Source organism: Marinococcus halophilus (assembly GCF_900166605.1).
GTDB lineage: Bacteria > Bacillota > Bacilli > Bacillales > Marinococcaceae > Marinococcus > Marinococcus halophilus.
In genome coordinates this window covers 57,672-115,342 of record NZ_FVZD01000003.1, presented here as the reverse complement: position 1 = coordinate 115,342, position 57,671 = coordinate 57,672, and the positions used below count along the sequence as shown (strand labels likewise).

The 57,671-nt window shown below is 39.6% G+C and carries 50 protein-coding genes and 1 riboswitch (2 of these 51 cut by a window edge); of the genes, 17 read left to right on the top strand and 33 right to left on the bottom strand.

Features of this window, described 5'->3' with window-relative positions:
* The 5 genes from B5066_RS00730 to B5066_RS00710 all read right to left on the bottom strand — a co-directional run.
* On the bottom strand, positions 1–323 hold the 5' end (the start) of the coding sequence (locus tag B5066_RS00730; RefSeq protein ID WP_079474052.1) for a cytochrome d ubiquinol oxidase subunit II. Its footprint begins 694 nt before the window's first position; 323 of the gene's 1,017 nt are visible here — the first part of the coding sequence; it begins with the start codon at positions 321–323; its stop codon lies off the left edge, out of view.
* The gene (locus tag B5066_RS00725; protein WP_079474051.1) at positions 320–1,666 is read right to left on the bottom strand and encodes a cytochrome ubiquinol oxidase subunit I; all 1,347 of its coding nucleotides are present in this window, start codon (positions 1,664–1,666) and stop codon (positions 320–322) included. Before B5066_RS00725 ends, B5066_RS00730 begins: the two co-directional genes overlap by 4 nt.
* Before the next feature lie 175 nt (positions 1,667–1,841).
* Positions 1,842–2,504, bottom strand: coding sequence for a peroxiredoxin (locus B5066_RS00720; RefSeq protein WP_079474050.1), 663 nt, complete (start codon positions 2,502–2,504; stop codon positions 1,842–1,844).
* A 468-nt stretch (positions 2,505–2,972) separates the two neighbouring features.
* Positions 2,973–3,068 (bottom strand): type II toxin-antitoxin system RelE/ParE family toxin, encoded by a 96-nt coding sequence (locus B5066_RS16920; protein WP_244897321.1) that lies wholly within the window; start codon positions 3,066–3,068, stop codon positions 2,973–2,975.
* A gap of 128 nt (positions 3,069–3,196) precedes the next feature.
* Positions 3,197–3,445, bottom strand: a complete 249-nt coding sequence (locus tag B5066_RS00710; RefSeq protein WP_079474049.1) for a type II toxin-antitoxin system Phd/YefM family antitoxin — start codon at positions 3,443–3,445, stop codon at positions 3,197–3,199.
* 399 nt (positions 3,446–3,844) lie between these two features.
* On the opposite strand from B5066_RS00710, the gene B5066_RS00705 reads away from it, so the two are divergent.
* Positions 3,845–4,903 carry a tyrosine-type recombinase/integrase gene (locus B5066_RS00705; protein WP_079474048.1) on the top strand — a complete coding sequence of 353 codons (1,059 nt, stop codon included), beginning with the start codon at positions 3,845–3,847 and terminating at the stop codon, positions 4,901–4,903.
* 77 nt (positions 4,904–4,980) lie between these two features.
* Here B5066_RS00705 and B5066_RS00700 read toward each other — a convergent pair whose 3' ends face one another.
* The gene (locus B5066_RS00700) at positions 4,981–5,769 is read right to left on the bottom strand and encodes an IclR family transcriptional regulator (RefSeq protein ID WP_079474047.1); all 789 of its coding nucleotides are present in this window, start codon (positions 5,767–5,769) and stop codon (positions 4,981–4,983) included.
* Between the two features lie 262 nt (positions 5,770–6,031).
* On the opposite strand from B5066_RS00700, the gene B5066_RS00695 reads away from it, so the two are divergent.
* From B5066_RS00695 to B5066_RS00670, 6 genes are all read left to right on the top strand, one after another.
* The gene (locus B5066_RS00695) at positions 6,032–7,192 is read left to right on the top strand and encodes a mandelate racemase/muconate lactonizing enzyme family protein (protein WP_079474046.1); all 1,161 of its coding nucleotides are present in this window, start codon (positions 6,032–6,034) and stop codon (positions 7,190–7,192) included.
* 17 nt (positions 7,193–7,209) lie between these two features.
* Positions 7,210–8,130 (top strand): dihydrodipicolinate synthase family protein, encoded by a 921-nt coding sequence (locus tag B5066_RS00690; protein WP_079474045.1) that lies wholly within the window; start codon positions 7,210–7,212, stop codon positions 8,128–8,130.
* A gap of 20 nt (positions 8,131–8,150) precedes the next feature.
* Positions 8,151–9,194, top strand: a complete 1,044-nt coding sequence (locus B5066_RS00685) for a TAXI family TRAP transporter solute-binding subunit (protein ID WP_079474044.1) — start codon at positions 8,151–8,153, stop codon at positions 9,192–9,194.
* Between the two features lie 48 nt (positions 9,195–9,242).
* The gene (locus B5066_RS00680) at positions 9,243–11,171 is read left to right on the top strand and encodes a TRAP transporter permease (protein WP_079474043.1); all 1,929 of its coding nucleotides are present in this window, start codon (positions 9,243–9,245) and stop codon (positions 11,169–11,171) included.
* Between the two features lie 27 nt (positions 11,172–11,198).
* Positions 11,199–12,155 (top strand): 2-dehydro-3-deoxygalactonokinase, encoded by a 957-nt coding sequence (locus tag B5066_RS00675; protein WP_079474042.1) that lies wholly within the window; start codon positions 11,199–11,201, stop codon positions 12,153–12,155.
* 228 nt (positions 12,156–12,383) lie between these two features.
* The gene (locus B5066_RS00670; RefSeq protein WP_079474041.1) at positions 12,384–13,208 is read left to right on the top strand and encodes an HNH endonuclease; all 825 of its coding nucleotides are present in this window, start codon (positions 12,384–12,386) and stop codon (positions 13,206–13,208) included.
* A gap of 560 nt (positions 13,209–13,768) precedes the next feature.
* On the opposite strand, the gene B5066_RS00665 is transcribed toward B5066_RS00670, so the two are convergent.
* The 3 genes from B5066_RS00665 to B5066_RS00655 all read right to left on the bottom strand — a co-directional run bounded on the left by B5066_RS00665 (position 13,769) and on the right by B5066_RS00655 (position 19,001).
* The gene (locus tag B5066_RS00665; protein WP_079474040.1) at positions 13,769–15,658 is read right to left on the bottom strand and encodes a UvrD-helicase domain-containing protein; all 1,890 of its coding nucleotides are present in this window, start codon (positions 15,656–15,658) and stop codon (positions 13,769–13,771) included.
* Positions 15,651–17,558 (bottom strand): ATP-dependent nuclease, encoded by a 1,908-nt coding sequence (locus B5066_RS00660; RefSeq protein WP_079474039.1) that lies wholly within the window; start codon positions 17,556–17,558, stop codon positions 15,651–15,653. Before B5066_RS00660 ends, B5066_RS00665 begins: the two co-directional genes overlap by 8 nt.
* A gap of 267 nt (positions 17,559–17,825) precedes the next feature.
* Positions 17,826–19,001: an IS701 family transposase gene (locus tag B5066_RS00655; protein ID WP_079474038.1), complete on the bottom strand. Its 1,176-nt coding sequence runs from the start codon at positions 18,999–19,001 to the stop codon at positions 17,826–17,828.
* 247 nt (positions 19,002–19,248) lie between these two features.
* Between B5066_RS00655 and B5066_RS00650 the strand changes: the two genes are divergently transcribed.
* The 5 genes from B5066_RS00650 to B5066_RS00630 all read left to right on the top strand — a co-directional run bounded on the left by B5066_RS00650 (position 19,249) and on the right by B5066_RS00630 (position 25,985).
* Complete coding sequence (locus B5066_RS00650) at positions 19,249–20,142, top strand: PDDEXK-like family protein (protein WP_244897314.1); 894 nt, start codon at positions 19,249–19,251, stop codon at positions 20,140–20,142.
* 272 nt (positions 20,143–20,414) lie between these two features.
* On the top strand, positions 20,415–22,964 hold the full coding sequence (locus B5066_RS00645; RefSeq protein ID WP_079474036.1) for a DEAD/DEAH box helicase: 2,550 nt from the start codon (positions 20,415–20,417) through the stop codon (positions 22,962–22,964).
* Between the two features lie 494 nt (positions 22,965–23,458).
* Positions 23,459–23,725 carry an AbrB/MazE/SpoVT family DNA-binding domain-containing protein gene (locus B5066_RS00640; RefSeq protein WP_079474035.1) on the top strand — a complete coding sequence of 89 codons (267 nt, stop codon included), beginning with the start codon at positions 23,459–23,461 and terminating at the stop codon, positions 23,723–23,725.
* Positions 23,726–23,744: 19 nt separating this feature from the next.
* On the top strand, positions 23,745–24,161 hold the full coding sequence (locus tag B5066_RS00635) for a type II toxin-antitoxin system death-on-curing family toxin (RefSeq protein ID WP_079474034.1): 417 nt from the start codon (positions 23,745–23,747) through the stop codon (positions 24,159–24,161).
* A gap of 819 nt (positions 24,162–24,980) precedes the next feature.
* On the top strand, positions 24,981–25,985 hold the full coding sequence (locus tag B5066_RS00630) for a LacI family DNA-binding transcriptional regulator (RefSeq protein ID WP_079474033.1): 1,005 nt from the start codon (positions 24,981–24,983) through the stop codon (positions 25,983–25,985).
* 104 nt (positions 25,986–26,089) lie between these two features.
* Here B5066_RS00630 and B5066_RS00625 read toward each other — a convergent pair whose 3' ends face one another.
* The 12 genes from B5066_RS00625 to B5066_RS00570 all read right to left on the bottom strand — a co-directional run bounded on the left by B5066_RS00625 (position 26,090) and on the right by B5066_RS00570 (position 38,957).
* Positions 26,090–27,364 carry an Nramp family divalent metal transporter gene (locus B5066_RS00625; protein WP_244897313.1) on the bottom strand — a complete coding sequence of 425 codons (1,275 nt, stop codon included), beginning with the start codon at positions 27,362–27,364 and terminating at the stop codon, positions 26,090–26,092.
* A 135-nt stretch (positions 27,365–27,499) separates the two neighbouring features.
* Positions 27,500–28,447 (bottom strand): dihydrodipicolinate synthase family protein, encoded by a 948-nt coding sequence (locus B5066_RS00620; RefSeq protein ID WP_079474031.1) that lies wholly within the window; start codon positions 28,445–28,447, stop codon positions 27,500–27,502.
* A gap of 272 nt (positions 28,448–28,719) precedes the next feature.
* The gene (locus tag B5066_RS17055) at positions 28,720–28,881 is read right to left on the bottom strand and encodes a helix-turn-helix domain-containing protein (protein WP_079474030.1); all 162 of its coding nucleotides are present in this window, start codon (positions 28,879–28,881) and stop codon (positions 28,720–28,722) included.
* A 216-nt stretch (positions 28,882–29,097) separates the two neighbouring features.
* The gene (locus tag B5066_RS00610) at positions 29,098–29,874 is read right to left on the bottom strand and encodes a 3-oxoacyl-ACP reductase (RefSeq protein ID WP_079474029.1); all 777 of its coding nucleotides are present in this window, start codon (positions 29,872–29,874) and stop codon (positions 29,098–29,100) included.
* Between the two features lie 78 nt (positions 29,875–29,952).
* Complete coding sequence (locus B5066_RS00605) at positions 29,953–31,401, bottom strand: acyl-CoA reductase (RefSeq protein WP_079474028.1); 1,449 nt, start codon at positions 31,399–31,401, stop codon at positions 29,953–29,955.
* A complete protein-coding gene (locus B5066_RS00600) occupies positions 31,398–32,507 on the bottom strand; it encodes a LuxE/PaaK family acyltransferase (RefSeq protein WP_079474027.1) in 1,110 nt (369 codons plus the stop codon). Before B5066_RS00600 ends, B5066_RS00605 begins: the two co-directional genes overlap by 4 nt.
* 98 nt (positions 32,508–32,605) lie before the next feature.
* A riboswitch (TPP riboswitch) is annotated at positions 32,606–32,710 on the bottom strand.
* Positions 32,711–33,145: 435 nt separating this feature from the next.
* The gene (gene bioB, locus B5066_RS00595; protein ID WP_079474026.1) at positions 33,146–34,156 is read right to left on the bottom strand and encodes a biotin synthase BioB; all 1,011 of its coding nucleotides are present in this window, start codon (positions 34,154–34,156) and stop codon (positions 33,146–33,148) included.
* A 3-nt stretch (positions 34,157–34,159) separates the two neighbouring features.
* Complete coding sequence (locus B5066_RS00590; protein WP_079474025.1) at positions 34,160–34,756, bottom strand: biotin transporter BioY; 597 nt, start codon at positions 34,754–34,756, stop codon at positions 34,160–34,162.
* A 324-nt stretch (positions 34,757–35,080) separates the two neighbouring features.
* Positions 35,081–35,770 carry an ABC transporter ATP-binding protein gene (locus tag B5066_RS00585; protein WP_244897312.1) on the bottom strand — a complete coding sequence of 230 codons (690 nt, stop codon included), beginning with the start codon at positions 35,768–35,770 and terminating at the stop codon, positions 35,081–35,083.
* The gene (locus B5066_RS00580; protein ID WP_079474024.1) at positions 35,767–36,825 is read right to left on the bottom strand and encodes an ABC transporter permease; all 1,059 of its coding nucleotides are present in this window, start codon (positions 36,823–36,825) and stop codon (positions 35,767–35,769) included. Before B5066_RS00580 ends, B5066_RS00585 begins: the two co-directional genes overlap by 4 nt.
* Before the next feature lie 66 nt (positions 36,826–36,891).
* Entirely contained in the window at positions 36,892–38,286 is a 1,395-nt protein-coding gene (locus B5066_RS00575; protein ID WP_079474023.1) for a sensor histidine kinase, read from the bottom strand.
* Positions 38,283–38,957: a response regulator transcription factor gene (locus B5066_RS00570; RefSeq protein ID WP_079474133.1), complete on the bottom strand. Its 675-nt coding sequence runs from the start codon at positions 38,955–38,957 to the stop codon at positions 38,283–38,285. Before B5066_RS00570 ends, B5066_RS00575 begins: the two co-directional genes overlap by 4 nt.
* Before the next feature lie 395 nt (positions 38,958–39,352).
* On the opposite strand from B5066_RS00570, the gene B5066_RS00565 reads away from it, so the two are divergent.
* The 5 genes from B5066_RS00565 (at position 39,353) to B5066_RS00550 (ending at position 42,922) form a co-directional block, all read left to right on the top strand.
* Complete coding sequence (locus B5066_RS00565; RefSeq protein ID WP_079474022.1) at positions 39,353–40,351, top strand: LacI family DNA-binding transcriptional regulator; 999 nt, start codon at positions 39,353–39,355, stop codon at positions 40,349–40,351.
* A 158-nt stretch (positions 40,352–40,509) separates the two neighbouring features.
* On the top strand, positions 40,510–41,418 hold the full coding sequence (gene rbsK / locus B5066_RS00560) for a ribokinase (RefSeq protein WP_079474132.1): 909 nt from the start codon (positions 40,510–40,512) through the stop codon (positions 41,416–41,418).
* A 78-nt stretch (positions 41,419–41,496) separates the two neighbouring features.
* Positions 41,497–42,414, top strand: a complete 918-nt coding sequence (locus B5066_RS00555; RefSeq protein WP_079474021.1) for a nucleoside hydrolase — start codon at positions 41,497–41,499, stop codon at positions 42,412–42,414.
* A gap of 63 nt (positions 42,415–42,477) precedes the next feature.
* Positions 42,478–42,705, top strand: coding sequence for an Lrp/AsnC family transcriptional regulator (locus B5066_RS16915; RefSeq protein ID WP_244897311.1), 228 nt, complete (start codon positions 42,478–42,480; stop codon positions 42,703–42,705).
* Positions 42,626–42,922 carry an Lrp/AsnC ligand binding domain-containing protein gene (locus B5066_RS00550; RefSeq protein ID WP_244897310.1) on the top strand — a complete coding sequence of 99 codons (297 nt, stop codon included), beginning with the start codon at positions 42,626–42,628 and terminating at the stop codon, positions 42,920–42,922. The genes B5066_RS16915 and B5066_RS00550 overlap by 80 nt, the downstream gene beginning before the upstream one ends.
* Positions 42,923–45,148: 2,226 nt before the next feature.
* On the opposite strand, the gene B5066_RS00545 is transcribed toward B5066_RS00550, so the two are convergent.
* From B5066_RS00545 to B5066_RS00485, 12 genes are all read right to left on the bottom strand, one after another.
* Positions 45,149–46,816, bottom strand: a complete 1,668-nt coding sequence (locus B5066_RS00545; RefSeq protein WP_079474020.1) for a glycoside hydrolase family 13 protein — start codon at positions 46,814–46,816, stop codon at positions 45,149–45,151.
* A gap of 82 nt (positions 46,817–46,898) precedes the next feature.
* Positions 46,899–47,930, bottom strand: a complete 1,032-nt coding sequence (locus B5066_RS00540; RefSeq protein ID WP_079474019.1) for a LacI family DNA-binding transcriptional regulator — start codon at positions 47,928–47,930, stop codon at positions 46,899–46,901.
* A 33-nt stretch (positions 47,931–47,963) separates the two neighbouring features.
* Entirely contained in the window at positions 47,964–48,806 is an 843-nt protein-coding gene (locus B5066_RS00535) for a sugar ABC transporter permease (protein WP_079474018.1), read from the bottom strand.
* A 5-nt stretch (positions 48,807–48,811) separates the two neighbouring features.
* Entirely contained in the window at positions 48,812–50,110 is a 1,299-nt protein-coding gene (locus tag B5066_RS00530) for a sugar ABC transporter permease (protein ID WP_079474017.1), read from the bottom strand.
* A gap of 78 nt (positions 50,111–50,188) precedes the next feature.
* Positions 50,189–51,472 carry an extracellular solute-binding protein gene (locus B5066_RS00525; protein ID WP_079474016.1) on the bottom strand — a complete coding sequence of 428 codons (1,284 nt, stop codon included), beginning with the start codon at positions 51,470–51,472 and terminating at the stop codon, positions 50,189–50,191.
* A gap of 896 nt (positions 51,473–52,368) precedes the next feature.
* Complete coding sequence (locus tag B5066_RS00515; RefSeq protein WP_079474014.1) at positions 52,369–52,926, bottom strand: hypothetical protein; 558 nt, start codon at positions 52,924–52,926, stop codon at positions 52,369–52,371.
* Positions 52,927–53,690: 764 nt separating this feature from the next.
* Complete coding sequence (locus B5066_RS00510) at positions 53,691–53,972, bottom strand: hypothetical protein (protein ID WP_079474013.1); 282 nt, start codon at positions 53,970–53,972, stop codon at positions 53,691–53,693.
* A gap of 23 nt (positions 53,973–53,995) precedes the next feature.
* Entirely contained in the window at positions 53,996–54,439 is a 444-nt protein-coding gene (locus B5066_RS00505) for a hypothetical protein (protein WP_079474012.1), read from the bottom strand.
* A 429-nt stretch (positions 54,440–54,868) separates the two neighbouring features.
* The gene (locus tag B5066_RS00500; RefSeq protein ID WP_079474011.1) at positions 54,869–55,354 is read right to left on the bottom strand and encodes a hypothetical protein; all 486 of its coding nucleotides are present in this window, start codon (positions 55,352–55,354) and stop codon (positions 54,869–54,871) included.
* Complete coding sequence (locus tag B5066_RS00495; protein ID WP_079474010.1) at positions 55,344–56,540, bottom strand: DUF5677 domain-containing protein; 1,197 nt, start codon at positions 56,538–56,540, stop codon at positions 55,344–55,346. Before B5066_RS00495 ends, B5066_RS00500 begins: the two co-directional genes overlap by 11 nt.
* 34 nt (positions 56,541–56,574) lie before the next feature.
* The gene (locus B5066_RS00490) at positions 56,575–57,183 is read right to left on the bottom strand and encodes a recombinase family protein (RefSeq protein ID WP_079474009.1); all 609 of its coding nucleotides are present in this window, start codon (positions 57,181–57,183) and stop codon (positions 56,575–56,577) included.
* Between the two features lie 18 nt (positions 57,184–57,201).
* On the bottom strand, positions 57,202–57,671 hold the 3' portion of the coding sequence (locus B5066_RS00485; protein WP_079474008.1) for a restriction endonuclease. Its footprint extends 190 nt past the window's final position; only the last 470 of its 660 coding nucleotides appear in the window; its start codon lies beyond the right edge, outside the window; its stop codon occupies positions 57,202–57,204.

Here is a 57,671-nt window from a genome sequence, read left to right as displayed (position 1 = left end):
TACGTATTAAAAGCGTAATATGACCCGCGAATCGCAATCAGCACGATCGAGATACTGACCGGCACCAGTAAGGCAGTGCCAAAATAGTAGGCGGTCGATGGAAAAAAGCCAACGATGCCGACAAAGAAAAAGACGAAAAAGACGTTGGTGACTTCCCATACGGGAGACAAATAGCGCTGGATGAGCGAATTGACCTGGTGGTCCTTCCGCGAAATCTTATTAAAGAAGTGGAAAAAACCAGCGCCAAAATCAATCGAACTGACGATCATGTAGCCGTACAAAAACAGCCAAAGCACGCCCATGCCGAGGATTTCCAGGTTCATTTGTCATCCCTCCTGTCCCCGTACCGCTGTTCGAGTTCATGAGCGGCTGGATTTTCTTTAAACATCCGGCGGAGTACTACAGTGGCAGTCACTCCGAGGGCGATATACAGGGCAATGAACAAGTAAAGCATGATATCTACGTGTTCGGCCGTGGTCGCTCCTTCCGGCGTACGCATGATCTGGTGCAAAATCCAGGGCTGGCGTCCAACCTCGGCGAATACCCACCCGAATTCGATGGCTAAAATGCCTAACGGCCCACCGGCGACAATGCCGCGCATCAGCCATTTATTATATTGCCAGGCCGGCTTTATCCGGCGAATGAGTAAATACATAAAAGAAATCGCCAGCAAATAGATGCCAATGCCCACCATGCCGTCAAATAAGTAATGAATATATAACGGAGGGGTGTCGGATTCCGGGAATTCATTTAAGCCAATTACTTCTTCGTTGGGGTTGCTGTGGGCGAGAATACTAAGGGCATAGGGGATTTCCAGTGCCCCGGTGACCTCCTGGTTGTCTGCTAAAAACCCCCCGACAATCAGCGGTGCCTGTTCCTCCGTTTCAAAATGCCATTCGGCAGCGGCTAATTTTTCCGGCTGATATTCCGCCAGATACTTGCCGGACAGATCGCCAATCGCGGCTGTAGCTGCTGCGAACACGAAAGCGGACACCATGGTCAGGTGGAGCGCTTTTTTATGATAAGCATGACGATTGCCCCGAATCATTTTGGTGGCCGCTATGGCCCCCAGCACAAACGCGGATGCCAGGTAACAGGTAATAATAACGTGAGCCGTTTTCGTCGGGGTGGCCGGGTTGAACATCGCCACCAGAGGATTAATATCGGTGAGCACCCCGTTTACGAGTTCAAAGCCCTGCGGCTGATTCATAAAGGAATTGACGGTAGTGATAAAAAAGGCCGATAACGAGGCGCCGATCACCACGGGGATGACGAGTAAAAAATGACGCCACCCCGATTTGAACCGGTCCCATGTATATAAATAAATGCCTAAAAAGATAGCCTCAAAGAAAAAGGCGAAAGTTTCCATAAATAACGGCAGAGAAATCGTCTGACCGGCGAGCTCCATAAAATTGGGCCAAAGCAGACTCAACTGTAAGCCAATCGACGTCCCGGTTACCACCCCGACGGCGACGGTGATCACAAACCCCCGGGCCCATCTGCGGGCGAGCAGGGTATAGTGGGGGTCCCGTTTCCGGAGGCCGGTCCACTCGGCGAGGGCAATCATTAACGGTACTCCAACCCCAATGGAAGCAAAGATAATATGAAATCCTAATGTTAATCCTGTCAAAATACGGCTGTAGGTGGCCGGATCATAATCAATCATGGTATCCTCCCTCAGGATCAGCTATGAAAATAGCCGTCCAATTAATGAAAGTAAAAATAACGAAGCAGCAATAAAGGCCACAATGGCCAGCTTTTTTTCCTGATTTTCTCCCACGCTGAAGACCTCCTTGAAACGAGGCAAAGACCCTCGGCTGACCTCGCCGGGAGCCTATTCCTTATTTGATGTCTTTTTGGCAGTAGTACCAATCCACACAGTCGTATTCATCGCTGTTCATCCGCTCTTGCGCTTCTTCTTTGGTCTTCGGCGGACTCACGATGGCTTTGTCTCCGGAGTTCCAGTTGGCCGGTGTGGAAACGCCATGCTCATCCGTGGTGCGCAGCGCTTCGACGAGACGGACAATTTCTTCCATGTTTCGTCCGGTGGAGAGAGGATAGTAAATCACGGCCCGGATTTTTTGGTTGTCATCAATGACAAAGACCGCCCGGGACGTTTCTGTGCCGGTAGATTCCGGCATGACCATGCCATACTGGGTAGCGACCTTTTGATCCAGATCCGCAATGATCGGAAATTCAATTGTTGTCTGGAAATTTTCTTCGATGTTGCGGACCCAGGCGATGTGCGAACTTACACTGTCAATGCTGAGCCCCAGCAATTCGGTGTTCATTTCTTTCAATCGCCCGTACACCTCCTGAAAAGCGACAAATTCCGACGTACACACTGGTGTAAAGTCTGCCGGATGGGAAAAGAGGACGAGCCACTGCCCGGAATAATCGTTCAGCGAGATATTTCCGTGCGTCGTTACCGCATCGAAAACAGGTGCCTGCTCCCCAATACGCGGAAGGCCTTGGCCTTGTGTTTGTTGTTCTTGTTGTTCCATAAATTGATCATCTCCTTTTTTCTAAAATTATTAATAATGGTTTTTAGGAAGCCTATAGCCAATATATATCACATTGAAAACGTCAATTTCTGATTTCATCAGAATTGTCATTGAATGTTAACATTACGGGTATGGGTATATAAGCATATTGATAAGTATACTGAGGATTTATAAATACTGTTATGATGATGTTTTAAAAAAATTGTTATATAAGGAATAATAGATTTTATTTAACTATTGGTTTTGTAAATAGAAAACGTTATCAATTTACGGTTGTCCTACATACAACAAGGGGTATAATAAATGAAAAGGATATAGTTATTCTCCCCTTGCTTGTATTTTTAAAGTAGTAGGACGTACATATGGAACAGTTTCATCAAGTCGTCTTGTTGGGGGAGGAACCGCAAGGATTACGGTTGCTGTCCAGTTAAGGAGATAGACGAAAGGCATTGATGTGCAATTTTCCATCTAGCGGATAAGCACTGTTATCAGCCGTTGTTCGGTATCAATACGACCACTGTAAAAGCTGGCTAAAATGCCTTTTGTTTTCTCTAGCTTCCCCATACTTTCTAAAACCCCATCTCGCTCAATACTTTTAATCAATTGATTCATACGTTAGAGCGTTTTTTTTATCTTTGGTCTGCCAGTACTGGTAGTCCTGAAACGCATGATGGGTGAAGAAATCATTCAGTTTACTTATCAATATCAACGGACGTGGTTTCTTTCCGGGTCAGTTGATTGATAGATTCCGATAGATGCTGAGAGTTGCTCGGGTTGTTTAACAGATAGATGGTTTCAAGGTATTGATTGTATTCGTCTTCGGAGATGAGCACCGCGTTTCGTTCTTTGGTCGTGATCGTGACGGCTTCATTGTCGTCGTTGACTTTATCAATCAATTTCTTAAAGTTTTTTCGCGCATTGGAGTAATTCATGACGGTCATCATCATCAGCTCCTTTTTTATATTGTACAATATGTCGATGATTTTCTCATGTAAATTTCTGCCTAACAAACATTTGAATTTTTATCATTGAAAAAGCAGAACTTTATAAGATGTTTAACACATGCGTCAAAAACTATCATTACTCCTTTCAAAACCCTTTGGAAGCTTTCTGGTATGTATCAGAAGTGTGAAAGATGTTATGAGAGGTTTTTAAAGTACCCTTATCAAACATATAAACAATTACATTTACTTAAACGTAATTGTTTAAGTAACCAAAAAAACATTATTATTTGTATTTTTAACCAACTATACACCACTTGATCATGATAAAATAAAGGCTAAAGAAAGCTTCAATTTCCTTAGGTTTTGAGATAAGAACAACAATAGGGAGGGCGTAGAATGAACAACCTTGTTTTACCAGGACATCACACCCAAGTTCTTTCATTGGAAAGCTCTCACTCGTTTCTGGACAGTGAGTTGTATAAAGATATCTCTTCTCAAGGTTTCGAAGGGGTAGAGTGGGAGCAAATTCCCGATGAGTTTTTGATGTACATTTATTTACATAAAAACAATACGCTCCGTAAACAGAGAAGCGAGCGGACAAAGCGTAAATATTTAGAAACACTTGTTCCATTCCTTACTTATGTACAAGCGTTCGGGGGATTAAGAGAAATTTCTGCTCAACGTATTTATGCGTATCAGCTATATCTCGAGCGAGAGAAAGGATATAAGGCAAGCACATTGGCACGTCATAGTACGGTCATCAAACAGTTCCTGCGGTTCCTCGTACAGGAAGATATGATAGAAACAAATTTAACGACAAAAATGGCTCCTGTTGCTCAACCGAGAGAGGAGCTCGTAGACCGGGATCTTCATGAGCACGAAGTTCAGCAATTACTCTCTTATTTCAAACAAAAAGATTTATTTGCTTACACGTTGTTGGTTGTTCTGACGAGTACAGGTATGCGGATTGAAGAATTGGCCAAAGCCAAGTGGCGTGACCTGGAATGGCGCTCGCCTGAAGGAGCCTTTTTTCTGCACATTATGGGAAAGGGCGAAAAAGAGCGGCCGATTTTTCTTTTCGCCGATGTGTTGCGTATTCTCCAAGACTTCCGGAGAGAAAGGGAAATGATCACCGAGACCTTTACAGGAGACTCTGCGTTCTTTCCAAAGAAAAATGGGGGACATTACCATGTAAACTACCTCGGGGATCGTTTCAGCAAGCTCATGGCCTCGGCGCCTTTCCCATTTGTTCAACATCGTCGAGATCCTATTACGCCACACACGTGCCGTCATTATACGACGTATTATATGTTAGAGCATGGTGCTGATCTTGCATCGGTTCGGGATATGTTGGGACATGCGTCGATACGAACGACGGAGCGTTATCTCTTGCGTAGAAGAAATTATGGGGAACATGCAGGATTGAAGGTCAACAATAGTAACTTTATCACTTAGTATAAGGTAAGGAGCTGTTCCGATGAATGGAACAGCTCCTTTTATTTTGAGAATATAACTTAGTTAATATCTTCTTATTATATTCTAGTCGGAGAAGTAATGAATCCCATTTTTAATGAAATTAGATCCGTTGCTTCAATTAATATTTTGGCTAATTCTTGTTGTCTCTCCTCTAAATTAATCTCGGACAGTGGGCCGGAAAGGCTAATACCTGCCACTACCCTTCCAGTTCTGTCCCTTACTGGTGCTGCTATACAAGCCCTACCCCAAGCTAATTCTTCGATTTCTGTGCCATAACCTTGATCTCTAGTTTCTTGAAGAGCTTTTAATAGTTGCTCTTTGTTTACTATAGTGTTTGAGGTGTATTTTTCAAAGTTTAAATCTTGAATTAAGCTATTAATTTCCTCTGTCTCTAGATGCGCCATAAGAATTTTTCCTATTCCTGTAGAATGTAACGGGTTTGTGTAACCTACAAGAGTATACATCCTTGGAGATTTCCTACTATCAACATGAGCTAAATAAAACATTTTATTTTCATTTAATACTGCTAAATTAGCTCCCAGGTTAGTCCTTTGTTCTAAGTTATAAAGCTCAGGAAGAGCTTGTTTCCGGATCTCATAATTGTTAAGAGAAATTCCAGCTAAGGAAATAACTTTTTTACCTAAAAAATAAGCCCCAGAAAAATTATTCTTCTCAATAAATCCTCTGTCTACAAGAGTTGTAAGAAGTCTTGAAACACTACTTTGAGACATATCTAGCATTTTACAAAAATCCGCTACTCTTAATTCGAAATGGGCGTCTGAAAAACAATCCAATAATTGTAAAGCTTTATCGACACTTTGGGATTTTCCTTGATTATTAGCCATATTGGTTACACCCTTCGCTATATAGATTTAATATTTAAAATTATAGCTGAATTTAAATGAAATTAAAAGTAAATAACCATAATGAGCTAAATAGAAGTTTGTTTTTAGTTTTTTGTTGCCATTATTCATTATTAGTGTTTTAATATCAATATACGGATATCAAATCTGAAATATGGAATTTAATTTTATTTTTAGGAGGAAAAAATTTTAAATAATTATGTATGCGTTTTCTTAAAATGTGATAAATCGGGGTGAAAGAAAATTGGAAATAGTTAACGTCGAAGCTTTTCCGCTGAAAATTGATAAAGGAATGATTTATTTAGGTAATTCATCAAGTTTAAATAAAAACGATAAAGACTATTATATTAGACCAGAATATCGCTCTATTTATTCGAAAAAGATTGAAACAATGTTAGTGAAAATCACGACCAACCATGGAATTGAAGGGTGGGGAGAATGTTTAGCTCCAGTAGCTCCAGAGATTCCAGCTACTATAATTGAGAATTTATTTTCTTCTTTTTTAATAGGTAAGGACCCACGTAATTTCGATCTTATCTGGAACACACTCTACGATTCTATGAGAGAACGAGGTTATTTCTCTGGTTTTATGGTAGATGCTATAACAGCCATAGATGTAGCCGTTTGGGATATTATTGGTAAATTTAATGAACAACCAATTTTTCAATTATTAGGAGGAGCATATAGAAATGAAATTCCAGCTTATGTTTCTGGTTTGCCAAAAGAGAGTCTCCAAGAAAAATTAATGTTAGCTCAAGAATGGAAAGAAAAAGCATTTTATAATATAAAATTGCATCTTGGTTATAGTATAGAAGAAGACGTAAAAATTACTTCTAGTCTAAAAAATGCATTGGAAGAAGTTAATTTCATGGTAGATGCTCACTGGAAATACTCTCCCAAAGAAGCTTTAATACTTTCAAAGAAACTTGAACCCTATAATTTAAATTTCCTTGAAGCTCCAGTCATCCCTGAGGATATAGAAGGGAGTAAATTTGTTAGAGATAATTCTTGTATTCCTATAGCTATAGGAGAAGCGAAACGAACAAAATATCAGTTTAAAGAACGACTAGTTAATAATGCAGCAGATATAATTCAACCGGACGTTGGAAGAGCGGGGATAACTGAAACAAAAAAAATAGCTAGTATGGCGGAAGCTTTTAACGTCTCAGTGGCACCCCACTTAAGTGTTGGATTAGGTATTTCTGTGGCAGCTACCTTACATGTAAGTGCTTCTATTAATAATTTTTATATGTTGGAATACCAACCAACTGTTTTTCCCATAGCTAATGAGATTTTATTAAGTGAACTTCATTGCTCAAGTGGATATTACCAACTACCTAAAGGGCCAGGATTAGGAATAACGGTAGATGAAGAAAAAGTTAATTATTACTCAACTAACAAATAAAGAATGGAGCGATATTGATGAAAATAAGAGAATTAAAAGGCGTTTATCCAATATTAGCTACTCCTTTTACAGAAGATTGTGAAGTAGATACAGCTAGTCTTAGAAAGCTAGTTCAGTTCCAGTTAGAAGCTAAAGTAAATGGTATATCTTTGTTCGGAAACGCTAGTGAAATGTACACATTAACAGAAGAGGAACGGGATGTAATTGCCAATATCGTTATGGAAGAAGTGGATGGTAGAGTTCCCTTAGTTTTTGGTACAGGTGCCACAGGTTTACAGCAAGCAATACATCTTAGCAAAAAAGCAGAAAAAATAGGGGCTGATGCTTTAATGATTCTCCCCCCATACATGGTGAAACCCGATGCACAGAGCATGTATGAATATTTTTCCGAGATTGCTAAAGAAGTCGATATTCCGATAATGATGCAGGATGCTCCCATAGCAAGCGGGGTCTCCATACCAGTAGACATAATGGTTAAGTTGGCGAACGAAAACCAAAACATTCAATATGTAAAAGTAGAAGCGCCGCCGACCACCACAAAAATTACAGAAGTATTGAGCCAAGCGGGAGATAATTTGAAAGTTTTTGGAGGGCTTAATGGCATGTATCTTTTTGAGGAAGTAAGAAGAGGAGCAATAGGGACGATGCCCGCTTGTGAATTTCCAGAAGTTTGTGTGAAAATATTCGATTTATATTTTTCCGGAAAAGAAAATGAAGCAAAAAGATACTTTTATAAACATTTACCTTTAATTCGTATTGGTACATTAGCTAAATACGCTATGTCTGTTCATAAAGAAATATTGAAAGATGGAGGAATTATTTCTACTTCAAAAGTAAGAAACCCTAATGTACCCATTAACAACTCCATAAAGGAAGAAATTCACTTAATCACAGAAGAACTAAATCTATTAGCGTTAGACAAAAAAGTGTTGTTTTAAAATAGAGAGGAGAAATAACAATGAATAAAAAAATCGGTAAATTATCTTTTTTAGCTTTAGCAACTACGCTAACTTTAAGTGCCTGTGGTAGTGGAAATGAAAATGCTGGAAGTAATGAAGATTCAGAAGGAAATAATAATCAAGAACTATCAAACTTAAACGTTAATCTTACCATGGGAGCTCAATCAGGTTCTATGTACCCTATTGGGGCTTCAATTGGTGAATTTATCTCCGGTGAATTTGAAGGAGCGAAAACTTCGGTAAAGGCTGGGGGTGCTCTATCAAACTTAGAACTAGTAGAAAGTAATGAAGCTCAAATGGGTCACTCGAGTTCGGGATTAAGTTACGCTGCCACAGAAGGTATTGAACCATTTGATAACGAGCTATCTAACATTACTTCTGTGGCAAAAGTTTTTGAATCAGTTTTTCAAATTGCAGTATTAGAAGACGCAGACATTGATTCTTTAGAAGAAGTTAAAAAGGAAAAGTACCCGCTAGAATTATCTGTTGGTCCCCAGGGAACCGAGAATGAACTGCTTACGCGCCGAGTATTAGAAGAATATGGCATAACATATGAAGATATCGAAGAGTGGGGCGGACGAATTGAACATGTAGATATGAGTGATGCTAGTTCATTGATGAGAGATGGACACATTGACGCTGTTACTTCACTAGCTGGTTTTCCCTCTGCTCCAATTGAAGAAATGAATTCATCTAGAGAACTTAAGTTTTTCGACTTATCTGAAAAAGTTATTTCAAATTTAGAGGATAAGTATGGGTATCAAGGAATGGAGCTCCCTGCTGAATCTTATAAAAATCAAGAAGAAGCAGAAGCTACTGTAGGCGGGGGAGTAGTTATCATAGCCAATAAAGATATGCCTGAAGAAGCTGTTTATGAGGTTACAAAGTGGATGAATTCTGAAGAAGGAATGAATACGTTAGGAAATATTAACGACGGTGTAAAAGAATTTTTATCTGATCCTGAAAAAGCTTCAGAAGGATTAGGAGCACCCCTACATCCAGGGGCTGAACGCTTTTATGAAGAAGAAGGTGTAGAGAATTAATTTTGGATTATGACGATGGGGTAAATAAAAAAATGAGGAGGAGAAAATGTGTCTGATCTTTCTTCTAATTCTCCAAACCAGTCCTGGGATATAAGTAAAATAATTAAAAGTATCATTTTCATCATTGCTGTTAGTGCTTCTCTATTTCATATATATTTAGGCTTAACTGGAGTTTTAGAGTCTTTCAAAATGCGAAGTCTACATCTAGCATTTTTATTGCCTGTCTCTTTTTTAATATATCCACTAATGAAAGACAAAAGCAACATTATCACTTTATTAATTGACATATCAATGTTTGTGATTTCTTCTTTAACCATTTTATACTTGAGCGTATTTGAGTACGAAAGAATTGTTAATAGAATAGCTTATGTAGAAGGTTTAACTACTTTAGACTTTTTAGTAGGAGTTATATTAATTCTAAGTATATTAGAAGCAACCAGAAGAATCATTGGTTGGAGTATGGTTATTATCGCTTTAGCAGCTATACTTTATGCACTATATGGAAATTTAATGATTGGCCCGTTCGCTCATACGGGCGTTAGTTTCGAACGTTTAATTGAACAATTAGCATTTACTACAGAAGGTATCTTCGGGATCCCCTTAGCAGCGTCAGCAACTTTTATTTTCTTATTTGTGCTCTTTGGGGTTTTCTTGGAAAAGTCAGGCGTTGGTCAATTTTTTATAGATTTTTCGTACGCTATTGCTGGACGCTCAAGAGGAGGACCTGCAAAAACTTCAGTTGTAGCAAGTAGTTTAATGGGGTCTATTTCCGGTAGTTCAACGGCTAATGTAACTTCGACGGGAGCTTATACCATTCCTTTGATGAAAAATGTAGGTTATAAACCTGCATTTGCTGGAGGCATTGAAGCCGCTGCTTCTACAGGAGGACAAATTCTACCGCCGGTCATGGGCGCTGCAGCTTTTCTTTTAGCAGAATTTGTTGGTTTATCTTATACTGCTGTAATTACTGCTGCGTTGATTCCAGCTTTATTATACTTTATTAGCATAGGATTTGTTGTCCACTTTCAAGCAGTAAAAATGGGGATTGTAGGCCTTCCTAAAGAAAAAATTCCTAAATGGAAATATGTATTAAAAAATGCTCATTTATCTATTCCCCTAGTGATTATAATTATTGCTTTGTTTCTTGGGTATACTCCATATCTAGCAGCTTTAATTGCATTAGCTTCAGTAGTGTTGGTAGGAGCCATAAAGAAATCTACACGCATGTCTTTTAGAAAACTTGTAATTACATTAAGCCAAGGTGCACAAGCGACAGTTATGATAGCGGTAACATGCGCTGCAGCTGGAATTATCATTGGCGTAGCTAGTCAAACGGGCATCGGTATTACGTTTGCCTCGAATGTTATCGGTTTAGCTCAAGGCCATCTTCTGTTGATTCTTCCGTTAGTGATGATAGCTTCAATTATTTTGGGGATGGGAGTACCAACTAGTGCAGCTTATATTATGGTAGCAGCAATTGCGGTTCCTGCGTTAGTTGATTTAGGGGTAAGTGTTTTAGCAGCTCATTTGTTTGCTCTATATTTTGGTGTCTTTTCCGGAATTACTCCGCCAGTAGCTATTTCTTCTTATGCAGCGGCGGGGATCGCTAAGGCTAAACCAATGAGCACTTCGTTAGTAGCTTTTAAAATTGCTATCCCTGCTTTTATCATACCGTACATCTTTGTTTTCCATAATGAATTATTATTACAAGGGGATTGGCTAGACATCATTTATGCCATAATTACTGCGTTGATAGGGGTAATTATCCTAGCTGCTGCTATTGTAGGATGTTATCTGAAAGAAACGAATTTGCTGGAAAGACTACTTTTGCTTGCAGCAGCACTAGGAATGATTAGCTTTAATAGCGTTATTATTCCTATAATTAGTTTTGTCATCATTCTAGCAATAACTGTGATGCAGATAGTAGTGATCAAGAAGAAGAAAATAAACTACGAAATAGAACATAAAGTAAATTAAAACGTCATAACAATTAAGGGTGGTACCTTGTCATTTACATGTGTAGCTATATCTAAGCCTAAAGCGACTAAATTAAGTTTGTTTGAGGGAAATAAACTTGTAGATAGTATTACTGAGGACGTTGGCAATAAAGCTGTTGCCTTGAACGGCTCTAATGATAGTTTGATAAGAGGCCTAGAACAGGGAATGAAGAAAATAAGAAATAAACATTGTCTTCAAGCAAAGGATGTTTCCGCACTATTGTTGTCTGGAATGATTACTTCTAATAGTGGTGTGAAAGATATTCCTCATATTGATAATGGTACTTTATTAACAGACTACCCTATCGTTAAAGAAGATCATTTCAAGATTGACAATTGTGAAGTTTATTATGTACCTGGAATGAAAATAGATAATAAACTATTAAAGGAGAGAGATATATTAAGAGGAGAAGAGTGTAGTATCATAGGATATATAAAATCAAAAAAGGAAAAATACAGTGAATATCTGTTCATACATTACGGTCAACACCATAAAGCCATGATTGTAAAAGGTGATCAAATTGTTTTATGCAAAACATCTATAACTGGAGAACTTGCTAATTTTATTTTAAATGATTCTATTCTTGAGAAAAGCGTAGGCAATACAGAGGAAATAAAATTAGATATGGAATGGATGCTTGAAGGGTTTAATCAAACCTTTAAGGAAGGCATAGGTAGAACCCTTTTTTCAACACGTATATTAGATGTCTTAGATAAAAAAAGTCAAACTATTAATACAAGTTTTTGTTTGGGTGCTTTATCAGCAATAGACTATCAATTTATTGAGCCGTTAATAAAAGAGTTTGATGGAAAAGTTGTTCTCTACGGACGTCCATTATTTGCGCGAATTCTTCAACGAATTTTGGCCATGTATTATCCAAAGTTGGAATTAGAAGTTATATCTGAAGCTCAAACAGAACTAATGAATGCTTTAGGGGCGATTACTATCTATAATTCAAAATAGAAAAGTGAAGCTAAATAGGCCAATTATAGAACTAGCATAAATAGATTGATAAAGAATAACATGATAAAATAATTTTAGACGAAAAATTTATAGGAAGAAATCAAGCCTCTAGTGTAATTATTCACTCTAGAGGCTTGATTTCTTTTAGCTTTTATATTTAGTCGTAATTTGTATTGCTAGGCACCAGAAATTTTTTAGGAGACACATATCAAATAAGGGGGCAAAGTATTGATCACTACACTTAAGCAAAATGAACCTTTTGATGAAGAAAAATATTATCGTCGCAGAGATATTCATGATTTATACCAGGGCCAACAACAAGGTGGAATCTCTACACCAGCAAATTATCTTTACATTTTTATTTTTACTGGAGACTCTGGTGAAAAATATGGCTATGTAGATGGGTGGAATGAATCACGCACGATTTATTATTATACTGGCGAAGGTCAACATGGAAATATGAGCTTTACAAAAGGAAACAAAGCTATTCGTGATCATGCAGTAAATGGTAAAGCCATTTATCTTTTTCAATACGTTTCTTCTGGGGTAGTGAAGTTCATCGATGAAATGGTCTACATTGGTCATGAATTGAAGTTTGCTCCTGATCACGATAGTAGAGAACGGCAAGTAATTATCTTTCATCTAGAGCGCATGTCATATATTGAGCAAGAAGCTAACACTCCAGAAGAATCGTTTAAAAATCAACCTTTAGAAGAATTACGAAGAATAGCAGCTAATACTCAAGCTCCAACCGAGCCACGAAAAGCTACTATATGGATTCATCGAAGAGCCAGAGCTGTAAAGCAATACGCGATGAGGAGGGCGGGGGGATATTGTGAGGCTTGTAATCAAGAAGCACCTTTCCAGAAAGAGAACGGAGAACCCTTTTTAGAAATTCACCATTTGTTTCGGTTATCAGATGGAGGGGCTGATCATCCAAAAGCGGTTGCTGCTGTATGTCCGAATTGTCATCGCCGCGTTCACTACGGAGTAGATGCAAAAAAGTATAATGCAAAATTGAGTGATTATATTGCGCAAAAAGAAAATCCGTAAAGAGTAATAATTTTCTGTACTATTGGCCCTTGGGCATTGGTTTCGATAATGATGTTTTTCAGGGAACTCAAATCTGACGATAGCCGTAAGAAGTACTCTATCGTCCAGCAAACCTGAGATTATATGATCTAACAATTAAGTATGAAAGATTTGCTCCTGCTTATATTTGAGGGGCCTCTTATCTTACCATGATCGAACGTGGACCAGTGGAACTCTGACGAGCCTCCACTAGTCCAACGGGCGAATAACGGCTTTTATGGCCCTTCATTCATCTATTATTTTCCGGGAATGCCGGCGCGAGACATCTTCTGGTAAATATTAAGCTCATCAAGCACAGGAAGCCCATCGTCAGCGACGCCCGATCTGCTTCAGACCATTATCCGTCACCTCCAGGCCACCTGGTCGTCTGAACAGATAACCTGGTACGCCCCAGAGATCATGGTGTCAAAAAGATCAAAGTTTAAAAGCTCGATTTCAAATGGATCTTTATGCTACAAGCGAGAAGTATTTTTGAACATAGAATCTCTTATCAAAATATCTTTTCAAATCTATCGTTAATTCTAACTTTGTACATATTCGACTTTCCAGCCCGCTTTTTTTAAATCTTCTTCATGATTTTTAATTGTTTCTTCATGAACTGCAACACATAGCATATGAGAAGGTCTCGTAAAACCTACATAAGCCATTTTAAGATTTTGTTTAATACGTTGCTTATTTGTTTTTTTATGCTCGCCTTTTAAATAATTTATAATTCGATGAATATCGTAATCGTAAAAGTAAGTCTCAAGATAAAGAGTTGCTGTGTGGGTCTCTCCCTTTACACCATGAATAGAATCAAGTGTGATTTTTATATCTACTTCTGAGTCAGACAATTTGAAAGTGTTAGGTGAGGTGGAAGTTTGAGCCTCATGTTTCACATTATCTAGTTCTAAAAAATCGCTTAAAATGCTAGGTTTAGTCCACTTAAAAATGTATTGAAGATCTTTTTCGATAAACTCTGTTACTTCTTTATAAATATTGTAGTTATTTTGAATGGCTAAGCACCATTCGGTTAATTTCAATGAAAATTTTTCGTATATTTGAGCATCTTCCGCTTTCAAGAATTCTAAAAATGAATTAGTCGTAAAAAATTTACGGTTTTTATCTTGCTCTCCCATTATTCTTAATGCTTTTAATATTCCTTGAATAATTGATTGTCTGTAAACTTGGGCTCCATAATTGCTTGAATCTTTTAGTGTTTCTGGATTTAAGTAAGAACTTAGGTGACTAAAATTCTTTTTTTGTTTCATGTTTTTTTCAAAATCATTCCAGTAATCTAGAAGAGTATCATATTTCTCGTGTTCTTTTGTAACCCAGCCTATAGCCTTGAATACAGGTTTTTCTTCTTTTTCCAATTTATTTTCCAAAATTAATTTTCCAAAGTATGGAATTACCTCTTTAATAGTATCTCGGGTAAAAACGATAAGTGTTGGAGTGATATCTGGTAATTTTGGATTCCCAGTTAAGCTTTGAGGGCTAACACAAATATTTTTCACAGTGTTTGCTATAACTGGAGAGAAACGTTTGCTATCAGAAATTGAAAGAGATGGTTCGATAATTTTCCAGGCTTCTTTTCCTTCTTGATGGTCATAAATTGCTTGATTTTGATCTCCAATTCTTTGCACTATTACAGAGTCATTGAATAAATTGTTTAGAAGATCATTTTGATGCCGCATGGTGTCTTGCATTTCGTCTATAAATACACCGAAAAATCGTTTAGAAAGAACTTCTTTTATTTCTGGGTACTTATCTAAATAATGATAAGCTAAAGCATAGGCGTCATCAAAACATAAAACACCGATATTAAGCATTTCTACTTTAAGTCTATGTAGGTGCTGATAAGTTTCACTTGTTTTATTTTTATATAATAAATTTCCGTATATGCCATTGGTTAAATTATTACTTTCTAAATTAAATCTCATTTGGTATATCATATTAGTATTTTTGTACTCTATTCCCTTTCGAAGTTTATAAGGGAGCATTTCGTGATATTTTTTTTTGATTGTTTCGTTGTAAAAATCGTCATCGATTGTGACAGGTCTTCTGCCATAAATATCTATGTAGGCGGGTATAGCCAAATATTGGTTAATAAAAGATTGGATAGTACTACAGTTATTAGGATAACTAAAAAGCTTTGCCCCATTAACCCCTAATTTGGTTTTGATTTCATTTAAAGCTACATTTGTATGCGTGAGTACACACACTCCATTGTTATTATTTAAGGGTAACTTATTTGAAATGATGGCTAATTTGGCTAACAATGTTGTTGTTTTCCCACTACCAGGGCAAGCTTTAATATCTTTTGTTTCTAAAGATGTTATGATTTCTTTTCTTTCGTCAGAAAAGACCTCACCTTTTGGAAGTAATAGCCTTTCAGCATTTTTTATATCTTCTTGATTAATTTCAATCATACTGATTTCTCCCGTCTGTTACGTAGGTTATAGCATCAATTAAGTATTGTAATTTATTATCACTTAAAATGAGAGGTTGAATGTCATCTTTATCCTCATCATTTAATATTGAAGCTAAGCATTGCGCAGTGATTGCTTTTGATATTTTTTTCTCTATCATCAAATGATGATAGATATAGAATGCTCTCTCATCATTAGGCAAGCGATCATTATCCCATTGTTTATATGTTTCTGCTATTTCTTGATCTATTTCTAACATTTTTTCTTCTGTTAAACCTATGTGATTACTATTTTTTATTTTCTCAGCTTGTAAGATTGCTTTAAAAAGATATTTTTGAAGTTTACCTAATGCTATATCATATTCTAAAGTCCAATCTGGAGAAATAAACATTTTTACTTTTTGTCCTTCAATTCTGTTCTTTTTACGTTGTCTTTCTCCATCAATTGAATCGATATCTTCTCTCGTATTAGCATCTTGTTTAAAGGTTTTATAGATATCTGGCTTAATGTCATTATCGGTAACACATGAAATCGGAATTTCTAGAAGACCTTCATTTTCGTTTTTTCTTTTGAACACTTTAGCATATCGAAGAAAAGCTATGTTGCCTACATTAACTAATGAAACTCCAAATTGAGAAAGTGGTTTATCAATAATTTTAGCAAAAGTGGGTATCAGGAGATTTTCCGCATCACCTTCAACTAAAATTACACTTTCAGCAAAAAATAAATTAGCCTTGGTAGAATCCAAAAATCTTTCAAGAAATAAATAATCTCCATTTTCTAATTCTGTATAGTCTGCCCCCATAGGAAATACTTTATCATTTTTGCAAACAATTAAATTTTGTAAACTGATTTTGGAAGCCAACACTGGACTATGCGTAGTCAAAATTAATTGAATATTGGAGCGGTTAGCTTCTTCTTGTAAAAATTCGACTAACCTGATTTGAGCTTGGGTATGTATATGTGCTTCGATTTCTTCAACTAATGCTAATTTAAGACCAGAGTAGCCCTCACGTTTTAAAAGTAAAAGTTCTACAGCCATAAATAATAAATTCTGAGAGCCCAGTCCGGATTTTGAAGATAATAGATTTAAACTCAATTTTTCAAGGATATTCTTTAATCTCATGTCAGATATCGAAAAATTGGAATTTAAATCATTTTTCACTCCTGAAAATTCGCCTAAATATTCATTTATTTCTTTTAACAATGCTTCTCCATGCTGATCATCTAATGACTGGCCTTTTTCATCTAACCCTTTAAAATACTTTTCTATTTTTTCATTTGCCGTTTTCATAACTTTATAAATGTAGTGTTCATCTTCACTATCCTTGAATGATTCATGGCTATCTAGTATCTGTGATAATCTTGAGTTTCTTCGGGGGGTTAATTCCCTGCCGGCGTCCCGTAAAGGCGTAAGATATATAGAACGTAATAAATCTCTTGCTTCGCCATTTAACATCTTTCCGTCTTCATCTGGACCGGCTTTTATATCAGAATAAACTTTTCTTCCTTTTCTTTTTGCAATTAAAAAAGTCTTAAGAAAATATTGGTGACCTTTTTCAGTTTCTTCAAAACCTAACCATTCTAAAAAGTGTTTAGCTTCATTATTATCAAATCCTCTAAATATGCATTCAATGCGAATTTCCGAAGCTCTTTCATTTTCATTTAATCCTTCTAGTAAATGGAAATCTTCATCTTCTAGTTTTATGTAATCATAACTTTGCGTTAATATCGTGTGTTTAATGGCATCAACGATTGCTGTCTTTCCAGAATCATTTTCTCCGACTAATAAATTAAAACCTTTGTTTAACTTCAAAGAAAGACCGGGGTGAACTTCACCATCTTTTTCTATTTGCCCATATTTTCTAAAATTCCATATTTTCAGTTCAGATAAGTACATCAATATTTCTCCTTTGATAAGCTTCTTAAATTAAAATTATTTTATAAATTTCTTTAAGTTGATTTTATCACTTTATAAGTCATAAATAGAATAAATGTTTATTTATAACAAAAGTTACAATTTAGGTGACAATCTCTTTGTATATATAATAAAATAATGGAAATATTAATTATCATCTCTAATGTTGCAGTTTTGAAAACAAATGTTGGTCATGGATTTAAATATTGGAAATCATCGACAATATCATCCAACCGATGGCTTTGCGGGTCAGGCCACGCGATAAGCGTCATACACACTTTCCAGGGTCGCGCCCGCCCGGGCGCGCTGATAAATATCCGCGATCTCTCGCCGTCGGTGATCCTGGTGACTGGCATGAAAGGCTTCACTGATGGTGCCCGCAAATGCCCACGCAAGCAGCAGCCAGGCGGTTTGGAGGAGAAGCAGGTAGCGTCGGATGGCCGGGGCGCTCCGCAACCGGTATCCGCCCATCGACAGCTTGCCCTTGGCTTCCTGGAAAAAGGTTTTAATCGCCCACCGGTGCTGATACCAGGATAAGACGTCCGCCGCGGTCATCGAGGGGTCGGTGGAAAAGAAAAACCGATACGCTTCGTGGGAAGCAGAAGCCCGGGAACCAACGACCACGCCCGAGAGGCCGCTTTTCAACCGGCCCTGAAATCGAACCATTTCATAGGTGGTGGTCCGGACGGTCACAAGGTCCGGATCTTCCACCTGCCGGGCCCGTTGGGCCCAGTCTTTGGCTGGTAACGGCATGGGGGCCGTGTCGAGCAACCGGTTGCTTTTAATGGCACCGATAAAATGCCAGCCCCGGTCCCGGACGGCACGGATCAGTTTTTCCGATGCGTACCAGCTGTCGGCCAGGACATAGACGGCACCATCGCCCACGTCGATGGTGCGAAGCTGCTGAAGGGCCAGGTCGATTTTACTGGGTCCGTGTTCTTTCTCATATCGTTCGATATGATAGGGATACAGGCGCTTGTTCGTGCCTGCCATGATGGCGAGCCATTGATGCCCGTAAACGGTCGTGCCGGTCTGATGATCAAAATGGTACCCGCCGTCGTCGATCGGGTGGTGCGCCTGTGACGAAGGCTTCGATTTAGGAACGACGGTATCATCGATGGCGATCAGCACCGGGTTGGTGGAGGTAGTCTGCCGCCGGATATGCTGCAGCACCGAGCGCTGGAGCTTGCGCTCCAAGGCATGGTCATCCACCCGGGACGTTCGAAAAAACCGGGTCACCGACGAATGGTGGGCGTGATGATTGGCGGCTTCTTGAAGGGCCTTCACGCTCCCGTTGCGATGCTCCTGGGTCCAGCCTTCCAACAGCTTTTGCATATGACGGGCAGCCGGGGCGGACATAAAGAACCGGAGGTTCCATTGATCAAAGGCGTTGGCGATGCAGGAGGAATATGATACGGTAGACATGAGACAGAATCCTTTCTCGATGGTGTTTTGGTCGATGTCATCGTACCGTATCAACGGGGATTCTGTCTCTTTTTGATTGATAATGGAAATAATTGTTAATAAACCCGCAACATAAAAGTATCATAAAGAGAAAGGTAAGAGAAATATCGAAGAACATAAAAGCGAAAGAAAAAATGCCATAAATATCTTTGAATTTGCTACGAGTGAATTGTCTCAAGACGCTTTTTTATGCTGGTTATTCTCACATATGGAGGAGCATCGTAATAATAATGCACCTGAACTAGGAAAAACGATAGCAAAAGATTTTTTAGAACTTATTTTCCAAAAGTATGATGGCAATTATTCTTTTTCTATAAAGGATTTAAGACTAGAAAAAGTGCAACAACAGCAATCGAATATAGATGTCTTATTGTATCTAAGAAATACTCTTTATAAAGGCCCGAATGTTTATATTATTATAGAGGATAAAACATCGAGCGGGGAAAGCAGAAAGAACCAATTAGAATATTATGTTAATCGATTGCAAAAAAAGAATCACGATAACGTTATAATTCCAGTGTATTTTAAAACAGGTTATCTTTCTCCTATAAAAAAAGAAGAACTTGAACATAGGGAACTAATAGTAATTGATACCTATGATATCTATTCTATAATGGTAAAGCATTCATCGAATATTCAACAGGATGTCATCCTATGTAGTTGGTGGGAACACTTCTATGAAAAGTACTATAAGAATGTTTTAGCCATAGAAAACCTAACAATTACTGAGCATTCTACTTTGAAGAAATTTCAGGCTGTTGAATTAAAGGGAGGGCTTGAGCCTCTTTTTGATGAAGTTTCCAATATACTAATGAAACAATTTGAAGATACTTGGATAATGAAAAAGATTAAACCTCAAGGAAAAGGCCAAACTTCGTTGCAGATCATGTTAACAAAAGATCATTGGATAAATGTTGATAAGGGTGTCAGCGCCTCCATTAATTTTATAATGAAACGAAATTTTACATTCACTCTTGTGCTGCAAATTAAAACGGAACCACATTATCCCCAAAATAACTTAACTTCTTACGAAATAGCCCGTTTAAAAAATGTACAAAAGATGTTTAAAAACTATATGAATCAAGCTGGATTAAGGAATTGAAAAGCCCAAAATTATCCCATACATTCAGCCTTTTTAATTAATATTGATGATAAAGCAATCAACGACCTTAATAATTATTTTTCAACTAATATTAATCAATTTGAAAAGGTTGTAGATTATACTTTTGAACAATTGTGATTCGGAGTTATTGGTTTTTATAAACTATAATTTCATAAGTTTCAAATTGTAGTTATGTTGCCAATGTTTAAATTTATTTTAAGATTATTTACTTCAATAATAGAATTCAAAAGTCATTTAATGAAGGTGATAAAGTGAATATTTTCAAAAGAAAAATCAGAAGTGAACATACTGATCATACAAAAAAAATAATAGACCCAATTGAACTTTTTAAATCGTTAGTTCACCAAGAAGGTTATGACTACTTACGCGATATTCAGAATGAATTTCTCCAAACTTGGCATCAAAAACGCGATTTGAAAGATATAGTTGGCATATTAAATACCGGCGCTGGGAAAACATTAGTTGGCCAATTAATGTTATTGTCTAAACTTCATGAAGAAGATGGCCCAGTAGTCTATTTATGTCCAGATAATCAGTTAGTAGAACAAGCGGTAAGCCAAGCTAAAATCCATAACATCCCAGTCGTAACTATTACTCAAGATCGAAGTAGACGTGCTGAATTTCCTTTAGAATTTAAGAATAATCAAGCCATACTTATAACGACCTTTGAAAGAATGTTTAACGGGTTATCGATATTTGGAGTAGAAGGTTTTGGGAGTCGACCGATACAAGAAATTGGTTCTTTAGTTATTGATGATGCTCATTCATGTATAAAAAAGGCTAGAAAACAATGTACTATTCAAATCGATAATAATAGCCAAGCTTATCAAAAGATTTTTGATTTGTTTGAAGATGCTTTAAAAGAACAAGGCCCAGGAGCACTGACCGCAATAAAATCTGGAGAACGATCAGTTACGCGTTTAATACCTTACTGGAAGTGGCAGCAGCAAATTGATAGTGTGAGTGCAATATTGGAAGAACTTTATAGTGATGATAGTTCAGAAGTGAGGTATAGTTGGGGATTGATTGCAGATGAGCTTCTAAATTCACAATGCTTTATTAGTGGTAGAAAAATTGAAATCACACCATTACAATTACCTGTGCATAAAATTCCATCCTTTTTTCAAGCGAAACATAGATTCATACTTTCCGCTACTTTCAATAATGATACTGAATTAATTAAAGAATTAGGTATTGAAAAAAACGCGGTAGAGCATCCAATTGAAGTCCAAAATCAAGGAGACACAGGAGAAAGGTTAATTATAGCACCGAAGAGACATTTTCCAGACTTAAATGATGACTTTATGAGATCAGAAATATTCAATTATTCGAGAGATAATAATGTGGTAGTTATAGTACCTGATAGCGCAAAAGCTGAAGAATGGAAAAAGTATAATCCTATTATAGTGAACAAAAACAACATCTTACAGGCAACTGAGCAATTGAAGCAAACTAAAGGAAACTTAATGGTGTTTTTAAACAGATATGATGGTATTGATCTCGCAGGCGATGCTTGTAGAATTTTGGTCTTAGATGGACTACCCCGTAGTCAGAGTGTACGAGAGCAATACATGACAATGGTAAGAGAGGGGTCTCCGTTTGTTAATGCTCAAATTGCTCAAACCATTGAACAAGGGTTAGGGCGAGCGGTACGTTCGGGGAGTGATTATTGCAGCATATTTATTTTAGATTCACAATTATTGAATTTTTTAGGTATAGATAAAAATAGAGAGTTTTTTACATCATCTACAAAAAAACAAATCGATTTTGGACTAGAATTATTTGATGAAGAGTCACTAGAAAGTATTGATAGCACCATGGAAGAAATTCGCTCAGCAGTTGACGCCTGTTTAAAGAGAGATTCCGAGTGGCGTCAATTTCATAAAGAAATGATGCTTCAAGCTATTAATGAAAGTGAAAGCAAATCAGAAACGGATTTACTTGAAATAGCTGAAACAGAAAGACAGGCTTTAGAAGCGTATAAAAAACGAAACTATATAGAAGCAAGTTCTATGATGTCAAGGATGATAAGTGAATATAGTGGTAGGCTAAATGATAATGATAAGGCTTGGTATATGCAGATAGGGGCACATATTTTGAACGAAGTTGATCAAACTAAAGCTGCTGACATGCAAGTAAAGGCTAAAGAATTATCTTCTAGAGCTCTTATTCCGCAAGTGAATACTTATTCGAAAAAAACTAAAACTAAAGGTAATCAAGCAGAAATTCTTTATCGATGGAAAAATGCATATTCCAATTCTAACGACATAAAAATAGCTATAGATGATTTAATTGATAATTTAATTTATTCACCGAATTTAGATCATAATAAGTTCGAAGACAATGTTCATAAATTAGGAGAATTTTTGGGATTCGCTTCACAAAGGCCGGAATATGACTATGGAGATGGACCAGACAATCTTTGGAGATTTGAAAACGGAGATAATATTATTATTGAAGCGAAAAATAATGGAACTAACGAAAAGGTGTCTAGAGAGCATATAGCGCAACTTTTACATTCCATACAATGGCATAAAGATAAATATGGAGAATTAAACTTTACACCAATTATTTTACACAAATCTTCTATAAGTTTTGAAAATTCACATCCACCGGAAAATACTAAAGTTATGGATCAAGAATCATTAAATAGATTCAAGCAAGCCTTAAACAACTTAGCAACTTCTTTTTCGCAAAAAAAACCGGAGTCTTGGACTGTAGAAGAAATTCGTCAATTATTAAGTGAAAATAAGCTGAATCATGAGAATATATTAGGCGCCTATACTCGTAGATTAAGATAAATAACGTGTTCAAAAATTAATAAAGTGGCTTAATATCTCAAAAGATGGTTATCTATCATAGTTATCCATCTTTTTATTTTTTAATTAAAATTTCAATTACTATAATTTAAAAATAAAATTATTATACTATCGAAAATTAAAATCGTTTTAGTTGTAGAGAACTTCCTAGAGCAAAAAATTGCTTTTGTACAAGAGTGGGTGAAGACTATGGATTCATTTTAATAATTCTAAGGAAATACAACATTTCCTTAGGTTAATTATCAGTTTCTAAATCTGGCTGATTTTCTTTAAAAAGTGCAACTGTATGTATTCCTTTAATAATAATAATTAATCTATAAAATAATATGGTATGTGAAATTAATAATTAGTTCGTTGAATTTTCAAGAATTGTATTAGTAGTAAGTATTGTATATACTATACTTATAATATTTACTTTAACAGAATGATAAACAGACAACTTTTTCAGATGTGAAATATGAAAGGAGGCGTCTAAGATGGCGCAGGCAGAGAAAAGATACACCCGTCGATTGAACCAATCAGGAAATAGTCTTTCAGCTGGGATACCTAAAGCTATTGCTGATCGGTTAGAGTTGGCTAAGGGTGATGAACTTAATGTCTATTATAATGAAGAAACTGGGGAAATTATTATGAAAAAAGCGAATCGTTCTTTACCGGAAGGCGTGCGTCCAGACGTATTAAAAGCAATGAATCGTGCCGTAGATAAATATGACGATGCTCTTCGAAACTTAAAAGACCGATGATTCTTGGAGGTATTAGTTAATGGAGGTATTTTACTTTTCCGAACAGGAAATTCTCTTTATTCATTATACTGTCATGGAAATGTATAACGACAGCGATCAAGCGGGGGTTAAACAATACGAGAGCTTCCAAACGATGCTGCATCGACCAAAAACAGAACTATACGGTGAAGAAATGTATCCTTCTATTCCCGAGAAAGCTTGCTGTTATTATCATTCTATTGCTAGAGGCGGGCACATTTTCCGAAATGGAAATAAACGAACGGCTTTAACAGTTTTCGATTCCTTTTTAACCCTTAATGGCTACAAGCTTACACTTACCTCCAAGCAAGCAGAAGATTTCACCGTTTATTTAGCATATGATGATAAATTCAAAGAGAATGATTGTATTCACCATATAATAGAAGAAATTGGGGAATATATTCAACCTGTTGAATGATATCTTTTTTTAAAAAGACGGCCAATAGAGAAAGCAGAGCTTCAATATATTTTTCGCTCAAAATTAATAATTTTGAGCTTTTTTGGTGTGATTTTTTCGCCGAGAATCGAGCTGTGTTGCATTTAGAAATAAAACTTTGGGTAGTAGTCTTCTAAATACAAATCTCAGCTTTCTATACATAGGTTAAAAAGAAGCTTGAAATATTTCAAACTTTACATTTAAGTTTACTTAAACTTAAATGTTTCAGTAAACTTAATACTTAAATAATGCGAATATCTGTTTATATTCTGACGAAATGAGTAAGAAGAGAAATATTAAAATGGAAATCAAACTTTCATTGATGAAATTTCTTTTTTCTTTCACGTGTATCGTGCCACGCATTGTATTTGCGTATCTGCTGCTGAAGCAAATACGCAAGAAATGCAATAACTAGCGTGATAGCAACAAAAAGAGCACTCAGATGCTGACGACATCTGGGCACTCTTTTTGTTGCTAAAATGGCAATGAACTTTTATATAATTATTGTATCATAATAGTTTGAATGCCTAAAAGGTAAGTTGTTAAGAACAAAGCTCAGACTATAATGTGAAGATCGACCCGATAAAATACTTTTAAAATTTTTTATTGTCTCAAAACAGTAAGACTACTTATTACATTGAGATATGAAATATTAACTTCCGATAAGATAGATTGTGTTAACAATAACCAAACGAAGGAACATGGTTTGCCTTCTCAATGGAGATGTCTTTTACTTTGTGCATTCCACCAATCTACTATTATAATGAAAGTACTTAGTGATAATTAGTGGAGGTTAACATTGTGACGGTCAGTATTAAAGATGTGGCACGCCAAGCAGGAGTATCAACAGCGTCAGTATCACGAGTGATTAGTGGCAAACCAGGGGTAGGGGCAGCCACCGAAGCCCGCATACGCAAAATCATGGAAGATATGGATTATCGCCCAAACTTAGGCGCACGGGGCCTGGTCAAGCAACAGACGGGCAATATAGCGATTATCGTTCCCCGGGGATCTTTCACCTTAAATAATCCTTTTTTTTCGACAGTCATTGATGGGATTGCGAAGGGCATTGACCAATCCGATTACAATATCGTGATGTCGTTTACCTCGGCCCAACAAAAGAAATTACTCGAAAACCAATCCGTGGACGGGATTATCTTGTTTTCACCCCGGAGTGAAGAGTTTCGCTTGGAATGGTTGGAAACCCTCGGCCTTCCTACCGTCGTCATTGGCAGTTACATTGATGAGTCCCCTTTTCCCTGCGTCCGTCCGGATGACACTGATGGCATGGATCAAGCCGTGCAGGCTCTGTACGAACGCGGACACCGACACATTGGTTTGATCAATGGACCCATGAGTTCGATGCACAGCGTGAAATGCTGGGAAGGCTATCATCAAGCCGTAGAGCGACTTGATTTAGATTCAGGAAGCAATGATATGCTGGAACTAAACGAATTTGATGTCAACGACTCTGACAGCAGTATTTCTACTTTTTTACGTTCCCGGCCCACCATGACCGGTATTGTCTGTGCTTCCGATTACCTGGCCATCGGGACCATGCGTATAGCGACAACCATGGGGCTTTCGATTCCGGAGGACTTATCGGTCATCGGTGCTGATGATGTGCCTATTGCTTCCCTGTTAACACCTGCCTTGTCTTCTGTGCAAGTGGACCTCCCCGGCATCGGCCAGGAAGCCACGCGGATGCTCATTGATTTGCTAGCTGGGAATCGCCTAGAAGCGCAAGACCTTGTCTTTCCTATGACTTACATTGATCGCGAAACAACACGGCAGTTAGAACAATAAAGCAAGCCATGATCCTCGGATCGTGGCTTGCTTTATTGTTATCGCTTACAAAAAACATAAAGCATCATGGGGAAACCAAGAAGCGTGAAAGCTCTGGTTATTTTTTAACTCCACATCCCTACAAGATCGACAATGACTTTTCCAATTAGTGCTAAGCCAAACAAATAACTAATAACCATACACGCCTGGAGAATTCTCGGCTGCTTCATGCCCTGATTGACATCTTTTCGAAATAACATCAAACAGATAAAGAAACCAGCCACCGGTGCTGCTACCGCCGTAGCAATGTTTGCTAAATAAATGAGTTGAACCGGGGAACCTCCATAACTAAAACTCACCGCTGCGGAGACAGCCAATACACCTAACGAGCCCCATTTAATGCTCTTATCTTCCAACGCGGTTGGTTTATTGAATCCTGCATTCAACAAAACCACTGAACGATGCGTATTGCCTAACAGGGAGGAAAAAGCTGCGGCTAATAAAGCAATGCCCATGACGACGCCTGCGGCACCTCCCATAAAGGGAACAAGCATGTCTGCCATCTGCTTTGGGGATTCGATGAGCACATTTTGAGGGTTCATCACGATCGCTCCCACCAGAACAATCGCTCCACTAACTAAAACAACGCCCAGTACGTGTGCAATCGAATCGGCTAGCATAGCTCCATTGAACAAATCTTCCTTCTTCCACTTTTTCTCTTTGCTTAAATACGTGCCGTACAGGCCGGTGGTGATTGAAGCATGCGTACTAATAAATCCTAACGCTAAGGCAAAACTTCCCGCTGGGAAATACCAATGCGTTAACCCTTCTGCTGTTTGGGCCACACTTGGTCCGCCTGTACTAAATAACGTGGCATAAAAGGCGATGATCATCCCTAAGATACATAGCATCGCGCCTTTTTCGACTTTCGAGTAGACCCCTTTTGCAAAATAAACGTACACCAGGATACACAGCATGATCAAAGCACCGAATTTCCAATTGATACCGAATACTAAATTCATGCCCGTTCCGGTTCCGGAAATATTTCCAATGGTAAAAAATACACAAGACAGAAACGCAGCGATCCCTACAACGGCTGCCCCTACTTTGCCATAATAATGGCGAATCGCATGGATCGACGGCATCCCCGTCAGCAAGGTAATTCGGTACGTGGCCAGTAAAAACGTGATCGCCATAAAGGCGATCGGAAAAAATAACCACAACAGAGAATATCCATATGATGCCCCGAGCATCGAAGCCGTCGTAATAACGCCTGGCCCCATGACTACTCCTGTCAAAACAATCCCTGGCCCAATACGCTTTAATAATTGCGTAAAGGGAAGCCGCTTGGTTGGACTGTCGCTCACCATTTCCTTCGCTTCCGCTTCTTGTTTTCCCATGTTGCCCCCTCCTTTGCGCTTTCCAGCGCTAGGACTGATTGTTTCTAGATTCATCATACACATCAACGGCCAAAGGGAGGAGTCTCCCTTCTATAGCCGTTGAGTCTATTTTACATCAAAGCGCTTTCAAAAAACTTATGCTTTTGCTTCATCTTTGAGCAATCCGACGCTTAGTAAGCCTTGACGAATTTCTTCTCGTTCTTCTTCAGATAATGGCAGCACCGGGCGTCTCGCCTGACGGCTGCTGATTAATCCACGCTGATACATTGCTTCTTTCATGCGCAGATGGGAGGTCGACGAGGGCTCATCCATTTTGTAGACAGCCTGTTTTAAGTCAAAAATACGGTCATATACCTGTTGGGCAGCGGCAAGATCTTGATTTTTCACGCATTTAACGAGCTCAGAAATCAAATCTGGCACAAAACACCCAAATCCAACAAGTGCTCCGTCAATGCCCTGAACAAGGGTCGGAAGCAAATATTCATCATGACACGTTAATAATGATACATCCGGTGCTTCTTGTTTGAGGGCCCGGACATCCACTTCGTATTGCGCAATGTCGCGTTCCCCCAGTTTAAAGGACACAACATTCGGGATTTTCGCCATTTCTAAAAGTTGGCTGGTCGAATAGGACGATTTCGTCCATGTTGGGTACTGGTGAACCACGATCGAGATATTGATGGCCTCTGCCACGTCTTTAAAATATTGCACCGTAGATGCCGGCTGCATGCCAAACCGTAACCAGGAATGGGGAGGCATAAGCAGAATTCCTTCGCCGCCCGCTGCTTCTACAGCTTGGGCATGTTGAATGGCTTCGGTCGTTCCTTCGGCGGAAATACCAGAAATGATAGGGACCTCGCCTTGTAGTTCATCCGCTGCGATTCGTACTGCTTCGGCTCGTTCTTCGGGAAGCAAGGTCATGATTTCTCCCGTATGCCCATTGACCACAATGCCGTTCACACCGTCATGGCCAGCAACCCAGCGTACCAATGACCGAAATCCTTGTTCATCAATCGAATCGTCTTCGTTAAAAGGAATCAATACCGCCGGGAATACGCCACTCCATTTTACTTTGTTTTTCATGTTTGCTTCCTCCTTGGATGAATTTATTTATAGTAAACGTTTACGTTGACAAATGTATCACGTAAACGTTTACATGTCAAAGAATTCTAAAAATTTATTTTTGAGATTTTTCCTCGTCTGAGAACGCCTAGAGGCATGTTTTCCCCGAAAGCACTTTCGTTAGTGGATTTTTAGCTGTTCTTTATAACATTAATTCTGACAAATGAAACCCATTTTAATACATGCAAAGACCGAGCATGAAGGTTTCGATATCATGCTCGGTCTCTTGTTACTTATAATGAAACTTTGTCATTGTTGTCTGTAGACGCTTCACCAAGCGAAAAGACAATATGAAGTACTTGGGCAATGGCTAGGAGTGTGGCCACTCGAGGTACCGTGATTCCCGCTTCAATACGTCCAATCGTGGATTTTGATTTTCCAATTGCATTTGCCAACTCTTGTTGGGAAAGACCTTGCTAAACAACTTAGTAAGCTTTGGATAGAAAAAACTTTACTTAAAGATCGACAAAAATACAAATGTAATTTTTCCAGCGTAAAAGATATCGATCTTACAGAGAGTAGCTGCAGATTATATTTTTGATCTAAGAAAGTACATAGGTGGAATAGTGCTTGAAGGATTTCATGGGAGGTTGAAGCTAGATTTCCAAAAACTATTTCATGTTCAACCCTCCGTCTACGACAATTGTTTGACCAGTAACAAAATCCGCTAAACTGCTAGCCAGGTATAACACGCTTCCGGTTACATCTTCGGGTTTCGCAATCCGGCGAAGCGGGGTCTGAGCGATGATGGCGTCCCTGATCTCCTCCTTTGTTTTTTGGCTCGCATCGGTAGGGTAGACGAGCCCAGGGGCCACACAATTGACCGTAATGCCGAAAGGGCCAAGTTCTGCAGCGAGGTTGTGCGAATAAGAAAGCAAAGCTCCTTTGGCCGTATTATAATCATGATAGGGGACCACTGGTTGATAAAGGAGGTTCGTGGTGATATTAATAATTTTTCCCGTAGTATTAGCTTTCATGATCGGCATGGCATATTTACATACATGGAAGCTCCCTTTTAACGACCCGTCCAGTTGTCGCTGATAATCCTCCCAATCGATGTCCCAGGCTTTTTTTCGCGCTTCAGGATCAAAGCTATAATCAAATAAGGCGTTATTTACAACAACGTCTAAGGTATCGAATTCTTTGAGGATTTGGTCTATCATGTGTTGGACATCCTGCTCCTCCGTAACGTCAGCTTGAATAGGTAATGCCTCAACATCGTAAGCCTCCATTAATTGATCTGCCAGCGCTCGCGCCTTCTGTTCACTTCGAACATAGTTAACAATAACGTGAGCCCCAGCTTTGGCAAAGCTTTCAGCAATAGCAGCACCAATACCTCGACTGGATCCAGTCACCAGGGCAATCTTTCCTTTTAATAATCCTTCCATTGTTAGATACGCTCCTTCTTTTTTTATACGTGATTTATCGCACTTTTTCTGAACAGGGTTATTGGTACGTCTGTGGTGTTAGTCCCGTTTGGGGTCAAAAGCTTCCATCAAATGTTCGACAGACGACTCCACATCACACCAATAGACAAGGTCGCCAAGGTTTGGTCGCCCATCATGATGCCATCCTGGTTCAGGCAAAGTCATTTCTCCCAAAAAGCTAATTCGGGTCATCCCGCATTCTCCTAACAAATTAATCAGGGATTGGAATCGTTGAGGAGGGCAAACAATGCCCGCGGTCTGAACATAAGGCTGAATGGGAACCGTTTTTTCTTTTAATTCTTCCAAGTCATAGATAGGAATGACCGTAATGAGTCGGTTGAGGGGGGAAAGCGGGAAGCGTGATTGCTGCTCTTGCCAAACAACAGTCCACGCGGTACTATCCGTACTGCTTAGCACATCAGTGTCAGCTTTAAATTCCGCTTCTGTCCTTACCTTTAATATCGCATTTGTTTCAGCCACGGAGGTTTCTGCTCGTGGCATTTTGCTTTGGAAATTTTTCATCTCCTGGGCAAGAAGGGAGGTGAATTCTTTTGGCGAGTAATCCCCTCCATGTTCTACATATAGCACGTGTGGTGACAAACAACCTTGTTGATCAAACCAGGAGACGTCCGTAGCTGCCCGCTTAGCGCTTGCCCAGGCTAAGGAGTTGCTTACGCCTTCTTTGGTTACTACGCCTAGACTTACCTTTGGACCGTGTGGCAGAAAAGAAGTTTGAGGAGGGACTCTGCCTGAAATGTTGTTCATGGTTTGTTCATTCCCATAAGCGACAACGACTTGAGATTGATGAAAAACGCTCTCTTCTACAGTAGAATCTCCTCCTTTCCACCAAACGATGGCCAGGTTTTCTGCCAATTCGGGGGACACTTCTTGAATAGACTGAGCAAATAAACTGGGAAAAAGGGGTTCGGCAGAAGAAAATTTTCCAATCGAGGCTGACTTTACTAACATTCCGGCGATTAGGCTCCAGAGAGGCACGCCGGGAACATTGCCGGAAAAAATATACGTCAGCAGTTCTGCGCCGTAAGCTCGGGTCAGGCCTCCGCTTTTTCGTGGACGGAATTCATCGAGTACTAAAGGGTTCGAAAAATCTTCTTCTAGAAATCGCTGCAGATTTTCTTTTCGGAACCGGCGTAAGTAACGGGACAAAAATAAACGGATCATGTTTTGATCATACCCCGTAATGACCGGAAGTGCCTCTTCGGCTATCCGACGAAACTTGTCAGCTGGATCAAGCCATTTCTGCACTACTTGATCAAGCACATTAACAATTTCGTCTACTCGATGGTGGCTGCTAAATGATTGCTGCTGCTTTTTAAGTGAAGTACCAAGCCTAGTAGTTTGGGAAGCTTTGAGTACAGGAACATCCACTTGAGCGGTTTTGCCGTGATTTTTAAACGTCCATCTCGAATATGTCAGCTCCCCATTCATATGGTCGGGGATAAAACCGGCTTTATATAGCACACTCATGAGTGAAAGTCTCCTTGATAAGCTGTTAAAAATTCTTCAATAGCTAGCGAACAGCCTTTAGCTTCTGCTCCTTCGACTCTACCCAAAAAATAAAAGCTGTGCTCATTTTCTCCCTTGATCCCTGTATCTTCGGTCATGATAGCCATGACAGAATTAATGTTGGCAAGGTCATAATGAACAATAACCCCTGGCTCTCCTTTTCGTTTTTCAATCTTTGTTTCTGGATCTACCACAATGGTTTTTAGCCAGGGTGGAGTCTTTTTCCATCCCTTTTTACCTTTAGCGTCGAACAATGGGTCGTAAATCTGGGAGCTTAATTCTGTCATTCCGTACATGTTCCCGCAAACCTCTGGTGAAAGACCAAATAATTGACTTAGCTGCTGTTTAACATCCGAAATATCCATCCTATTCGGCGAGCTTTTCATTCCTCCTGTGTCCATGATTCGACTGCCCTTTGGAAGATGAAAGGAAAGGTGGCTTGCGTTACACCGCTCTAAAAAGGACAGAAAGTAAGTAGTCGCTCCAAGAACAAAAACGGGTTCATTTTTCGTTTCTGCCTCTTGCAGCAAGCAAAGTAACCTTTTATGATCGAATTTTCCTTCCCATACCACATGCTCGCTTTGTGTATTTCCAAATGCTTCTTTAATAATTTGAAGATAATGAGCAAGTGATGAATTCGGCCATTCTTTTTCTGAAGGAAACAAGACAATCATTTTCATTTGATGCTCATCCGGCATCATGGTTTCTTTAAAGTATTTCTTCGAAGACAAATCATAAATATCGAGATCTCTATGAGCATTTTTCCCGCGCTTATGAGGGTTAGTAGTCCCACTCGTCATGAAAACTCTTTCTATTTCGTTTTCGGTGGAACAGGTTAATGCTGCTTCCTTAAACGCCTGGATCGGTACAGGGGGGATCTCTTTGAAATGTTCGATCGATTTAGGGTGAAAATGACGCTTACGACAAAATGTCCGATAAGCTTGATTGTGTTGATATTGAAACGAAAACAGCTCTTTTGCAGCTATGGTAAATGCTTCATTAGAAAAACTTTCTTGGTGAATCAAGTGTTCGATGTTTCGTTTGAGCTCGTTATAGGTCAATGCCATGATCAACGCCTCCTTTTATCGCACCAATAATGCTTGAAACCACAAAAAGACCACCCTCGAATCTTGAGAGTGGTCGTCGGATAAACATACACGTATGCCTCTGAACAACTCCACTTCCCTCCGCTGCTTGTACGCAGATCAGGTTCCAAGGGTTTAAAAGGATCTTTTTTCTCAGCCGTCAGATGGCTCCCCTAGTGGAACAATATGTGATTAAACTTTCACTTATCTTAACATGCAGATATACATTGTCAATTTTCCTGGGACATTATAATATACTTTAAAAATCGCAGTATCTTATAAATAATTTCTTCAAATACTGCCTGATGAACCCTAAACACCCCAAGAACCTTATTACCCTTACCGTACCGTTAAATGGGGGTGAAAACCTACCAATAATATAAAGCCCTCATGGTGGAAAAACTCTCGAATCTCTCCGAAACTACCGATAAATAGTTAAAGCATTCGTCTTTTATGGAAGAACAATGGTTTCGCGCTTGATATTCGCTTTTTGTCGAAATAGCCCTTTGCTAGTTTTTCCCTTGCAGCACGACAAGCCTTAACAGTTTACTTTCAGCTCTAAACAGAAGAAAGAGGGAGCAGTTCCTTTGCAACAATAGAGCAGGAGACCAGCTATATGCTCATTGGGAATACATTTCAGCACTCCGAGTGAATGCGTTATCTTCGATTTCAAACCCGGCATCTTCAACCATTTGAAGGTCTTTTCTCCACGCCTGGCCCGGCGTAGTTAAATAATCTCCCAGGAAAATCGAATTCACGGCATATAACGCAAGCGGCTGCATGCTTTTTAAATTCTCTTCGCGCCCGCCGGCTGCCCGGATTTCTTTCGAAGGAAGAATCATTCGGGCAAGCGCTAAAATACGAAGACATTCTTCCGGCCGGAGTCCTGGCTGGTGTTCAAAAGCGGTACCCTCAATCGCATGAAGGAAATTCACCGGAACGGAATCAGCATCAATCTCTTTTAAGGCATACAATACATCGATAATATCCTCATGGCTTTCACCCATTCCGGCGATCAATCCGGAACAGGGGGACATGCCTGCCTGGATGGCTTCATTCACCGTTCCCGTCCGGTCTTCGTATGTATGCGTGGTAACAATGTTATCGTGAAAACGCTCCGAGGAGTTAACGTTATGGTTGTAACGATCCACGCCTGCTGCTTTCAGCCGCTCGCCCTGGCCTTCCTTTAAAATTCCCAGGCAGGCGCATACCTTTAACTGGCTCGTGGCTTTAATTTCTCCGACTGCCTCTTCCACAATCCGAAGCTCTTTTTCTGAGGGCCCGCGGCCACTTGCCACAATACAGTAGGTCCCAGCTCCGCGCTTTTCCGCCTCCCGAGCCCCTTGCACGATCTCTTCAGAAGGCATCATACGGTATTTGGAAATCACCGCTTTGGAATCCATCGACTGGGCGCAGTAGCCACAGTTTTCCGAGCAGAGCCCGGACTTTGTATTGATGATCATATTTAATTTTACCTGGTTCTGATAATAATGCGAGCGGAGCACGTAGGCCGCTTCCAGCTGTTCGAGCAGAAGTTCCCGCGGCTCTTTCAGAAAGGCAGCTGCTTCCTCCCGCGTTAGATGTTTTCCTTGTTGTATTTCTTTGGCCCGTTCAATCCAGAATGTTCCCATAGGTTATGCAGCTCCTTTTGATGAATTTGTTCCTCGTTCTGTTTTTCGCAAAATACGCAGAAGACGACGCGCCAACCAGGCAGTTCCAACAGCTAATAGAATATCCTTCGGCATCGGCGCGAGCATCCACAACCAGACGGTCGTATACGAAAAACCACCCGGTGCGGCAAACCACCATTCGTAGGCCATATACATCCAGTTCGTCCCTACTAGGTAGTTGAGCGCTGTGCCTATAAGCGCTGCTGCGCTAAAGGCTGCGAGTGAACGTTTTTGTTCGGACAGAACACCTACCACATAAGCTACCAGAACATAGGAAAGCAAAAAGCCAAATGTCGGTGAGATGATAGCATCAAGCCCCCCTGACCAACGGGCAAATACCGGCATCCCGGCGAGGCCAATTAGCATGTATAAAACCATGGCCAGCGGCGCATATTTTTTGCCAAGTAGCAGACCGGATAATAGACAAACCGCTGTTTGAAGCGTAATTGGTACCCCGCCGATCACAAAAATAGGAGCAATGGATGTGATATTCGCTCCAATCATCATCAGAGCCGCAAATAATGCGGCTAAGACAAAGCCGTGTAGTCGTGATTGAATCATAGACTCCCTCCTTTATCCATTAGTATATACAGGCGGCTCTGTATTGTAAACTAAATAATAAAAAAGGTTAACAATTATTTCAATAAAAAAGACTACTTATTGTATTAAAATAAAACGAAATAACTTCTGATCATATAGACGAACTTTTAGACAGAAAACACCCCGTTTTTGGCTATAAAAACGGGGTGTTCAGGGCATTGTCTAGAAGTTAAAACTTTAAGACATTGATTTTGTTAGAATCACAGATAAAAAATCTTTTATTTTTGACTATGTACAAGATGCCCATCCCCCAAGAAAGCTACCCTAGAAGGGGATGGACGTTATTTATAGAACGACAGAGGCATCCTCATGATCAATTTGCCCATTGTCTAAATAGATGACTCGATCACAGTAAGCAAACAAGCGGGTGTCATGAGTTACTATGATAGCCGCTTTATTCGATTCCTTGACCTGATGGCGAAGTGTTTGAACGACCTGTTCTCCACGTTCCCGGTCTAAACTAGCCGTTGGCTCATCGGCCAAAATTAAAGAAGGATCATTCATCCAGGCTCTTGCAATCGCGACACGCTGCTGTTCTCCGCCAGATAAGTGCCGGGGAAAGTGATGCTGCCGATGCTCGAGCCCAAGCATGTGAAGCAGTCGTTGGATGCGTTGATCCATGGTTTGCTTTGTCAGACCCGCAAGTTTGCCAACATAGCGAAGCTGGTCCGCCGTTTTTAAATAAGGTAACAAATGAGCTGATTGAAAGATAAATCCGATGTCCTGTAAACGAAGCTTCGTTTTTTCTTGAGAATTTAAGCGCAGAACGTCTGTCTGATTAATCGATAGCGCTCCTGACGTTGGCTGAAGCAAGGCTCCTGCCATGGAAAGCAAGGTGCTTTTGCCCGATCCGGACGGGCCGGTTAAAGCCACAAACTCCTGGGGGCGCAAAGCGATATCAATGTGTTGAACAATAGGCTGCTGATCGGCTTGAGCCTGAAATTCGATTTGTTCCATGGTTAATACATCATTCACGCCTGACCACCTCCAATAGCTTTCAACGGATCAATGCGAATCACCTTGACCAAGGATAATAGAGAACCCAACAACGCGACGAATAAGAAGAGCCCCGCCAACAATAGGACGGTTCCTAAAGACAAGGAGAAAGGGATCGCTGCCGGTAAAACGGCAGCCATTCCTGCCGTGACTGCTACACCGACAATGATACTGACGGTCGTGAGCAGCAGAACCTGTAGGATCAATGATATTCCTAATGTTTTAGAGGTTGCCCCAATAGCTTTTAAAATCCCAAACTGGGCCAGCTTTTGAATCGTCATAATGTAGTAAAAAGCCGCCAATACAATGGACGAAATGAGAAATAGAAAAACGATCATGGTCTGAAGCGACGTCTGCTCGGAAGTATAACCGGGAATGCCTTCAAAAGAAGCACGAATATTCATGACTTCAGCATTCTGCAGTTGATCATTCACTTGCTCCGGAAGTGCATGGTCTAAGATGACCGCACTGATCGGAAGCTCTCCTTGCTTCCAGGCAGAATCCCGAACGTGCAGCACCGGCGTATGGCTGTACCGCTGGTTTTCTGTAAATCCACTAATGGTTACTTCTGTACCGTCCGGCCGCTCCAGCGTATCACCTAGGCGGAGGCCGTCCTCTTTGGCGGAATGATCAATCACAGCTTCAGTATCATCGGCAGGAAGTTCGCCGTCGGTCACTGAAGGAGCCAGGTCGCTGCTTAAGTCCATATACATTTCGGCGACATCTACTTCCTTTCCATGACTTTGAGCCGTTCCTTGACGAAGACTCAATAAATGAGCTTCAGGTCTATCCTGTAATATCTCCAAATCATGGTCGGAAAGGGCCGAACGTGATAACTGCTTGTCGGCTTCAGCTTCGAGCACTATTTTCTCGGCTTGCTTATCCATGTATTGCATGCTGGAAGCATTGTCGGAGGCTAATCCCTGCGCCAGTCCTGAAATCGATAACACCAATACCGTTAATAAAAAGATGACCAATCCAATAAGGCTGAAACGTAATTTGGCATAGGTTAATTCACGCCAGGCTAAAAACATGATGAACTCCTTTCTTTTTCGCTTTCTGGTACTTATCGTAAACCAGAAAGATGAACGCAATATGAATTACGAATCGAAAGGAGTATATGGAAGAACCACGGTAAACGTAGCTCCTTGATCTTCCGTGCTCGACGCGCTGATGAATCCGTGGTGACGTTCCACAATTTTTTGGGCGATCGATAGGCCAAGACCGTTGCTTTCATACGATCGACTTCGAGCTTTATCGGCTCGGTAAAATCGTTCAAAGATAAATGGCAACACCTCAGGCGAAAGACCAGGCCCCTCATCTTGAATGGTCACAACCACGTCCGTTGAACGAGGCTCCAGCTGGATAAATATCGACCCTTCCATCGGCGAATGACGGATGGCATTTGCAAACAAATTCATCCAAACTTCATACAGAAGGACTTCATCCCCCTCAATGATCGTTGGAGGAACGTCGATATCGACAAAAATCTGTCTTTCCTGGCATTGATAAGCCATGGATTGAACCATGGTTTTTAACTGCTGATCGAGCGCATAGGGGGCAACCGCCAGTCGTTCTTCTTCCTTATCCAACGATGCCAGTATTAGCAGTTGCTTTCCCAGCGATGACAGTCGCCGGCTTTCCTGGTGAATAGTGCTCGCGTACATTTGTTGTTGCTCGAACGACAGCTGATCATTTTCCAACTCTGCCGCCATTCCTTGAATGGTGGTAAGAGGGGATTGAATCTCATGAGAAACATTAGCGACAAATTCCTGACGCATGTATTCTAGTTGTTCTAATTCTCGACTCATTTGCGAGAACTGTCGTGCTAGTTGACCAATTTCATCTTGGCGTTGAACCGGCACGGGCGGAGAAAAATCTCCTTTAGTAATACGTTTTGTAGCTTCCGTGAGCTTTACAAGCGGACGAACCAGATAGCGTGTACTGATGAGGACTAACAAAACGCTGATCCCAACCATCCCTCCAAATAGAAAGGCTAAAAAGTATCGGAATTCGCCCAATTGGTATTCGATATTCGGACGAAGAAACATCGCATACGTCTCGCCCTGAACCTCCACCGGCACACCAACGGTATTGGTCAGCTCATTATCAAAAAAGCCTGTAACCAACGGGCCAAACGGATGATTTTTGACGCCATGATACGTGTCACCGGCAAGGACGTTCTCGATGTTCTTGGGAGAAAGGGTGGACGAGCGAAACGATGATCCAAAAAAACGTCCTTCCTCCTCAGCAGAAGTAAATAAAGCAACTTGAAACCCTGTGTCGCCCACCTGTTCAAAATACGTTTGGGCATTGATGGACGGATGATTTTCATAAAACTGTTGAACCTGTTGAGCGGTCTGCGTGATACGTTCATCGTTCTCCGGCTTTAATTGATAATGATAGTACATATTGGTTCCGAGAAAGGCGATAAAAAAACTAACGGCCATGACGACGAGGGTCGTGAGCACGACCCGGGTATAAAGGGTCTTCATTCGATGACCTCGAGGCGATACCCAATGCCGCGAACCGTTTGAATATCAAAACCGGGATCCAACCGACGGAAACGCTCTCGCAATCGTTTGACATGGACATCGACGGTCCGTTCATCTCCTTCAAATGTGGAACCCCAAATATACTCTATTAATTCTTCCCGGGAATACGTTCTTTTGGGGTAGCTAGCTAACTGAACAAGCAACTCAAACTCTTTCAACGGTAGGAGCAAGGCTCGATGACCGATGCTGACCTCATACGTTTTGGTGTTAATGAGTGTCCGTCCCACCTGAATTCGTTCTTGGGCGACTTGCTGATATCGCCGTAAAACGGCACGAATGCGAAATAATAATTCTTTACTCTCAAATGGCTTTGTTATGTAGTCATCGGTGCCCGATGCGTATCCCTGTTCTTTATCTTCGATTTGATTTTTCGCCGTTAAGAGAATGACCGGGATATCATAATCCTGGCGAATGCTTGTCGTCAGTTCAAATCCGTCGGTGCCAGGCATCATCACATCAACAAGCGCAATATGGACATCATGTTCATTGAGAATCGCCCAGGCTCCCTCCGCATGACTGGCTTCGTAGACACGGTAATTTTCCCTTCGCAAATAATCACCGGTAAAAGCCAAAATGTTCGGATCGTCATCAACCAATAGAATAGTTAGGATGGCCAACACTTCCTTCCTGCACTTTTATAAAATGCTTGTTATATCTTTCAAAAGTAAATCATAGTACCAAAATAAAGTTCAATAACTAAATATAGTATAGCTGATATTTAATTAAACACATTATAACTACTAATGGTAAAAAATGTTCTTATGTGAATAAAAAGCCATAATTATTCTTGGCATTCACTCAGCCTAATAAACGTTTGGAAACATTCATAAATATATAGAGAGCGAAGTTTCGTTGTTTTATAAAATAATTTTAAAAAAAAATTGACAAAACCAATAATTTTTTAATAGGATAATATGTAACGGGTTACATAATCATTTGATGTAATCGAAAACATACATATACTATCTGATTTTAAATAACCTTATTAATGGAGACTAATAATTCTATGGCCACAATTAAAGAAGTAGCAAAAACAACAGGGGTATCGGTCGCGACAATTTCAAGAGTTTTAAATAATAATGGTTATGTTAGTGAAGAAACCAAAAATAAAGTAATTGAGGCTATCAAAGAGCTAGATTACAGGCCCAATGAAGTAGCAAGAAGTTTATATCATAAACAGTCGAAAACCATCAGTTTAATCCTGCCTGATATAACAAATCCCTTTTTTCCAGAGCTTGCTCGAGGCGTCGAGGATATAATGAATGATCATGGATATACAATCTTTCTTGGAAATTCTGACGAAAAAGCAAATAAAGAAGAAAGATATTTAGACATAATGGAGCAAAAGCACGTAGATGGCGCTATTTTAGCAACAAATACATTAGATAGTAATCATCTTAAAACTTTAAAAAAACCGGTTGTTATTATAGACAGATCAATTAATTCAGATTTTCCAACGGTCTGTTCTGAAAACTTTCATAGTTCACAGGACGCTGTTCGGCACTTAAAAGAAGTTGGCTGTAAAGTGATTGCTCATATTGAGGGTCCTGATCACATCACTAATTCAGTCCTTCGTAAAAACGGTTATATAGAGGTGGTCAAAAAAGAAAGCTGGTTTACTGACGAATACATTGTGAATGGGCACTATAATGATAAAGACGCTTATCAAGCAACTTTAACATTATTAAAAAACCATCCTGAAATCGATGGTATTTTTGCCGGGAATGATTTGATGGCCACAGGCGTATTAAAAGCAGCCAGAAATTTAGGTATCTCTATCCCGGAACAATTAGCAGTAATTGGATTTGATGGAATTAGAATGAGTGAAATTACATCTCCGGAGCTCACAACAATGGCGCAACCTATTTACAAAATGGGAGAAACAGCTGCATATATGCTAATTGACCTTATTGAACAGCGGCCATTAAGAGAGCGTTATTATAAATATCCTGTTCAATTAATCAAAAGGCAATCGACAAATGTTCAAAACCAATCGATAAATTAATTTTTAGAAATAAAAGTAATGAAAAGGATATTAAACATTTCAATATCACAAAAGTATAAAAATGCGCCAATATGTAACCGGTTACATATTGACTTACCCTCATAAAATTTTGTCGTTATTATTTTATTAAGCTAAGAATTTAAAGGAGAATATGGATGATGAATAAACCAAAAATTGTTGTTGTTGGAAGTATCAATATGGATCTAGTTACCGAGACATCTACATTTCCAAGTCTTGGCGAAACGCACGTTGGAAATAAGTTTATGATGCTCCCTGGCGGAAAAGGCGCTAATCAAGCAGTGGCATGCTCCAGGTTGGGAGCGGATGTAACGTTAATTGGATGTATTGGTGATGATGATTTAGGTAGCAGGATGCTTAAAAATCTTAAAAAGGAGAATGTGAACACTACCTATGTGGAGACAATGAATGGCATGAACACAGGTACTGCTTCTATTACCATTGAAGATGGAGAAAATCGAATTATTTATGTCCCTGGGGCAAATGAAGCTCTCACTCCAGAAAAATTAGAACAAGTGGAGTCCGTGATCCAGAAAGCGGACGTCTTATTATTACAACTTGAAACTCCACTCGAAACTGTTGCTGCAGCCACAACCATAGCCAAACGTTATAAAGTGCCTGTTATTTTAAACCCGGCTCCGGCCGTACAAATCCCTGAAAAATTAATTGAAGATATAGATTTTCTAACCCCAAATGAACACGAATTAGCCATTGCATTAGGTTACTCGGACAATGAACTTTTTGTTCAAAAAACTTTAGCAGAATATCCAGGGAAAATTATCATGACAAAGGGCAAGGAAGGAGCTTACTATACGAATTCAAGTGGAGTGCTTAAAAACCAACCAACCTTTCTTGCAGAAACGGTTGATACTACAGGTGCTGGTGATACCTTTAATGCGGGAATAGCAGTGATGGTAGGAGAAAGACAAGACCTTAATACAGCAGTACGATTTGCAACAGCTGCAGGCACACTTTCAGTTACAAAAAGCGGCGCTCAAGGAGGTATGCCTCATCGTGGAGTAGTCGATCATTGGTTAACCGAGAATTAGCTTAAGAAATTTGTTAGAAAAAAGATAAATGCAAGAAATTTCATTAATAACATTTCAAAAGTGGAGCGGGGGAAACTTATGAAAAATATTATTTTGGATGTCGATACAGGAATTGATGACGCGCTGGCCATTGCATATGCCATACACTCTCCAGAATTAAATATTCTAGGCATAACTACTAGCTTTGGAAATACTACGGTTTCAGAAGCGACAAAAAATACGCTGCAACTTCTGGATACTATAGGAGTAAAAATTCCAGTGATACCGGGAGTGAGCAAGAAATTTAATGGGGAGGACCCTCGTGAAAAAACCGTTACGATTCATGGGAACAATGGTATAGGCGAAGCTACCTTATCTCCAGCAGTTAGTAAACCCCACGAAATGCTTGCACATGACTTTATTATCTCTGCTATTCACCAACATCCAAACGATATAACGATTTTAACAACTGCAAGCCAAGTCAACTTAGCAGAGGCTGTCAAAAAAGACCCGAATATTATCCCCCTAGTCGATGAAGTTTTGGTCATGGGCGGCGCAATATCGGTCCCTGGTAATATCACCCCTTATGCTGAAGCAAATATTTATACCGATACTGAAGCAGCACAATTCACTTTTAGCTCTGGGCTGCCAATTACTCTTGTCGGATTAGATGTGACCACAAAAACGCTGCTCAAGAGAGATGTTTTAAAAAAATGGAAGAAAAAGAATTCTTCTTTGGCTCATGTATTAGCAGAAGCTTGTGAGTTTTATATGGACGCATATGCTAGGGTTGAGCCTGAACTTAATGGATGCGCCCTTCATGATCCATTGACAGTGGGCATAGCGATTGATTCTTCTTTTGTTCAAACTGCCCCTATGCATGTTGATGTTTTGATAGAAGGAAGCAAAGCAGGACAAACATTAGGAAAGAAAGCTTCGAAGAATACCAATATCAATGTTTGTCTTGACGTTGAATCTAACCGATTTGTAACACATTTTTTAAATCGCATAGTTTAGTTAGAAGTTTCACATAGTTTCTAAGCTTTAAAACAGCGTATCATCAGAGGGGAGGTCTCAGCCATGCCATCACTCGATCAAACCGACTGGGATATTCTACGAGTTCTGCAGCAAAATGCTAAGGCATCTTGTTCCACTATTGCGAAATTAATATATGTGAGTGAGGGAACCGTACGGACCCGAATGCGCAAATTGCTTGAGGCTAAAGTTTTTGATTTTATTATTTATACTGATCCTAAAAAAAATTGGTTTGGACGTTCAAGCTATTATTGGTATACACACTCAAACTGATCAACAACGGCACGTTGCCTTTCAATTACAAGCATTTGAGGCTGTTCGCTTTGTCGGCTCTTTTTCTGGCACCCATGACCTTATCATTCAAGTTTATTTTCCCACCAAGGAGGGTTTAGTTTCTTTTATCAATACCGATTTAGCTGCCACTGAAGGCGTTATAGACGTAGAAGTAAATGTTGAATTAAAGCAATATAAAGATACTTTCTCGTATTAAATATGTAAACGAAAAACAGTAGTCCTATATAGAAAAACACCTTAGACTCTGCCAACTACCACCCGGGAAAAGCTAATGGCACTCTCCCAAGATGACCTCAGCTATTACGAAAACATGGACGTAAATGGCTTTATTAACAAAGGGTGCAGTGATGGACGCCTATGTAAATGCTGATAGGAAGACTAGACGAGGACCGTACGACGTGGTACCACTGATTGATGGCTTCTAGAAGCAGTTCAACAGCAGACTAAACAGGGTAGGGGCGCCATAAGAGCGGAGAGAAGAATTTTGCGTCTCACACCTGCGGTCACTTGAACATTCAGAAAAAGTTCCTTACACATTTCTAAATCGACAATTAGCGATGAAGAGACACAGTTCTCCTCATTGTAGTGGGTACAAGCGCCATAATTTTTGCGTTCGCTAGCAATTTAAGTAACTGGCACCAGTATCACGGAGCTAAATAAGAGTGGCTGCGAGGCCAAAAGGATCGCTATTTTACCGATGTGGATGCCTGCAACGTGAGCATAAAAGAAATAAGAACCAAGGTATCCCTGTCAAGCTCATCTGACCGAACAATGTAGGAGGTACTTGTTGATTTCATCCAAGTTTGTTTTGGCCTACTCACAATTGTTCTAACATATAGAAGTTAAGCCATGTTTTTAATTCAAAAATTAGAGTATAAAGTTTGAATATCTAAATTAACTTAGCGCTTTTTCAATTTTATTATCTCAAAATACGAAGACTACTTATTATATTGAGATAAAAACCAATAACTTCCGATAATACATCTTATGTTAACTATAATTTTCAAGCCTAGCAATGAGTCGATAAATTGCTCTCTCCCATTTGAACGGATAGCTTAACAATAGCTATTTATCCCACAGTAACGAAAAGTAGCATGCGGAATAAAAATAATGTCGCTACTAACAACGATTATAATCATACATTGGAAAATTCTAGTTACAGAGCCACAATAAAAAACTCATGAAGACTAATGAATAATAACATTCCAAATAATAAACCATTATTCAACTTCTCATACAGCAATCTGTTCATGTTAAGTTTCATTGACTAACTTTTATTAATATTACGTTTACTAAAACTTAAACGTTTCAGTAAACGTAATATTATCACTCAATAAATAACTCATTTACAAACTGCACTCTTCACTTTAGGTAATGGAAAAGAAATTTTCGCTCTTTTGATAGAAATTTACATCAAGTTAAATAATTCATTTACGTATAATACATGGGTTTTTCATAAACCTCAACAATTACTTGAGAACGATAATTTATGATAGCCGGCGATTTTCTATGTTTATTCGACTGCTTGCTCGTTAAAATAAAAATTTTTCTTTTTTATATTGTGCCAATAAAGCCATATCAATTATAAAACCTGGCAAAAATAGCAATTATATATTTTGCAACGTTTTTCACTCCTCGATATGTATGGTTTTAACCCGTGGCGAAACGTCTACCTTTTGCAACGCTAACATTTTCCATCTGTGAAGGGTCGTTAATTCTTTCATGACGACCTATGCCATTTGAGCAAAGACAAAAAAAGACCAGCCTATACAGCTGGTCCTATCGCGGTAGGTGTTGAACAACAAGGGTGATTGTTGGGGAAAGGTGTAACTCCCACGCTTAACTTACCACGACCAATACCTGTTGGCTACGTGCGTGGGAGCATCTTTACAAACATTTAAAAGAAGAATGTTCCTGGAAAAATATTATCGAATAAATGTTTTCTCAACGGCAGCCTCGTTTAACAGGCAGGAGTTGGTATTTTCTACATTTGATGAACAACGAAAAAAAGCCAACCCTCTCGGTTGGGTGGCTTTCTAACGGTATCACTACTCAAGGGGAGTAATGGGGAGGGGTATCGCTCCCAAAACCACCTTATCATGCATGCAGGTATAGCACGACCTTGGAATCTTTATCTTAATAAAGGTTTAATAATCTTTCTGGAATGGAGGAAATTTCATTAATAACAAATCAGATCATTAGGCCATCAAGAAGCATTGGTTGGGGTATTCTTTCAAAAGGCGTACTTTTTGACATGGTTATTGACACATTAAAAGATATTTTTAACGTTGCTACTTTTCCGATGGGTAAAATATGAGATAGAGCATCTTAATGAAAATTATAATATTGTTTGTACTCTATATACGGTCCATGAAATTTTGAATAAAAACAAAAAATACCAGCTATATTAGCTGGTTATCATTCATGTCAAAGCATAAACGACTGCTTCAAACGGTCGCAGGGTGATTTCCTTTGGCCTCTCCGACTGGGCGGCTTCGTAATTATTTAAGACCAGCTCCGGGGCCTCGGCTTTGAATTCTTCAGGGAGCTCACAGGTTGTTTTCGTATCATACAGATTCACCATGATAAGCATTTTGGTGCCCTCAAGAGTTCTTGTATATGCCATCACCTGCGGGTGGTCTGGAAGCGCAAGCTCAAATGAACCGTATACAAGCGTTCTCCATCCCTGACGCAGCCGTATTAATGTTTGATAGTAAGCAAATACAGACGGCGACCTCTTTTTTTCCTGTTCGACATTAATGGAAGAATAATTCGGATTAACCTTCAACCACGGAGTACCTGTGGTGAAGCCAGCTCCCGGCCCACTGTCCCACTGCATCGGGGTGCGGGAGTTGTCGCGGCCAGTTTTCCAGATTGTTTTCATAATATTTTCGTGCGGCGTTCCTGCCTGACGTTCCTTATGATAAAGGTTCCGAATGGCAACGTCATTGTAATCTTCAATGGAGGGGAATTCGACGTTGGTCATACCGATTTCCTGCCCCTGATAAATAAACGGGGTCCCCTGCATGAAAAAGTACATCGTTGCGAGCCCCGTGGCTGTTTCATACCAATAGTTATCCGCATCTCCCCACGTTGATACGGAACGCGGCAGGTCATGATTTTCTAAAAACAAAGCGTTCCAGCCGATACCGTCCAGCCCCTTCTGCCACTTAGCAAAAATGCCTTTCAGGGCAAAAATGTCCGGCCGGCCGTCGCCTCCTTTTCCCCATAAATCAACGTGGTCAAATTGAAAGATCATATTAAATTTGCCGTTTGTCTCCCCAACCCATGCGTCCGCTTCTTCTATGGTTACGCCGTTGGCTTCTCCGACTGTCATAATATCGTAATGGTCGAACGTTTCTTTCTTCAGTTCCTCAAGGTAGGTCTGAATGCCCCGCTGATTTAGATGGCCGTCGAATGAAGGCGGATAGTCTTCATTCGACGGATTCGGCACATCAGGAAGGCCCGGCTTCTTTTTAATATGAGATATAGCATCTATGCGAAATCCATCAATTCCTTTATCGAGCCACCAGTTGACCATGTCGTACAGATCACGGCGGACATCCGGGTTTTCCCAGTTCAAGTCCGGCTGCTTACGGGAGAAAACGTGCAGAAAATACTCCTTGGTATGCTCGTCCCATTCCCAGGCCGACCCTTCAAAAATAGATCCCCAGTTATTTGGCTCCCGGCCATTTTCCGGCTGTCTCCAAATGTAATAGTCCCGGTATTCACTCTCTTGGGACGAACGCGATTCAATAAACCACGGATGCTCATCGGATGTATGATTGATGACCAGATCCATGATCAGGCGCATCCCCCGCTGGTGAACTTCCCCAAGCAGCCTGTCAAAGTCCTCCATCGTCCCAAATTCCGGCATAATCGCCTGGTAATCACTGATGTCGTACCCGTTATCGTCGTTTGGCGAAGCATATACCGGGCATACCCAGATTACACCGATGCCCAGCTCCTGCAGATAGTCGAGCTTCGAAATAATTCCGGCTATATCGCCGACTCCGTCCCCGTCTGCGTCCATGAAGCTTCTCGGGTATATCTGATAAACAACTGTTTCTTTCCACCATGCCTGTTCCATTATTAATTCTCCTTTTGAGTCCATTTTCAAGGTGTGATTTAAGCTTAAATAATTTCTATTAAAAAGAGTACTAAGATAAATATTACTTTAGTTCGTCTTTAACAATGCACGAAGAACGCTTAACGAGATGATGAGGAACAATGGTGTGTTGAATATCTTTGTTGCCTGAACGCATTAAATGCACTAAGCTTTCCGCTGCCCGCGCTCCTAAATCGAATATGTGAATATCCACTGTCGTAAGGGGCGGAGTGGAGAGCTCAGAAAGCATAAAATTATTAAAGCTGACAATAGAAACATCATCTGGCACCTTTTTGTTCATGTCCTGGATCATTCGCAGTACCCCAAAAGCCATCATGTCATCTGCCGCAATTATTGCAGTGGGCGGGCTCGAAAGTGACATTAATTCGATAGCCGCTTCCTGTCCGCCTTCTTTAATTTCTTCCCGGTAAACAACATATTCTTCCCGGAATGGAACTGCCCTTTTCGCCAGGGCATTTGTATATCCCTTTAGGTGGTCTTTCGTTACCATCGAGTTCTCATTTCCGCCGATAAATCCGATTTTTTTATGATTAAGGAGCAGCAGGTATTCTGTAAGCATTCCGCCCGCTTTCACATTATCATTATTAACGTAGGATATTTGATCTAAGTGTGCAGACGGACGTCCAATTAGTACGAAAGGAAAATTTTTCTCCAATAGAAAAGGCATGATGCGGTCGTTCTCTTGAGAATACAAAAGAATAATTCCATCCACCCGGCTTTCCACTACCATTTTCACCACTTCATTGTAAATTTCGTCCTCCGTCTGCCCTGTAGACAGATACAATCCTATATCTTTATCATGTATTTCAGACGTAATCCCCCTAATCACTTCCGGAAAGAAAGGATTTTGAAATGTCGACTGGGCCGACCTCGGCATTACAATACCTATAGTGTTTGTCGTGTTTTTAACTAAGCTTCTGGCATGGTAATTTGGATTGTAGTCCAGCTCTGTGATTGCTTCACGAACCCTGCGTGCTGTGCCGGGGCTAATTTTAGAGCTATTAGCAACGACCCGAGATACCGTAGACGCCGCTACATTCGCACGTTTTGCCACATCTTTTATCGTTACAGCCACTGTAGGTCCCTCTTTCCTGCCAGCTCTCATGGTTTACCCTTTTGTCGCTCCAGAGGTGAGCCCTGAAATTAACCACCGCTGTAAAAGTAAATAAACCGTTGCAATTGGTACTGCAATTAAAACAGAACCAGCTGCAAAGCGAGTGAAATTATTTGAAAATTGGTCGTTAACAAAATTAAATAAACCAAGCGCCAGCGTAAAATTTTCTTCACTTCTTAGTATAATGCTTGGGAGCAGAAAATCCATAAATGGCGTCATGAAATTAAATAATGCCACTACAGCGAGTATTGGTTTTGCAAGCGGGAGCATAATTTTAAACAATACAGAAAAATGTCCTGCTCCATCAATTCTTGCTGATTCATCCAATTCCTTAGGGATTGTATCAAAATATCCTTTTACAAGGAATGCATTCATCGGTATTGCTCCGCCCAAATAGATCAAAATCAGCCCTAAAAGTGAATCCAGCAACCCTACTGTGTTTAATAAAATGTATAGAGCAACCATACCCATTAACACAGGAAACATTTGTAGAATTAAAAATGTGTATATGCCATACTTTCTCCCGCGGAAACGGTACCTTGAAAAAGAATACGCGGTCAGGGCTACAAAAAATGTAGCTACAATAGAAACCGTAGCGGCAACGATAAGCGTATTTTTATACCACGTTACATAATTACTTGCGGGATCCGTAAAAAGCCAAATGTAATGCTCAAACGAAAGATTCTCTGGGATAATGCTCGAAGAATACAGGTTAGTGCCTTCGTTTAAAGATAACCCAAACGTCCAAAGCAGCGGATAAAAAATAATGATGAACATTAACGCTATTACTGCATAAATTCCAGTTACTTCCAAACGGGATTTCATACGTGCCGACATTACCTCTACCCCTCTTCCTGGAATGATTTTGTGCGTCTGAATTGAAAAATAGCAAATATCGCAATCATCAGACCCATAATTAATGATATGGCTGCCGCCATGTTAAACATATTATTCTGGAACGTAAGTTCATAAACCCAGGAAATTAATATATCCGTTCCTCCGGCATTTTGTCCCCTCACTGCCGGGCCGCCTTCATTAAATAAGTAAATGATATTAAAATTGTTAAAATTAAACGAATACTGCATGATCAGCAGAGGCGCCGTGGCAAATAATACGTGGGGAAGCGTGATAAATTGAAATTTTTGAAACTTGGATCCGCCGTCGACGTCCGCTGCTTCGTACCACTCTTTAGACACACTTTGCAGAACCCCGGTAAATAAAGCGAAGACAAATGGAAAACCGAGCCACACTTGAATCATAATCAAAGCCGTGCGGGACCAAAGCGGATCTGTGAGCCACGGGACACTCTGCCCAAATAATGGTTCCATGATTCCCTGATTGATGGCGCCAAAATTATCATTAAACAGCGCAGCGAATATAAGGATTGTTACAAAAGCAGGCACTGCCCACGGAAGAATAAATACCGTCCGGATCAACTTTTTCCCTTTTATTCTTTCATCGTTTACGAAAACTGCCAGCACGAGGGCCAATATAATTTGAAGAGTAGTAGCAACAAATGTCCATACGAGTGTCCACGAAAGTACAGATATAAACGTTTCCCGCCAAATAGGTACATTGATAATGTTGAGAAAGTTTTCAAATCCCACCCATTCCAACAGATTTCCGGGCGGTGCATTGTACCGATCGTAATTCGTAAAAGCAAGTAATATCATAAAGAGCAGTGGAAAAACGACGACAAATATAAGCAGTAAAAAGCCAGGTGTTATAAGCGCATATGGAAAAATAGCGTCCCACCAGTTTTTAAATGCTTCTTTCACCGAGGGAAGGACCCAGCCTTCAGAAATTTTCACAGCGTCCTGACGGGCATCCACGAAGTTAAAAATGTAAAATCCTGCTCCAACTATTATTAAAAATAGTGATAATATTCCTTGAATAATTAATGCCCGGGAATCATCAAGCCCGGGGATAGTGCCGAGTGTTCGCAAACCCCATAGACCTACACTAATAAACTGAAAAAAAGATATAATAAAAGCAGCCGCCATTACAAAAAGAATGGTTCCTTTAATCCATCTCCTGTTATACCACTGCCCTGCTCCAGGGATGATACTCAAAAGTACAGCGAGACGCACACTATGCCGGGATTGTTTATTATTGGTTGAAAGTGTCCTTTCGTTTTGCATAAGAACCTCCTGCCTAATTATTGAGCGCGGACTTTCACACTTTCTCAAAAGCCCGCGCCATATTTTTATAATTTAAACTTATTCCTGCAGTTCAATTTCTTCTTTTATTTGACCTTCTGCTTCTTCAAGCACTTCTTTTGCGGCAGCTCCCTCTGCGATGTATTCATGCGCGTCTGCCATCGGATCCCATACCTGCGTCATTTCCGGCACGTTTGGCATCGGCTCTGCATATCTGGTCTGTTCAGCAAATCCTGCAAAATATTCGTCTTCCTGAATGAGATCTGACTCTACAACCGCTGTATTCGTTGGAACTTCTCCAGCAGTTTCAAAATATATTTCGGAGCTTTCTTCGTTGGTCATAAATAACGCCAGCTCTTCCGCCCAATATTTTCGATCCTCTTCGACGAAATTAGAAACCATCCACCCCTTTACTCCCGAAAATGAAGTGAGCTCTTCGCCGTCTTCTGTCGTTGGCAGCGTGGCTACTCCAAGGTTTTCTTCACCTATTGCTTCTTCATACCCCCGCAGAGCCCACGGCCCACTTACAACCGCTCCAACATCCCCGCTTTCAAACAGTCCATTCATTACATCAGCAGTTATTCCCTGAGGGATATAGCCCTCTTCGTACCATGAACCAATCATTTTTCCACCCTCTACCGCTCCGTCAGTAGCAAGTCCAATATCTTCTGTATTGTAGGTTCCGTCTTCATTTTGCTTAAAAACGTACCCCCCATAAGCTGTGACAAACGGATAGGTAAAATAAAAGTTGGCTGCTTCCATCAAAAATCCATACTCATCATTACCTGCATCCGTGTGCTCTTCGGCTGCCTCTTCAAGTTCTTTCAGGGTCTCCGGCGGTTCCTCCAAAATTTCTTTATTGTACAGCAAAGCGTAAGTTTCTGTTACCGACGGAATTCCATAAAGCTCTCCGTCGTATGTCATTGCCTGTATAGCTTCTTCCTGGTATTCATCTAACCTTTCATCCTCTGCATCCAACGGGGATGCAAGCCCCTGGAGTTGAATATCGCCAATCCGGTCATGCGGTTGAAAGAATAAATCGGGACCATTGCCTGCCGGGCCGTCCAAAGAAATTTTTTCTGTTTGTCCATCAAAATCCTGGCGTGCAATTTCAACTTCAATACCGGTTTCTTCAGTGAAGTTTTCTGTGATTTCTTTATAGGCGTTTACCTGCCGGTCCTCATCATTTGCCCAAATTTTTAAGCTTTCTGGTTTATCCGGCTCTTCGTTGCCCGAACTGCCGCCGCTCTCCTCAGCACCTCCGTCTCTGTCCGGTGCACATCCCGTGAGTATAACTGCTCCGCTTAAAAAAGGAATCGCCAGCCATTTAAGTCTTTTTTTCATGTCATTTCCCCCTACTTTTGGTTATGAAAGCAAACGTTTGCATTTAAAGCATTATTGAAATCGCTTTCAAATTTAATTTTATTATATTTACAATCGTTTTTAATTGCAATAGTAAATGATTTATAAATTTTTCTTTTAAGGCAAACGTTTGCAATATTTTCGTTTTAAACCGCACGAATCATAGTATAACTCGTATAAATATTGTTCCTTTTTCTGCTACAATCTTTACTTGACGAAAGGTAGCATCTCCGCAGCTTAGACACTGTGGAGATGTTCCGATTAAAGCTATAACAGTCCTTACTTCCTTTGTTGTAAGTTAGGGAAATTGACTGGTTGTGACTGCAACTGTAGTAATACAAAATGACTGAGAAATTATGAGAGGAGATGAGACATCTCAAAAGGAGGAAAAGACCCTCCTTTTTCTATAATCAAAGGCTCAATCAATACTTAACATAATCGCGATTATTAGTAGTCTGTAAATAAAAAAGCAAAACCTCATTCATAGGCTTTGCTTTTTTTAGGTATGTACTTAAGAAAGAACTCGATAATAAAAGATAAGAGTAACCCCAGCTAAAGCATAGAAAAAACCGACGAGAAAAATAATAAAATTCTTCCTGAATTTATTTTCACGATTAACTAGAGCTAAATATAAACTTGCTAGAGCGAATACCGCATTATAGAGCATACTGGCATAGACACGGTCCAAATAGTCGGTCACACTTAACCAGGTAATAATCGTAACCGTTCCAAACACCCAATAGCTAAATAGAGAGGTGTACAAGATATCCCAAAATTTATTCATGTTTCAACCACGCACCTTTAACATAAAAAAGTCCAGGATTCCCCTGAACTTTTACTTTAACGAATAATATTCCTAATGAAATCCATCCAAAATATTAAATTGGGAGGAAGAAGGTCACAGTTTTAGAAATACCACTTGCCGCCCATTTTGGAATGGGGGTCGTGTCTACAATCGCATTAGTCATTGCTTCTTCCACACTACTTACGATTCCTACATAGTGATCCATGACGTTGGCAATCCCCACCACCGATATAGCAGCTTTCCATGTCTTTTTCCGTTGAGAACCTACTGGTAACTTATCAATACCACTATTGATGTACCCGTCTACTTTGTTTACATTATCTTTTAAGTATTTAGAGGCCTGCTTAATAGCGATCGAGCCTTTGCTTTGGGTCGTGAAGTCTCCTTCGGATTCATTCGTAACAGAGTGTTCTTCCAATTGTTGAATATCCTCGTATGTCATTTCTTCGAAGACTTCTTCTTTTTCTTCAGCCGTCCATTCATCACTCGTCGCTTTTCCTTCTTGCACCTTATGTACCGTTTCCTCACTTGCAGCATTGGCATTTCCTGCAAAAGATACACTTAGAGAAGAGGCTAAAAAAGTGGCAGTTAAAGGCATAATGAGCGTTTTTCGATTGAAATACTGTTTCATTTTGTCACTCCCTTTGCTGTAATTAACTTTAAATTAACATTAATTGTAAAAATTGGAAGTGATAAAACGAATTTCGTTAGAAATAGACGGGGACCACTTACACCAAAATCCATGAGAAAAGTTTATAAAGTAGTACCTTCAAACCACACCAAATGGCTGTTATTAGTATTACTGATTTAGCAGAAAAATATATTCTAACTGTACGATTTCAACCCTATCATCGTAGTGGATGCTGAACGTTTTCATTTCAGGAACGATTCGATTAAAGATATCGGTAACTGATGGTGTATTTGATTGTCGTTGTCGCTATTTTCTAGAACATAAATTAAAATAGTATTCTACTTTTGTGTTTTTCATGGAACATGTATCTATTTCACAAGATACTCCTGGTACCGTCTCTCTGTTCCCTAACTTGTTTCGGTTGGTATTCAGACATGCTTGCCTCCTCACCCTCTCTATTGCTTCTAATCTTATTTGTGGGCACAACTAACGTAAAGATACATATACCCGCATCAAGAAAACACCTAGCGTGTCACATAAAGTCTTGCTAGTACCTCGTGAACATAACGGTTCTTATCGGAAGTTGCCTCTTAACTTAGAATATTAAATTTAAGCTTTTACATAAACGTTTCAGTTAACGTAAAAGTTTATTTTATATAAGGAATATACATAATAGCTTTTAATAGAGTCCTAATGAAGATTTTATTTCACTAATCCCAACGGGAGAATTTCATTGCCAGATGTGTAAACAAAGGCTAAGGACTTTAAAATAACAAATGGCTAAGACCGATAAATAACAATATAAAAGTAATAACTCCTAAAGCTATCTTGATCAAAGTCAATAAAATATAAGCCATTGCATAGATTAGAAAAATGCCTATGACAATAACCATCGGAGTAATAATCGTCACTACTATAAACGTTTGGGGAAATATAAGAAATAAAAATAAGGCTGACAAAAGAAAACTGATAAGTAAAGAAAACCTAACACTCGTAGGCAGTGCGGCAATCTTTTGTCGGCCAGCATCTAATGTGCTTGCTATCATCGTAAAATCGGTACCTCCCTATACTACTTGTAACGTTCTTCTAAGTAGTCGGCAATGTTGGCAATCATATTAAGATTTGTTGTTTTATATTTATAAGCTAGTTTCTTCAAAGTTTTTTTATCTTCGGGATGAATTCGTATCGTAGGTGATTGTTGAAGTTTAGATACCTTATCTTCTAACTCTAATTGTTCTTGCGTAGCCATATATTGTACTCCTATTTCCATGAGATGAACCATCGTGGTTTCATTCATAACAGCCATTTCTTTAAGCCTTTCTTTATCTTCTGGCGAACAATGAATAGAAACATACTTGGAGGTGCTGCTTTTTAAAGGGGTAATGTCTGTTGCTCCTTTCCTCGAAGGCTTTACTTCAATATCTCGTGGTTGAATATTGTTTGTGGTTGGTTGGTTTTCTTCCCGATCTATCGTGGGAAACTGTTTTTTCGATCTATTTTTGTATTTGCTCATAAGTGTTTTCGATCCTTTCTAGCATGTCATTTTCTTTTTCTCGATGCCTATACAAAGATTGCTTATCGTGCTTATATTGATCAATGATCTCGCTGAAACTGTTTCACTCGTTCACGATCAAATATTTGACTGTTAAGCATGTCATCTTTTATTTGATAATCATTCGACATGGCCGAATCACAAACAAACGGATCTTTTTGCTTCGTTTCTTTCAAGACACCGAAGAATACTTAAGATGGATAGCTAAGGGTTATACCATGTCATCATTACCTTTGAACTTGCTAAAAGTAATAGCGTTTACTTTCATTAATCATAACCCTTACCAACGTAGTTCTCCTAGTGTTTTGAAACATTGTTTACAAGGAAACGAATGATTTCCTTAGCATTAATTAGAGTGATAAATGCTTAATGTATGAGGTTTTGATAAAATCATTTTTTATACCATTTTGATACCTTTGCTTCAATAATAGGAACTCCTGTTACTTTTGCTAGTGTCGCTCGATGATTACCGTATTTAACTGTATATATGTTCTCGTCCACATAATGATTAAGTTGCAAGGTATTCTCCCAATTAAAAGCATAGGTGCATGTGCGGCCATCTGCAAAATAATCATAATAGCTTTTCAGATCACTTGCTAGAAACAGATCAAAGTTGTCTTTCATTCGAGTAAAACTGTTGTCTAAATCATCGTAAAAACGAACATGATCGAACCATGACACGCCTTTTTCCCCTCTTATTATAAGAGCTTTAATACGATCGACTGGAACAAGTTCGGTCACTTGCCCAGCCTTCTTATCAAGCTCATACTGTTCACTTTTTTGGTCCAATAATTCATTCGTTTCGATTTTCATGCGTTCAATATGAGAAGGGCTGACGCCTTTTTGAATTAATTGTTCCTCCAGGTCATGAATCATTTAAATCATCATTTTCTGGTTCAGTATTTGTTTCATCTTCTATTATTGCTTTTTCTTTTTTTACAAAGCCTTGATTAATCATATTTCGTAAGTAATTTTGTAAGGTAGTAATAAAGTTAGGAGTTAACATTTCTGTTATATCTAAATTAAGTTGTTCAATATTATTAGCCAATTCTTTACTCAATAGGTGTCCTAATTGTTCCATCTCGTAAGTTGCGTAACTGGCCGGAATGTTAAATCCTAAATTAGAAGCTCCCGTTATTGGTGTACCATTTATTGTATTAATAGCAGAATTTAAAGATTTAGGGCTTGAATGAATATTATTAGATGCGTCCTTATATTGCTCTCCCCCCTGTTTATTTTCACGGGTAGCTTTAAAGATTTTATGAAAAGTAGCATTTTCTTTTGAGTTTAAATTTAAAAACGGTTTAGCCCAAATATAATCACTTCTATCGTTTACAAACTCAGGCCCTTTTTCTTTTTTTATTTTTTGTATTTTCTTGTTTAAATCTCTTATTAATTCTTCATTTTGCTCAGTTATCCCTAATTCTCGTTTTTTATAATCTATATCTTTTTTATCCATAACTATTACATAATCAAGGTATCGATCAGCAGCTTGTTCTCCACGTTTATAGATGAATTCTGTAATAACTGTTAATTCATGAAGTGTACGAAATCTCGTTAAAGCACCATTTGCGAATCCACCCTTCACCAAATAGATTATTTCAGAGAATAAAGCACATGCTCTTAAGTATTGAAGAAATAATAATTGATTGAGCCGAGAAGGATTTTTTACGTTATACAAATGCTTTTCAAATAAATAGAGAAGGTCACGACTTAGAAGATCAGCTGTTTCTAAATAAAAAAACTCTGAACCATAAGTTTGTTCTAGCCAATTAAGAAACCCATTGAATTTAATCCTAATTTCTTCTCGTTTTTGATAAGCAAAGGTATTGAAAATATCAATAATATCATCACGATTTTTCTGATCGACAACCATATTTTGCATTTCTTTACTAATATCTTCGATACCTTCTGTTATTTCTTCATCATTAAATTCCTCTTTATCCGGATTATTTTCTATTAATTTACTTTCTAACCATTTGAGGACTAGAAGTGGTGATAATCCTTCACTTTCGTCAAGGGCTGATTCGTTATCGGTTGCTCGAACAAAATTGCGAAACATATTTTAATCTTCTTACATTACAGTATTTGAAATTTTAAAGACTATTTCTTTTCTTAATTCGTTTTACCGTAGACAGGCCGCAGTTCATCCGTTTGGCTATTTCCTGTTGGCCGTATCCTTGCTCCAGAAGGTTCAGAATCATGTAGTATTTGTCCCGATGCTTACCTTCGGGGCTAAATTCGGTTTGACGGCCCTTGTACTTTCCCTGTGCCTTTGCAATCGCTATGCCTTGATCTTGGGCTTCTTTTCGTTGCTTCCATTGTTCTTCGGCCATCCACGCAAACACTTCTTTTAAGAGGTTCATTACCATCTGCCCGACAATTTCCATTTCCCCGTATTTCCGGGTGTCTAAGATTGGCATATTCAACACCACGATATGCACTTTCATTTTTGTTAAGACTTCCCACTCCTCTTTGATGCCTTCCATGCTCCGGCCGAGCCGGTTCAGATCATGGATGAATAGGGTATCTTCCTCCCGTAAAAAGGCTTTGGCTTCCTCCCAGCCTTTACGCTTCATTTGTCGGCCGGAATCTTTATCCGTGAAGATTTTTTCGCATCCGGCTTCCCGGAGTAACTGCATCTGCCGTTCTAAATTCTGTTCATTGGTACTTACTCTTGCATAGCCGATATGTTTGCCAGCCATATGGTTGCGCTCCTTTGTTTAGTTCTTCGCATTAATCGGTTCGGTATGCGTACAAGTCGGATAATGATTGCATCCCATAAACGCCCCGTGTTTCGATGTACGCTTTTCCAGACGGCCGCCACATGCCGGACATTTCCGTTCTTTCGGCTTTACGGTTTCAACTACGGTCTTGGCATCAAGGGTCGGATTCACCTGCAAGAGCCACCGCTGCAAGTCCTCCCGATCAAACAGCTTCACGCCCGTTTTTTCAGCTCCGTTTTTGGCGCTTTGGGTGAACAAGCTGTTCGTTAAGACCCACGCTTCATTGGCTTGGAAATAGGTTTGAGCAAAAAAGACCTCTTGAACGGCTTTTACACCCACTTTGTTATGTACGCCGTAACGTTTGGCCTGTACGACAATCCGATGGTCTTTATCCAAAATAAGATCCGCTCCGTAGTCGTGAGACGCCTTCGACCCTTTGGCCTTGTATTGCAACTGCCGGAACAGCT

Coding starts and splice junctions, on each gene's coding strand:
- B5066_RS00515 (WP_079474014.1), bottom strand. CDS start 52,926: ATGAAACAGTATTTCAATCGAAAAACGCTCATTATGCCTTTAACTGCC.
- B5066_RS00575 (WP_079474023.1), bottom strand. CDS start 38,286: ATGAAGACCCTTTATACCCGGGTCGTGCTCACGACCCTCGTCGTCATG.
- bioB (WP_079474026.1), bottom strand. CDS start 34,156: ATGGGAACATTCTGGATTGAACGGGCCAAAGAAATACAACAAGGAAAA.
- rbsK (WP_079474132.1), top strand. CDS start 40,510: ATGAATAAACCAAAAATTGTTGTTGTTGGAAGTATCAATATGGATCTA.
- B5066_RS00700 (WP_079474047.1), bottom strand. CDS start 5,769: ATGGCTAATAATCAAGGAAAATCCCAAAGTGTCGATAAAGCTTTACAA.
- B5066_RS00535 (WP_079474018.1), bottom strand. CDS start 48,806: ATGTCGGCACGTATGAAATCCCGTTTGGAAGTAACTGGAATTTATGCA.
- B5066_RS00625 (WP_244897313.1), bottom strand. CDS start 27,364: ATGGGAAAACAAGAAGCGGAAGCGAAGGAAATGGTGAGCGACAGTCCA.
- B5066_RS00690 (WP_079474045.1), top strand. CDS start 7,210: ATGAAAATAAGAGAATTAAAAGGCGTTTATCCAATATTAGCTACTCCT.
- B5066_RS00495 (WP_079474010.1), bottom strand. CDS start 56,540: ATGTTTCGCAATTTTGTTCGAGCAACCGATAACGAATCAGCCCTTGAC.
- B5066_RS00565 (WP_079474022.1), top strand. CDS start 39,353: ATGGCCACAATTAAAGAAGTAGCAAAAACAACAGGGGTATCGGTCGCG.
- B5066_RS00635 (WP_079474034.1), top strand. CDS start 23,745: ATGGAGGTATTTTACTTTTCCGAACAGGAAATTCTCTTTATTCATTAT.
- B5066_RS00650 (WP_244897314.1), top strand. CDS start 19,249: ATGGAGGAGCATCGTAATAATAATGCACCTGAACTAGGAAAAACGATA.
- B5066_RS00600 (WP_079474027.1), bottom strand. CDS start 32,507: ATGGCATTGACCTATAACGAGCTCAAACGAAACATCGAACACTTGATT.
- B5066_RS00580 (WP_079474024.1), bottom strand. CDS start 36,825: ATGTTTTTAGCCTGGCGTGAATTAACCTATGCCAAATTACGTTTCAGC.
- B5066_RS00545 (WP_079474020.1), bottom strand. CDS start 46,816: ATGGAACAGGCATGGTGGAAAGAAACAGTTGTTTATCAGATATACCCG.
- B5066_RS00660 (WP_079474039.1), bottom strand. CDS start 17,558: ATGTACTTATCTGAACTGAAAATATGGAATTTTAGAAAATATGGGCAA.
- B5066_RS00530 (WP_079474017.1), bottom strand. CDS start 50,110: ATGCAAAACGAAAGGACACTTTCAACCAATAATAAACAATCCCGGCAT.
- B5066_RS00665 (WP_079474040.1), bottom strand. CDS start 15,658: ATGATTGAAATTAATCAAGAAGATATAAAAAATGCTGAAAGGCTATTA.
- B5066_RS00525 (WP_079474016.1), bottom strand. CDS start 51,472: ATGAAAAAAAGACTTAAATGGCTGGCGATTCCTTTTTTAAGCGGAGCA.
- B5066_RS00710 (WP_079474049.1), bottom strand. CDS start 3,445: ATGACCGTCATGAATTACTCCAATGCGCGAAAAAACTTTAAGAAATTG.
- B5066_RS00725 (WP_079474051.1), bottom strand. CDS start 1,666: ATGATTGATTATGATCCGGCCACCTACAGCCGTATTTTGACAGGATTA.
- B5066_RS00655 (WP_079474038.1), bottom strand. CDS start 19,001: ATGTCTACCGTATCATATTCCTCCTGCATCGCCAACGCCTTTGATCAA.
- B5066_RS00620 (WP_079474031.1), bottom strand. CDS start 28,447: ATGAAAAACAAAGTAAAATGGAGTGGCGTATTCCCGGCGGTATTGATT.
- B5066_RS00720 (WP_079474050.1), bottom strand. CDS start 2,504: ATGGAACAACAAGAACAACAAACACAAGGCCAAGGCCTTCCGCGTATT.
- B5066_RS00590 (WP_079474025.1), bottom strand. CDS start 34,756: ATGATTCAATCACGACTACACGGCTTTGTCTTAGCCGCATTATTTGCG.
- B5066_RS00640 (WP_079474035.1), top strand. CDS start 23,459: ATGGCGCAGGCAGAGAAAAGATACACCCGTCGATTGAACCAATCAGGA.
- B5066_RS00490 (WP_079474009.1), bottom strand. CDS start 57,183: ATGGCTGGCAAACATATCGGCTATGCAAGAGTAAGTACCAATGAACAG.
- B5066_RS00610 (WP_079474029.1), bottom strand. CDS start 29,874: ATGGAAGGATTATTAAAAGGAAAGATTGCCCTGGTGACTGGATCCAGT.
- B5066_RS16920 (WP_244897321.1), bottom strand. CDS start 3,068: ATGGGGAAGCTAGAGAAAACAAAAGGCATTTTAGCCAGCTTTTACAGT.
- B5066_RS16915 (WP_244897311.1), top strand. CDS start 42,478: ATGCCATCACTCGATCAAACCGACTGGGATATTCTACGAGTTCTGCAG.
- B5066_RS00705 (WP_079474048.1), top strand. CDS start 3,845: ATGAACAACCTTGTTTTACCAGGACATCACACCCAAGTTCTTTCATTG.
- B5066_RS00605 (WP_079474028.1), bottom strand. CDS start 31,401: ATGAGTGTGCTATATAAAGCCGGTTTTATCCCCGACCATATGAATGGG.
- B5066_RS00505 (WP_079474012.1), bottom strand. CDS start 54,439: ATGAGCAAATACAAAAATAGATCGAAAAAACAGTTTCCCACGATAGAT.
- B5066_RS00500 (WP_079474011.1), bottom strand. CDS start 55,354: ATGATTCATGACCTGGAGGAACAATTAATTCAAAAAGGCGTCAGCCCT.
- B5066_RS00555 (WP_079474021.1), top strand. CDS start 41,497: ATGAAAAATATTATTTTGGATGTCGATACAGGAATTGATGACGCGCTG.
- B5066_RS00685 (WP_079474044.1), top strand. CDS start 8,151: ATGAATAAAAAAATCGGTAAATTATCTTTTTTAGCTTTAGCAACTACG.
- B5066_RS00510 (WP_079474013.1), bottom strand. CDS start 53,972: ATGATAGCAAGCACATTAGATGCTGGCCGACAAAAGATTGCCGCACTG.